Source organism: Pseudomonas sp. CJQ_9 (genome assembly GCF_043106615.1).
In the GTDB taxonomy this organism is placed as follows: Bacteria; Pseudomonadota; Gammaproteobacteria; order Pseudomonadales; family Pseudomonadaceae; genus Aquipseudomonas; species Aquipseudomonas juntendi.
The window spans coordinates 1-57,671 of sequence record NZ_JBICMS010000103.1; the positions used below are offsets into that span (position 1 = coordinate 1).

Below are 57,671 nucleotides of genomic sequence, written 5' to 3' on the forward strand. Positions count from 1 at the left end.
TGATAAAAGCACCTGGACGTTGAAATTCCCGACAGCCCTGAATCTGGAGCTGATCCTGAACGACGTAACAACTGGCTGGGTAGCCTGTCGCTGCGGCATTCCATTGAATGATAAATGGAGCAAAGCGGTACGTACCTTCGAAGTACATGACGGCGTCACCGGCGACCCGCTGCCAGGCTCACCGTTGTCATTGAGTTTTGGTGATCAGGATACACAGGACAAGTGGCCGGCGTTGATCCAAGAAAAACTAAAGGCCAGCGGGCTGGATGCCTACCTGCGCCTGGGAACTGCAACAGCGGTTGATGGAAACATTACTGCAGAAGGCACAGTCGATTTCTGGCGGCTCGATAAGCCACTGCGCGTTTTCATTGGTGGGTTTGAAGAAACCGAAAAAGCAGCGACATGGTCGTGTGCCCTGCGCGACGCCAGCGGTGCTGACGCAACGCTGGCACAGGCTATTGAGGCATTCATCCAGCCACCGGAAGGCGGCGTCGGCGAGCGGAGCGTGCCCTGCGTGCTGCGTGATAAGCGCACCCAACACGTCATTCGCACGTGGCACTGCGAGTTCACGTACACCGCCCAAGATAACCTGCTCGCTCGCATCGAAGCTCTCGCCAACAGTATCGAATCCAACATCCAGGTCAGGCATGTGATACATGACTATGGCAAGGCGCTGAATTCTAAAAGCGACAAGGAAGCCTGGGCATTACAATTGCCAACGGCCCTTGGGCTGGAAATTACCTTGGGTGATGCACCGCCTCTTTGGTTCCCCTGCCACTCGGGCATTCCGTTGAATGACAAGTGGGGCAAGGCAGTACGTACATTCATTGTACATGACGGCACTACCGGCCAACCATTAGCGGGGTCGCCGCTCTCGTTCAGCTTCGGCGATCAGAACACTAAGGATAAATGGCCTGCCCTGGTTCAGGCAAAACTCAAAGCCAGCGGTCTGGATGCCAACCTACGCTTGGGCACTGAGACCGCGGTCGATGGGGACATCACCGAGGAGGGGACGGTCGATTTCTGGCGGCTCGATGAGCCACTTCGCATCTTCATCGGCGGGTTCGAAGAAACAGACAAGGCAGCCGTATGGTCCAGCGCGCTGTCACTGCCTGATGGTGGCGCGGCCACGTTTGCACAGGTGATGAAAGCGTTTGTCCAACCACCTGAAGGTGGGGTTGGCAACCGGCGCGTCGAGTTCATCGTGCGCGACAAGAGGAGCCATCAGCAGGTACACCGTTGGCTAGACGATCTGGAATTCACTGTTGAAGACAACCCATCGGCCCGTATCGATGCACTGGTAAATAGCATTAATTCCAACATGCCTTTCCCGCATCAGATCCATAGCTCTGGACGAAAAGATCGATCAGAGGACCGGGAAACCTGGACGCTTTCGCTTGCGGCGGTTTTGCAGTTGGAGCTGACAGTCTCTTCAATCTACGTGTCAGACGGAGTAACAGATTTCTGGGCTGCTGGGGTCGGGTCTGATCTAGATAACGATCTGCTCCCCGAGATGATTGGCTTCGAAACCGACCACATCGGCGGTAGCGGGCATGTCTGGCGAAGCCCCGGCTACCTCTTGGCAGACCGGGATCTGGCCGTTGGCGAACAATTGAAGGCCTGGGTGATCAGCGAACAGGACGGCCAGGTTGTCAAATCAGTCGGCTGGGAGGCAGACGCGAGTACCTGCAAACAATCAAACTGGCCGGCAGCCTTTCTCAAGGCCATCAACGCTGCGCCGGATGTAGCTGACGGGGGCAAAGTGTTGTGCGCAGGCTTTCTGCAAGACGCCGGTGGCCTCGGAGTGGCCGATGCTGGCAGCCCAACTTCGGAGGCGTTTCGTGAGCTAGGCGCAACAGCCAAGGCCAGCCTCAACAGGCTATGGTGCTATGGTGAGGATTGCCGCTTGTTCAGCAATGCCCCCTTCAAGGCCAATCAGGTGATCGCCGCGCGGGTGCCGGAGATGCCTGTGCCGCAGGGGGAAACCATTGCTATTCAGGTACGCGACAGAACCACCCAGTACTTGTACGAGACTCACCTGTTCACCCCCCTGCCCAGCCACAGCACCGACTGGGCGAAAAAACTGTGCGAGTCGGTCAACGCCGCGCATGCCGAGAATGGCCTGTTGCGCGCGGGCGTCAGGCACAGTGATGGCATCACTGTGAAGCCCGCCGATACAAAAAATGCGCTATGGATTCCACAGTTCTCATCCCTGTCGGTAGAAGTTGACTCCCTGACGTGGCGCAAACATCGTTCGGTAAGTGCCTCCAGTGCCAAAGCGGGTGATGTAATACAACTCATCGTGCATGACACTTTTTCCGGCGTAAACCTGCCTGGTTCGCCGTTTGACTATACCGTAAAAAAAGGGGAAACCGGTGCCAACCAATGGCTCGCTGCCTTGGCCGAAGCGCTTAAAGAAGCCCCAATCGGCAAGTATGTACGCGCCGCTAACGCCACTTCGCCAGACCAGGCGCCAACTTCAAATGACTGTGTATTCTGGGCATTAACGCTACCGGTAAAAATATTCATCGTCGGCATGCCGGGATTGATTGAGCAAAACGAGCGCGCACTGGCCACAGCCGAAGGCCGCCTTCTGACGTTTGCCGACTTATATAAAGATTACAAAAGCGGATTGCGCGTGACACTCACTGAGAAGTTGGGCGGTCGGGTTCTCGAGACGTGCGAGTGGACCCCCGTCTCAACCGACATTCCCGAAGCGGACTGGTACTCGAGCTTAACCAATGCGCTGTCGGCCCTGTGCGTCTCGACACCGTTCCTGACCTGGGGAGCAAAAGCGGAAAGCGCTGTGCCAGCCGCCTCTGGGGACTGCACGCTGTGGCTACCAAAGCATGCTGATTATGCCTGTATTGTCCAGCCACCGAGCACAGGTTATCCGCCTCCTGTAAAAGCGCCACCCGCCCTGCAAGCCGAGATGGTTTTCTTGAAGGATAAACTCACCTGCGAAGAAGCCGTTATCTATACGGCAACTATTTACAACCATCACTCATACAAAACGGATCCAACACAAATAGCCACTCTCGTCTCCTGGGGAGGAGACGTTCTCAGCCAAAGTGACAAGCAAGCGCTAGAGACGCACATGATCGATCCCACACATTTCATACCAGATCCCTTTGGTAGGCGAGCGGGTATAATTGACGACGTAAAAACCGACAAATTAAACCATGATTTTTACAGAGGAGTGGCACACGGCCTAGCTCAAAAGAGAATGGGAAGCGCCAACTTATCTGCCTTGCTGGCGTCCCGCATGGCAAGGCCCGATGTATTGTCAACACCAGCCAATGTGTGGCAGTTGGACTTACCTGCCGATCACTGGTTAGACTGCTTGTCGATGACGGAAGCGCGTGCTGAGTTTGCGGTTCGCACTCAACACAGTTCGGATCTGCTCCGCGTGGTGAAATCAATATTGAAACAGCGCGAAGCCAAAAAGTATAGTTCAGCAATAGACGACCCTTCGATGGCTGCTGGATTGCAGGCATTGAAAGAAGCCTCCCTGTTGCAAGAGACCGCGGATGAGATCAGAAAAGTCACCGATGAAGACGCACCACGCGAGGCGCAGCAATGGTTCAACAACATTGACGGATATAGGCCCGATCGTTGGCACATAGACAACATCTATGACTTTGTTAGAACCCGACTCGGTAAACGGGGCCTGCCTGAATTCTTGGCACTTAGGATCGCAACCCAAGCGCAGGAAGAGGTCAAAAAACGACATGCAAATGGTGAAGACGACAACACTATCGCACGGCCCTATATGGAAGCCGCATTACTTCATATTGATGCTTATAAACTCGAGCAACTCAGAGCGCTACTGGCTGATCCGGCAATAGCGCATGCGGTGCGCCAAGAAGACCTGGATCAACTTGGTAAACATCTACGCGAGTACCCGTTTACCTACGCCTGTACCTTGCAGCTACAACTGACCACCGAAGCCTACAAACAAGGTATTCGGTTCGTGTCTTATGCTTCGGACTTCTCACCTCGAACCGTTGCGCTATCCCCCACGCTAACCCTTGGCAAAAAGGGTCGGCGCACTGGCGGAATCGGTTTACATGTACCGCCAACGCTAAAACTCCCGAGCGCGTTTAACGTCTGTAGCGCAAGTTACGTGAGCAAGGCCAGTATTGACCAAGCTTGCGATTCTTCGCTGCATATCCATCCACCGTTTACAGGTGCCCCGTTCTCCCCCAAGGACACGCTATGCGCCGACTACGCCGCCACGCTCGGCTCTGAAGTTTATGACGTTAGTGGCGCCACCGAAAACGGTGTCGACCCGAAAACCGGCCTATTCCACGCCCACTACCCCGTCGGCGTCATCCGCGGCCTGGAAGGCAAAGGCCCGGAAGTCGACCTGACCCTGCACTACAGCGCAACCCGCGCCAACGAAGGCGCCCTGGGCGATGGCTGGGCATTGCGCTTCAGTTCATACGACAACCGAATGCACCGCCTGACCCTCAGCAACGGCCAGACCGTTACCTTGACCGCCGAAAACGTCGATGCGGCGATGGGCGAAAAGCGCCTGGCAATCAATGGCATCACCCTCACTGGCGCCAAGGGTGGGTTCGATTCGCTCACAGAGCTAACGGTAGTGTTTCCCACTGGACGGTCCGAAACCTTGGCCAAGCCTGATCCTCACGACGATCAAGAGCCCAGTGAGCATTACAAAACGGCGCTGGTTGAGAAGCTGGAACACATCAAGGCCAACCTCGACCAATGGCTTAAAGAAAGCGGGATTACCACAGAGCAGACCAACGACTATAAAGCCAAAATAGAAGGTATCGAGAAGATGCAAAAGGATATGAAGCGCAAAGCTTTGATCCTGGTGCCTTCGAGCATCAAATCCCCGCTCGGGGGCATACTCACACTGAATTGGGCAGGCAAGAACGGACACGTGCGGCTGAATTCTATCGCCGATGGTAAAACTACCTTGCTCAGCGCCACCCATGAGGAGCCGGTTGCGGTCGGTACCTACAGCAGCACCTTCACAGTCTGGCCTGATAGCGATGAAGCCTATGACGTCACGCTCGCCATCGAGGACTGCCTGCTGACCCATCTGAGTCGCAAGGGCAAGAATGAAGCTAGCCCGGTACAGTCGGTGATGTTTGGCTACGAAGGCGACGCTGTGCTCGACCGGGTGCTCTGCTCTGTGGCCGAAGAAGACGGATCGCTGGAGGTGGTGGGCTACGTGCCTCAATGGCACGCCTGGGAGCTTGATGACGGTGCCATCCCGCTGCCGAGGGTTGGCCGGCATACCCTGGTACCAGGCGCCGGGCAGCAGGCCATCAGCCATACCTGGCAGTGGTTTGGTCGGCTTGATCAATTGCACAAAGAGGGCGATACCTACGCCGCCATCTGCATGGTGGACAACGGCGGTAGCTGGCATGGCCCATTCACCCGTCGTAGCTGGACTCTGCGCAACGGCCTCGTGGTCGAAAGCCAGGTGGTCAAAGAAGTGCCTGAGGTGGCCCGTGAGACAACGACCATGGTCTACCCGGACTCGATCAGCAATGCCGTTCCTGCCGTGCGCTATCGCCTGGCGACCCAGCCGGTGAGCACAACGGTGGTCACCGAGGACCTGCGCCCAGAGCGCGTGGGTGATACCCACGCCGAAGATACCTCCAGTTCGTCCGCTCAGGAGAGCCAGTCATGAACGACACCAACGCAAACGCCAGTCAAGCCACAGCCGCGCCAAAATCGTCCAGTGAAACCACCCGTTTCACCTATGACCTGAACAATGGACTGCTGCTTAAGACCGTAAGCGATGATGGGCAGGTCACGCATTTTTGCTACTACGGTGCAGATGGCAAGGACAATGACCTGCCCGACCTCAAGCCGTTACTGGGCACGTTCAAACTGGAGAAGGATGACGCACCGTTGCCTGAAAAGCTTCTTTCCTGCCCGAAAGTCGCTGACACGAATTCAACGCCACTTCTGGCCCAGTGCAGCTATGTTGAATTTCCGGACAAAAGTATATCGGAAATCAGCATAACCCTGTTTGCGTACGCGGAGGATCACAAGAACGACGCTGGCGCGTTGATACCCAATACGGTCATCGCACTGAAAGGCGTAGCGGTGGACACTTCAAAATCTCCGTGGGTTATAACCAAGGCAGCAGATCGCGGCGGAATTATTGTCGACTTGCAACAGATGGACCAGACCCAAGCGGATAAAACGACCATAACTAAAACCACTTCGACCCGCTGGTACAAGAACAATCAGGTCCGGCAGACTCGATTGCTCAGCGAGCTTGCAGTATTTGACAGCAACGCTGCCACCCTAGCCTCGAAAACCACCACTCCCTTGAAAGTGGCCCAGCTGGAGCTTACCGCTACCGTTGAGCAACACATTCGTTCCGCACGCAGTGGTCGGGTGCTGCGCGAATCCGTGCAAGATGAACTGGGCAGACCTGATACGATCATTTCCTACACCTACGATGCCCGCGGCCGACAACTGGCCAGCACCACCACCGCCTGGGAAGAAAAGCGTTTCGAAACCGGCGACTCTGCCTCAGAAGAAATGACCTCTCACCGCCAAACCTGGCTCGATCACGGCAATGGCTCCTGGGTATCCAGCGTCGGCCCCGATGGCCGCGTGGGGCGGACCTTGCTGGATGGACTGCAGCGCCCAGTGCGAAGAGAGTTGCAACGATGCCTAGGTGACGACTCAGCGGCGAATTTTGTGTGCATTGAGAAGTTCACCTACGGCACCGATGGTGAGGTGCTCGAACAATGCCTATACGACTTCCTCCCCGGCGGCTTGTGCGTGCAGCACAACGGCATGCGCTTGCCGCATAACCTACGTGATTGGTTCTGGCAAGCCGAAGCAGAGGACTCACTGACCGAGTTGGAAGGTGCACAACAACGGCGCAGCGAGAGCATTATCGGAACCCCATTACATGGACCACTGCACAGCCAAGAGAAGATGCACAAAACCTACGCTGACGGCCAGGTTTCGATTCGGCTTACTCAAAAAAGCTGGAATAACCAACTCAAGCAACTGGATGAAATTGGTTTGAGTTGCGAACAGCATATCAACGCTAACGGACAGACTGACCGGGTCACGGAGAAGGTTGGCGAAAACGCGCGTGAATGGACCCATGAATATGACGAATTGGGTCGTCGAACCCAGACCACCGCGCCGGATGGCTCGGTGGTGACTTCCACGTTCAAAGGGTTAAGCAACACGCCAGTCAACATGAGCATCAAATGCCCGAATGGCGAAGTCAAACAGCTCGGCAAGCAGACCTTGGGGAGGATCGGTGGAAACGCCGACGAAGTACTCTCACGAACGGTCGGTAGCAACGATTCCGCGCCAACAGTCAAGTTTCCTGGTAACGGGTATGTTCGCCCTGACGGCACCAAGGTATGGAGCGAGAGCAGCCCTGACGGCACCTCAGTCTACTGGTATACGCAGGGAGACAAACCAAGGTCAGCAAAGATCGAAATTGCCTCATTCGCCTACAACGGGATTACCCAGGCAATTACGGCCATGGGGCCTGTGGAAACCAACCTGCAGAGCCGTGTCAGTACCGCGAGCCTGTCGCCTCGTTTGCTGGGCCGCTTACTGACCACCCGCGTGATACAAGGTACAAGCCAGAGCGAGCAAGTCCAGCAGACGCTGCGCGGCGAGGTCACAGCCATGCAGTATGCGTCCGGCGTGTGCTGCCGGAGCTGGGATGATCCACAAAACCGACGCATTCGGGTGCGCCGCGATCGATTCGATTATCGATACCAGTACGCTACGCTGGGCGGCCTTGAGCAACTGCAAGTCCAAGACAGGCGTAGCGGCCGGCACCTGACGGTGGCCTTTGATCACGATGACTATGGACGCGAAATTGAACGCAAGTACATTCTGGACGGCCAGCTCAAGAGCCGTTATGTACAACACTGGTCCGTGACTGGGCAACTATTGACCAAACGGTGGTACCGCAACGGGGAGACCAAACCGACCCGAACAGAAGACTTCACCTATGCCACCAATCGCAACGAATTACTGCACTGGAGCGTGACTGCCAAGCAGGGTTTCGAGATTCTCGATGCGGGCAGCAAGGCCATTAGCGAACAGGACTACACCTATGATGTGCTCGGCAATGTGCTGTCCTGCACGACCACCTACCTGGACGGTACGCACGAGGCACGCAACTATGATTATGCTAACTCAACTCAACCTACCCGGCGCACCAGTTATAGCCTGACCCACACGGCCAATGCAGCGGAACCCAGCAAACCTACAACGTGGAATTACAGCCACGACAAAAATGGAAGCCTGACAACCGATACCTCTGAGCGCTCTCTGACCTACAACGCTGAAGGTCAACTACGATCCGTGAGCACGAGCGCGAAAGTCAAGCCCCTTTCAACTTACGAGTATGATCAGGTTGGGCGCCTGGCAGCGCAATGGGACGAAACCGATCAGACGCGACGCATCTTGAACTACAATGGCGATAATCTATGCGGTGAGCTCTGGCTTGACGCGCAAGGTCACCCGCTGAAAGAAGTCAGATACGATGAAGAAGCTGGGTTGGTCGTGCAGTGTCGTGACCTTCAAAGCAACGACCTCAGTATCTATTTTGTGCTAACCGACCCACAGAATGGTGCGCGAGAAGAGTATTCGCTCGATGCAAACGGCAACTGGCAGGCCATGTCGGTCGGTTTCACCCCTTGGGGTGAAGCCCCCTTAGAAGTCCTGAAAAACCTCAATGGCGGCCTGGGCTACAACAGCCAGCGGATAGACCCGGTCACAGGCATCTATCACCTTGGCAATGGGTATCGCCTATATGACCCTCGCCACCAGGCGTTCTACCAGAGTGACAGCCTAAGCCCCTTCGGCGAAGGTGGTTTGAACGACATGGCCTATTGCGCAGGGCATGATCCGGTCAACTGGCACGACCCGAGTGGTCACATCATGGTCAACCGTCGCGAGGAGGCCGCGAACCTGGCATCGCTCGACGACATGATCAGGGACACCGTTCCGCCCTACCACGAACCTGCAGCTTGGTGGGAGTGGCTGGTTATCGCCGGCATCTTTGTACTAGGGGTCATCGGCGCCGCATTGACAGGAGGCATGCTCGGGCTTCTATTTCTAGCAGTTGGAACATTGGCGTTCGGACTAGGTGCTGCTGAATTAGCATTGCGGCAAAAGAATCCCGCATTGTCGGAAACGCTCGGCTGGGCGTCCGTCGTCGCAGGCTTTATGGACGCCTCTGGTAAGGGCCTGGTGAAACTAGGAGGGGTGCTTATGAAGGGAGCTCTCAATACGGCTCGCGCTTTGGGCAGATCGGCGAGACTGGGTAAGCTCAAGGGCTTGCTACGATTGGGCGACCAGCGTATAGGCCGCGTCTTCGACAACATGAGTGACGCGCGTCGTTACCGCCTAGAGTTGGTTACGAAGGCACCTGTCAAAACCTTGCCTGGCCGCATCTCGAAGAAGCAACGTGACCTTATCAACGCCAGTCGGCCAGCGACGCCCCCCGCCAATGTCCAGCCGCCGAGCAAGATCTATACATCACCGAGCGTCATCGTCGATGACTTGGGCGACTATGAACTCTATCGCCGTACGTACAACGCTTCCGATAGACTGATCATGTCTTTTCATGGCCAAAACGCCATAAGAGGTGGAAAAGTCGAAATCCCGGCAAATAGCGTGCTGAATCACTATGCACCCGCAACTGGTATTTCCTCAACAACAATCTGCTACAGGGCCGGGACAAACCAAGTAGTAAGAGATATAGGCCTGCAAAAAATCGCCGAAGGCATCGGCAACATAACAAAGTCAGTTCCTGGCGAACATTTCACCGGAAACTACCTGATCAGTCATTTCGAAAAATTTGCGAAAAGTGATTTGGAGCAACTGGTCCAAAAGCATAATATCGACATCTTGGTGATGAAACCCAATGTGCGACCTAAACCATTGTCGGACGTCTTCAATACACTCGACACTGCTAATCGCCATTACAAGGTCTATGAGTTCGCCGCGTGCCGGGCCTCCGAGTTGAAGGCATACATCCCGTTTATAAAGCTTCCAACTAGCCAGATCTGAGTTTCAGCTGGGCATTATAGGAGCGGCCTATGTCAGGCCGCTCCTATAATCGACTGACGGGGATCGCCTCTGCCGCTTTACTATCACGCCGTTCGCTCATCCACTCATTGACCTGCTGCCCGAACGCCGCCGGGGCCTTGCGCCCGAACCGCCGCGCCAGGTCCAGAATGGTCTGCTGGGTCAGGGCCTCTTCCATGCGCTTCTGCGCCCCCAGCATCACCGCATGAATGGCGCATCCGCCCGCGCTTCTACGAAGCCGACGTGCACGGCATGAAGGCGCCCTTGACCGAGCTGTTCGAAGCCGTGCTGCTGATCGCGACGTGGCACTGGCGGCAGCGGATGCGCTGATCGCGATCGTTTGATAAAAAATGTCTGTCAGATCCGTCCTACGAATGACGGATCTGTCTAGACATGTCGTTACTGTGAATGACTGGTCATGAGTGATGGCCATATGTCATCATTTTACGAGAAACTACGTGAGGGTGAGGGAACCACTCAAACCGCAGCGCATCGAGAGCCTGGCTTCACGCCGGTGACCCCGGCCTTGCGTCCATGCTCTTGACGCCTGCACGTCATCGCCAAGGAGCATTCGATGCAGTTGAGGAACATGAAGATCGGCACGCGCGCAGCCAGCGTGTTTGCCTTTTTGGGGATCCTGGTCCTGGCCATGGGCATGACCGCGATCCAGGAAACCCGGGAAATGGACGAGGCCACGGACGAGATTCGCGTCACCTGGATACCCGCCGTCGTGGCGCTCAGTGAAGTGAGCACCAATCTCGGACGCGCCCGGGCCGTCACCCTGCGTGCCGCACTGGACAACGACAGCCGCGAACGCGAGCGCAACCTGGAGATGCTCAAAGGCATCAACGCCCAGCTCAACACCAGTATCCAGGCCTACGACAGCACCATCGTCACCGCCGATGATCGCGCACTGTTCAGCTCCTTCTCCGCCGCCCATCAACAGTACCTCGACCTGCAGTTGCAGGTGCTGGACCACATTGCCAACAACCGCATCGACCAGGCCAAGAAGCTGATCAGCGGCCCGTTGAGCCAGTATGCCGACAGCATGATGAAAGCCATGAGCGCGCTGATCGACTACAACAGCAAAGGCGCCGAACACGCCTCGGAGCGCAGCAGCGACGTGGCCGACCAGGCATTCACCATCATCGTCGGCGCCTTGTTGCTGATCATCCTCGCGCTTGCCGCCATCGCCACCCTGCTCACCCGCAGTATCGTGCGGCCGTTGGCCGAGGCCGTGGCCGTGGCTGAACGCGTGTCCACCGGCGACCTGACTCGCGAAATTCAGGTGGTGGGCCGCGACGAGCCGGCCTTGCTGCTGCGCGCGTTGAGCCGCATGCAGAGCAGCCTGCGCGACACCATTCGGCAGATAGCCGCCTCGTCCGACCAACTGGCCTCGGCATCCGAAGAGCTGCACACCGTCACCGAAGACACCAGCCGCGGCCTGCACCAGCAAAGTGCCGAAATCGACCAGGCGGCCACGGCCGGCAACCAGATGACCGCGGCGGTCGAAGAAGTGGCCAACAACGCGGTGAGCACCGCAGACGCTTCCAGAGGTGCCGACCAGACTACCCGCGATGGCCGCGACCGGGTCAATCAGGCGCTGGCCTCCATCCAGCACCTGGTGGCAGACGTGACCGGCACTTCCAGCGAAATCGAACAGCTGGCCAGCAATGCCAGCGAGATCAGCCGGGTGCTGGATGTGATCGGTGCAATTGCCGGGCAGACCAACCTGCTGGCGCTCAACGCCGCTATCGAAGCGGCCCGCGCCGGTGAGGCAGGCCGTGGCTTTGCGGTGGTGGCGGACGAAGTTCGTGCCCTCGCCCACCGCACCCAGCAGTCGACGGCAGAAATCGAGCAGATGATTGCCGGGATCCAGAACGGCACCGAGCGCGCGGTGACCGCGATGCACAGCAGCCAAGGGCGTGCCACGGGCACGCTGGAAGTGGCCGAGGGTGCCGGGCAGGCGTTGGAGGTGATTGCCGAAGCGATGGCCTCGATTAACGAGCGTAACCTGGTGATAGCCAGTGCATCGGAGGAGCAGGCCCAGGTGGCCCGTGAGGTGGACCGCAACCTGGTGAATATCCGTGACCTGGCCATGCAGACCTCGGCGGGGGCCAACCAGACCAGTGCGGCAGCGCAGGACCTGTCGCGCCTTGCCGTGGACCTGAATGGCATGGTGGCACAGTTCAAGGTCTGATCTGAGATAGCCGGGGCCGCATCGCGGCCCATCGCAGGCAAGCCAGCTCCTACAAAGCAGGGGCTGGGCTTTCGGAAGGGCCTGGCGGCGGGCCGGTGAATTTATCTTCTTTGAAGGCCCATCCCTCGCTCCATATCATCAATCAACGCTTTCGCCATCTCACTGAGAATACGCGCAGCGCTGCCCGCAATCCGATCATTCTCCATCTCTGCTTCTGTCGTGAGGTGACGGATGCAGCCAAGTAGCACAGACAACTGCGTGAACGCATGACTGAATGGCACGTTTGGTCGCAGGCAGAAGAGATCGAACGTTTCCAAACCCGCTGTGAAGGAGTTTCTTGGATCATCGCTCATGACATTGCTCCAAGATATGGGTACTGGTGTGGTTCGACAACGCGTGAATGGCTCTACACAGCAGACGAATGTTCATTCCCATGGCGTCCCGAGTAAGGCCGGGACCGCTGTCGATCAGGACGGTCGTGGTGTGATTGACGGTATGAATCAAGGCACTGAGAAGCTGCTCACATTCTTCGATGCTAGGAAGATCTTGAAACGAGAGATTGGGCGGGTCGAGTTGCAGAAGTTCTGAGGCAGGTGGATCGGGTACGAGCTTTTTCATGATTGAGCTCCCTTGAACGAACCAGGAACTGCCCCCTCGTCGTCTCAAGGATTTGGGTGGCAGTCGTGCGCGGTTTGAGACCCGGGACACATGAATACCGGCCAGGCCGAAGCCTGCCCGCGCACGACCGCCATGAAGCGGTGCCAACACATGTAGTCCGGGTGTCTCAAGCCCGGTCACCTGAAAAGGCGACGCAATGAAGTTATCTCAGGGTGGGCTTTCCCGGCTACGTAGCGACTTCTGACGCACTTGTAGGATAATTCGCCGCGCGAGGTGAACTAAAGCAGTTTGCTTCATGTTCGGAAATTTCTTACAGGTCGATGGCCCTGGCGGGGGCTACGCCCATCCCAGTGCTTGCGCGCCCCCTGTGGGAGCTGGCTTGCCTGCGATGGGCTGCGAAGCAGCCCCTGTTGCAGCCACACGTGACTATCAGTCGTTCACACTCAAAACCCGCCCCGCCTTCTCGCCAGCCTTGCTGCGCGTGGCCAGGCAGTAGTACAGCGGCACCGTCACCAGCAAGCCGAACAGCCAGGACAGGTCGGCGCCTTCGACCAGGTTGGAGTACGGCCCGACATACAGCGAGGTATTGGCAAACGGCAGCTGCACCAGGATGCCGCAGGCATAGGCAACGATCGCATGGTGATTGAAGCGGCCATAGATGCCGCCGTCGGCACTGAAGATCGAGGCGATGTCGTACTGGCCCTTCTTGATCAGGTAGAAGTCGACCAAGTTGATCGAGGCCCACGGCACCAGCACCAACAGCAGCGCCAGGATCAGGCCGATGAACTGGCCGATGAAATCTGCCGAGGCGTTCAGCGCGACCATACCGCAGCCCAGCAGTATGACCGAGGCCAGGATCACCCGAACCTTCACGCTGGGGGTCCACTGGGCAACGAAGGTCTGGATTGCAGTCACGATCGACAGCACCGCGCCATACAGGTTGAGGGCGTTGTGGCTGATGATGTTGAGCAGGAACAGCACCATCAGGATCGGCCCCAGCCAGCCGGTGGCCTGCTTCACCGCGTCCATCGCATCGGTGCCTTGCGGCACGCACAGCACCGCCACCGCACCGAAGCTGAAGCACAAGATGGTGCCCAGGGTAGCGCCGAAATAAGTCGCCCAGAACGGCTTGGCAATGCCGACTTCACGCGGCAGGTAGCGTGAGTAGTCGGAGGTGTAAGGCGAGAAGCTGATCTGCCAGATCACACCCAGCGAAACAGTGGCGATGAAGCCCGACAGGTTGAAGGCGCCGCGGCTGAAGAAATCGGCTGGCAGGTCCTGGATGAACATCATGATGAAGCCGGCCAGCAGTGCCGAGCCCATCACCCAGGTGCCTATACGGTTGAGGATGTGGATGAAACGGTATCCGACCACGCCGATGGCGGTGGCGCTCAAGGCGCCGATCACGATCGCCCCTGGCATCGGCACGCTCGGGCTGATGCCGTGGATGGTCTTGCCGGCCAACACGATGTTGGAAATGAAGAAGCCAACATAGATCAACGCCGTGAAGAACACGATCAGCAAGGCGCCATAGCGGCCGAATTGGCCACGGCTCTGCACCATCTGCGGAATGCCCAACTGCGGTCCCTGCGCAGAGGCCAGGGCGATGACCACGCCCCCGACAAGATGGCCCAGCACGATGGCCACCAGCCCCCACAACAGGTTCAGGTGGAACACCTGTACCACCATGGCACCGGTGACGATCGGCAGTGGCGCAATGTTGGTACTGAACCAAAGGGTAAACAGGTCGCGCGCCTTCCCATGGCGCTCGGCAGGTGGCACATAATCGACCGTGTGATTCTCGACAAACTGGTGTTGCGACGACGGTTGGGACATGGTTTTCAGCTCGAAAGGTCGTTTTTATCGTTGTAAGGAAACCGCATCTAGGCGGCCTCTCAGCTGCGGACCATATTATGGTATTCCAAACTTTTGACAACACTGATCCGCACGAAAAAGCGGCCACTGTACTGTTTGAAAAACCCCGGCGACAATCCACCACACCGGGCAAAGCCTTGTATTCCGTGGCCTTGCGCCGCTTATCGTGAAAATGTGCGGCTGAAAATTCTGCTTGCAAAATAGGTATTACGGTATACCATCAGACACATCAACGATAAAAACCGCGGACCACCGCAGCCTTTTAGAGGTAAACCCGATGATCGACGCAACCGTCTACAAGAACGTCCTGGGCTCCTTCCCGTCCGGCGTTACCGTCATCACCACCCTGGACGACGACGGCTCGGTCGTCGGCCTGACCGCCAGCGCATTTTCCTCCCTGTCGATGGAGCCGCCGCTGGTGCTGTTCTGCCCCAACTACAGCTCCGATTCCTACCCGGTACTGATCAAGCAGAAGCGCTTCGCCATTCACCTGCTCTCGGGTGAGCAGCAGGCCCATGCCTACGCGTTCGCCAAGAAAGGCAAAGACAAGGCCAACGGTATCGAGTGGACCCTCAGCGAGCTGGGTAACCCGATCCTGGCCGGCGCCACGGCGGTCATCGAGTGCGAGCTGTGGCGCGAATACGAGGGTGGCGACCACGCCATCATGGTCGGCAAGGTGCACAACCTGATCGTTCCGGCCCAGGCGCCGCGGCCGATGGTGTATTGCCGCGGCAAGATGGCCAGCCTGCCGGCCTTGGCCTGAAGCCCATTGTGAATCGAGACAGCTGGCGCCCCCCTGCCTGGCGCCAGCCCCTTTCAAGCGTTGAGGAAAGCCCCATGAAATTTTCGTTGTTCGTACACATGGAACGTTGGGATGAACAGGTCAGCCACCGCCAGTTGTTCGAAGACCTGACCGAACTGACCCTGATGGCCGAAGACGGCGGTTTCAGCACCGTGTGGATCGGCGAACACCACGCCATGGAATACACCATTTCGCCAAGCCCGATGCCATTGCTGGCGTACCTGGCGGCACGCACCGAAAAGATCCGCCTGGGTGCCGGCACCATCATCGCGCCGTTCTGGAACCCGATTCGCGTGGCAGGTGAATGTGCCCTGCTCGACGTAATCAGCAACGGCCGCATGGAAGTGGGCCTGGCCCGTGGCGCGTACCAGTTCGAATTCGACCGCATGGCCGGTGGCATGCCGGCCACCGACGGCGGCAAGGCCCTGCGCGAGATGGTGCCGGTGGTGCGCAAGCTCTGGGAAGGCGACTACGCCCACGACGGCGAAGTCTACAAATTCCCCACTTCCACCAGCGTACCGAAGCCGTTCAACGCTACGCCGCCCATGTGGATCGCCGCCCGCGACCCGGACTCGCACAACTTTGCCGTGGCCAACGGCTGCAACGTCATGGTCACGCCGCTGATGAAGGGCGACGAAGAAGTACTCGACCTGAAGAACAAGTTCCAGGCCGCCCTGGACAACAACCCCGACGTACCGCGCCCGCAATTGATGGTGCTGCGCCACACCCACGTGCATAGCCCGGCCGAGCCGGACGGCTGGAAGGTGGGCGCCCAGGCCATTTCGCGCTTCTACCGCACCTTCGATGCCTGGTTCGGCAACAAGACCACCCCGGTCAACGGCTTCCTGGAGCCAAGCCCGGAGTCCAAGTTTGCCGAAGTGCCGGCGTTCCAGCTGGAGAACATCCGCAAGAACACCATGATCGGCACCCCGGAAGAGATCATCGCGCGTATCCGCTATTACCAGGAGCTGGGTGTCGACGAGTTCAGCTTCTGGTGCGACAACAGCCTGCCCCACGCCGAGAAGAAGAAGTCCCTCGAACTGTTCATCAAGGAAGTGGTACCGGCGTTCGCCTGAATTCCCATTGCCTGAAACATTGCGGGACGCAGCCCGCTCCCGTAGGCCCATGCGGCTTGCGCGAGCGGGCTTTTTTAGCGGCAAGCGGCAAGCGGCAAGCGGCAAGCGGCAAGCGGCAAGCTACAAGCTACAAGCAAAAGCAAAAGCAAAAGCAAAAGCAGATCTGCTTTCGACTTTCGACTTTCGACTTTCGACTTTCGACTTTCGACTTTCGACTTTCGACTTTCGACTTTCGACTTTCGACTTTCGACTTTCGACTTTCAGCTTACGACTAGCAGCCTCCCGTCCCCCCGCAAGAGAAATTTCCCGCCCCCTCTTGCACAACAAATATTATGGTATACCATCAGACAACAAGAGCTGATAACCCTCACCAGGAGCCACCCATGAGTTTCGAAATCCGCAAGATCGTCACCTACTCCGAAGAGACCCGCATCGAAGGCGGCAAGGCCACCGACAAGCCGGTGACCATGGTCGGCCTGGCCGTGGTGATCAAGAACCCATGGGCCGGTCGCGGTTTCGTTGAAGATCTGAAGCCGGAAATCCGCGCCAACTGCTCGGAGCTGGGCGCGCTGATGGTCGAGCGCCTGACTGCCGCCATTGGTGGGGCCGACAAGATCGAGGCCTACGGCAAGGCCGCCGTGGTGGGTGCCGATGGCGAAATCGAGCATGCCTCGGCGGTGATCCACACCCTGCGCTTTGGCAACCACTACCGCGAAGCGGTACAGGCCAAGAGCTACCTGAGCTTCACCAACAAGCGTGGTGGCCCAGGCACCTCGATCCAGATCCCGATGATGCAGAAAGACGACGAGGGCCTGCGCTCGCACTACATCACCCTGGAAATGCAGATCGAAGACGCACCGCGTGCCGATGAAATCGTCGTGGTGCTGGGCGCTGCCGACGGCGGCCGCCTGCACCCGCGCATCGGCAACCGCTACATCGACCTGGAAGAACTGGCTGCCGAAAAAGCCAACGCTCAATAACAACAACCAAGACGGGCCGGGGCGTGGCGTGCTTACCCGCCGCGCCCGACCTTCAAGGAGCGCCCTCCATGATTCAGCCTGTCGCTGAACGCACACCTGCCGGCACCAGCTACCTGTCCGTCGGCCAGGGTCAACCCGTGGTACTGATACACGGCGTGGGCCTGAACAAGGAAATGTGGGGCGGTCAGTTCGTTGGTTTGGCCAACGACTACCGCGTCATCGCCTATGACATGCTCGGCCATGGGCAAAGCCGCGTGCCGGCCGCCGATACCCCGCTGGAAGGCTATGCCGACCAGCTCGCCGAACTGCTCGACCACCTGCAAATCGCCCAGGCCACGGTAATCGGCTTTTCCATGGGCGGCCTGGTTGCCCGGGCTTTTGCGCTCAACTACCCGCAGCGCCTGGCGGCACTGGTGGTTCTCAACAGCGTGTTCAACCGCAGCCCCGAGCAGAGCGCCGGCGTTATCGCCCGCGCCGCCCAGGCCGCTGAACTGGGCCCCGACGCCAATGTCGACGCAGCCCTCGACCGCTGGTTCAGCCGTGAGTACAAGGCCGCCAACCCGGCCCAGGTCGCTGCTATCCGCCAGGTACTGGCGAGCAATGACCCGCAGGGCTACCACACCACTTATTCGCTGTTTGCCACCCAGGACATGTACCGCGCCAGCGATCTGGGCAGCATTCAGGTGCCGACACTGATCGCCACCGGCGAGCTCGACTCGGGCTCCACACCGGCCATGACCCGCCAGCTCGCGGCGCGCATCCCGGGTGCGCACAGTGTGGTGCTGGCCGAGCAACGGCATATGATGGCGGTGGAAGCACCGCGTGAAGTCAACAAGATGCTGCTGGACTTCCTCGCGCAGGCCCGCACCCTTACCGAATCCGCCAAGGGGATTGTTGCATGACCCTCGTTCGTTTCCAGATGTGCATCGACGGCCAATGGCGCGATGCCCAGAGCGGCAAGACCTTCGACAGCCTCAACCCGGCCACCGCCCAGGCCTGGGCACAGTTGCCCGATGCCGACGAGGCCGATGTGGAGCTGGCCGTGCAGGCCGCCCAGCGTGCCTTCGACAGCAAGCAGTGGCGCAGCATCACGGCCACCGCGCGCGGCAAGCTGCTGCGTCGCCTGGGTGACCTGATTGCCGAGAACAAAGAGCACCTGGCGCAGCTGGAGAGCCGTGACAACGGCAAGCTGATTCGCGAAACCCGCGGCCAGGTCGGTTACCTGCCCGAGTTCTTCCACTACACCGCCGGCCTGGCCGACAAGCTCGAAGGTGGCACCCTGCCGCTGGACAAGCCCGACCTGTTCGCCTACACCGTGCACGAGCCGATCGGTGTGGTCGCCGGCATCATCCCGTGGAACAGCCCGCTGTACCTTACCGCGATCAAACTGGCCCCGGCCCTGGCGGCCGGCAACACCATCGTGCTCAAGCCGTCCGAGCACGCTTCGGCGACCATCCTGGAGCTGGCCCGCCTGGCCCTGGAAGCCGGCTTCCCGCCGGGTGTCGTCAACGTGGTCACCGGCTACGGCCCAAGCACCGGCGCGGCGCTGACCCGCCACCCGCTGGTGCGCAAGATCGCCTTCACCGGCGGTGCAGCCACTGCCCGCCACGTGGTGCGCAGCAGTGCCGAGAACTTCGCCAAGCTGTCGCTGGAGCTGGGCGGCAAATCGCCGAACATCATCTTCGCCGATGCCGACCTGGACAGCGCCATCAACGGCGCCGTGGCCGGCATCTATGCCGCCTCCGGGCAAAGCTGCGTCGCCGGCTCGCGCCTGCTGGTGCAGGACGAGATTTTCGACGAGTTCGTCGAGCGCCTGATTGCCCGCGCCAAGCGCATCCGCATCGGCAACCCGCAGGACGATGCCAGCGAAATGGGCCCGATGGCGACCGCGCAGCAGTTGGCCGTGGTCGAAGGCCTGGTCGCTGCGGCCAAGGCTGAAGGCGCCAAGCTGCACATGGGTGGCAAGCGGGCCGAGGTCGAAGGCGAAGGCTGGTTCTACGAACCGACCTTGTTCGAGTGCGACAGCAACTCGATGACCATCATGCAGGAAGAAGTGTTCGGCCCGGTCGCGGCGGTCATCCGCTTCAAGACCGAGGAGCAGGCGCTGGAGATCGCCAACGACTCGCAGTTCGGCCTGGCGGCCGGTATCTGGACCCGCGACCTGGGCCGCGCCCACCGCCTGGCCCGTGACGTGCGCTCGGGCATCATCTGGGTCAACACCTACCGCGCCGTGTCGGCCATGGCCCCGATCGGCGGTTTCAAGAACAGCGGCTACGGCCGTGAGAGTGGCATCGATTCGGTGCTGGCCTATACCGAGCTGAAGACCGTGTGGATCAACCTGTCCACCGCGCCCATGCCCGACCCGTTTGTGATGCGCTAAGAGGTAGCACGAGATGATCGAACCTGGCATCTACAAAGACGTGATGGGCTCCTTCCCGTCCGGCGTCACGGTTGTCACCACCCTGGACGCCGACGGTGGCATCGTCGGCATCACCGCCAGTGCCTTCAGCGCCCTGTCGATCGACCCGGCGCTGGTGCTGTTCTGCCCCAACTACGCCTCTGACACCTACCCGATCCTGCGCGACAGCAAGCAGTTCGCGATCCACCTGCTGTCGGCCGAGCAAACCGCCGAGGCCTATGCGTTTGCCGGCAAGGGCAAGGACAAGGCCAAGGGCATCGAGTGGCACCTGAGCGAGCTGGGCAACCCGCTGCTGGCGAAGGCCACGGCGATCATCGAATGCGAACTGTGGCGCGAGTATGACGGCGGGGACCATGCGATCATCGTGGGTGCGGTGAAGAACCTGGTGCTGCCCGAGCAGCCGGTCACGCCGATGGTGTACCACAAGGGCAAGCTGGGCGCCCTGCCACCTTTGGGCTGATAGACCTTTGAGCCGGTGTTGGCTGCTTCGCGGGCTTGCCCGCTCCCACAGGGGCGGCGCAGTTCCCGAGACCTGTGCATTACCTGTGGGAGCGGGCAAGCCCGCGAACAAGCCACCGCCGATGTCCCTGTTTCATTCCGGAGCACTGCGCATGAGCAATGACAAGTACGAGAAAGGCCTGCAAATCCGCACCCAGGTACTGGGCGAAGACTACGTCAACCGCTCGATCCAGAACGCCGACGACTTCACCAAGCCGTTGCAGGAACTGGTTACCGAATACTGCTGGGGCCACGTCTGGGGCCGTGAAGGCCTCTCGCTCAAAGAGCGCAGCATGATAAACTTGGCCATGATTTCCGCGCTCAACCGGCCCCACGAGCTCAAGCTGCACATTCGCGGCGCATTGCGTAATGGCCTGAGCCGTGAACAGATTCGCGAGATCCTGCTCCAGGTCGGCATTTATTGCGGCGTGCCCGCGGCGGTGGACAGCTTCCGCCTGGCCCGCGAAGCGTTCGCTGAAGCCGATGCGGAGCCAACCCGTTAACACCGGGCTGTTCGAACCCACGCAAGGAGCACCCAAGGTTCGTGGTGCTATTGCGGTTGCGGCCGGGCAGCCTCTTTAAGAGCGCACTTGATGAAACGCCAGCCACTCGACGACAGCTTCAAGGTCAACCGCAACCCCGTTACCCTGCGCGAAATCGTGCTAGACAAGCTGCGCGCGGCGATCATGAACTTCCACCTGCTGCCTGGCGACCGCCTGGTCGAACGCGACCTCTGCGACCGCCTTGGGGTCAGCCGTACCTCGGTTCGGGAAGCGTTGCGTCACCTGGAATCCGAAGGCCTGGTGGAATTCGCCGACGCCAAGGGCCCACGGGTGGCCATCATCACCCTGGAAGACGCCCGCGACATCTACGAGCTGCGTTGCGTACTCGAAGGCCTGATCGTGCAGCTGTTCACCCTCAACGCCAAGGCGAAGGACATCCGTGCCCTGGAGCGCGCGCTGGAGGTCAACCGCGAAGCCTTGGAAGAAGGCGAGTTGCAGCAGGTGCTGGACTCGGTTCAAGGCTTCTACGACGTGCTGCTGGAAGGCTCCGGCAACCAGGTGGCGGCGCAGCAGTTGCGCCAGTTGCAGGCACGCATCAGCTACCTGCGCGCCACCTCGGTGTCGCAGGAAAACCGTCGTGGCGCCAGCAACCGCGAGATGGAAAAGATGGTCGAGGCGATCAAGGGGGGCGACCCGCTGGTTGCCCACCAGGCCTCGGTCGACCATGTGCGTGCGGCTGCCAAGGTAGCCCTGGATTACCTGCGCCAGAAGCAGGAAGACCACGTCAAGGTGCGCGACATCGTCGAGCCCTTTGCGCTGAAGGATCCACGTATTTAACGCCACCCACAGGCCGCTGATCATGCCCAACGCCCCGCGCTACTGCCCGCACTGCACCAAGGAACTGGCCCGGGGCGTTCCTGCAGGTGACACCCACGAACGCCTGCATTGTGGCGGCTGCGGCTACATCCACTACATCAACCCGAAGATCATCGCCGGGTGCATCATCGAGCGCGACGGCAAGTACCTGCTGTGCCAGCGTGCCATCCCGCCACGCCCCGGCACCTGGACGTTGCCGGCGGGTTTCATGGAAGCAGGCGAGACCACCGAGCAGGCGGCGCTGCGCGAAGTGTGGGAAGAAAGCGGCGTGCGGGCCGACATCATTTCCCCGTACTCGATTTTCAGCGTGCCGAAAATCAGCGAGGTCTACATCATCTTCCGCGCCATCGTGACCGAAGAAACCGGGCAATACGGGCCGGAAACGTCGGCGTACAAGTTCTTCGCACCGGATGAGATCCCTTGGGATCAGATCTACTACCCGGCGATCCGGCAGATTCTCGAACGTTACATCCTGGAGCGGCAGGCTGGGGTGTATGGCATGTACATGGGTAATGACGATACCGGCAAGGTGCACTTCATGCGTTAGCCTGTGCGGGCCCTATCGCCGGCAAGCCGGCTCCCACAGGATCACCACAGCATCGAAGGGTTTGATGTGCCTGTGGGAGCTGGCTTGCCGGCGACAGGGCCAGTGGGGTCAGTTGATTTGCCCGGCTATCAGCCCGAGCGCCACGGTAATCATCGCCCCCCCGACACCCGCCCTACCAGCGTGGCCGCGCCGGGACGGGTGCTCAGCACGGCCTTTGCGCCATACCCCAACTGATCGAAAAACCCTTACCGAACTGCAAAAAGGCAACACTTCCTGGCGCCCCAAAAATGCCCAGGGCGCACCAGCGAAGCTCACCCATCACCGCCCCCACAACGCGCAACCCCTCTACCCCAAGCCCCTCAGCCAACTGGCACCCTCCTTGCTACAGTCAGCCGCTTAAGCTTTTGTCAGCCTTAGGTTTTTTAAGGCTTAAAGGTACATATTTACTAATTTCCCGTTACCCCAGCGGCCCGCATCATCGCTCCAACAAGAACGCGTCGCCCATCGCCGGCACGCACCCGGGCAGTTGCCAATGCCCTACCTTGCCTTGGAGTCAGTCATGACCAGTGCAGCCAATTCGGCACCCCTGATAGAAAAACACACGATCGGCTATGTGCCACCGCAAGACCGCCATGGAAAGGTAAGGGATCTGTTCACGCTGTGGTTCGGCGGCAACATTGCGCCGCTTCCCATCGTCACCGGCGCGTTGGGCGTGCAGCTGTTTCACCTGAACCTGATATGGGGCATCGTCGCCATCCTGGTGGGCCACCTGCTCGGTGGCGTGCTGATGGCCCTGCACTCGGCCCAGGGCCCGCAAATGGGCATCCCGCAGATGATCCAGAGCCGTGCCCAGTTCGGTACCTTGGGCGCGCTGCTGGTAGTAGTGATTGCCGGGGTGATGTACATCGGCTTCTTCGCCTCCAACATCGTGCTCGCCGGCAAGTCTTTGCACGGTGTGGTCGACGCCGTACCGGTGCCGGTCGGTATCGTCATCGGCGCGCTGGGTTCGGGCATCATCGGCATCATCGGCTACCGCTTCATCCACGTCCTCAACCGCATCGGCACCTGGGTGCTGGGTATCGGCATCGTGGTCGGCTTCGGCTATATCTTTACCCATGTGCAGAGCGACGACTTCCTCAGCCGCGGCAGCTTCAACCTGGCCGGCTGGCTGGCCACCGTGTCGCTGGCGGCGCTGTGGCAGATCGCCTTTGCCCCCTACGTGTCGGACTACTCCCGCTACCTGCCGGCAGACGTGAAAGTCAGCTCGACCTTCTGGACCACCTACCTGGGCTCGGCCCTGGGTTCGAGCCTGTCGTTCATCTTCGGCGCCGTGGCGGTGCTGGCCATTCCGGCCGGCATGGACACCATGGATGCGGTCAAACTGGCCACCGGGACCCTTGGCCCCGTCATGCTGGTGCTGTTCCTGCTCAGTGTCATCAGCCACAACGCCCTCAACCTGTATGGCGCGGTGCTGTCGATCATCACCCTGGTGCAAACCTTCGCCTACCGCTGGATCCCGACCGCCAAGAGCCGCGCGGTACTGTCGCTGATCGTGCTGTCGGCGTGCTGCGTGGTCGCCGTGTTCGCTTCGGCGGACTTCATTGGCCACTTCGTCGACATGGTGCTGGTGTTGCTGGTGGTGCTGGTGCCGTGGACGGCGATCAACCTGATCGACTTCTATGCCATCCACAAGGGCGACTACGACATCCAGTCGATCTTCCAGGTCGATGGCGGTATCTATGGCCGTTACAACCCGCAGGCACTGCTCGCTTATGCGGTAGGTATCGTGGTACAGATCCCATTCATGAACACGCCGCTGTACGTGGGGCCGATTTCCGAGCACATCAACGGCGCCGACCTGTCGTGGCTGGTGGGGCTGGCGGTGACTTCGCCGCTGTACTGGTGGCTGGCCAGCCGTGACAGTGCTTACCGGCGCCGGCAGCTGAGTGCCAAGTTGGCCATGGGGCACTGAGTTTGCTGCGCCGGCAAATCCCAGCAGATGGTTGTGCACCATCGCTGGGAGCTCCGATGCCGGAAGCTGACCCATACATGACCGAGCACCGCAGGTGGGGCGCTCGGTCGCAGCGCCCCCTGCCCCTCAAGCCGAACTCTAACCTCCCTCCGGCAACAAGCTGCGATCAAACATGAACACCCGCCCACCCAGCGGCGTGTACTGGTACAACTGCTGCGGCCGGCCCAGCCTGGGCTGGTTCTTCTCGCCCGTGTCCTTCACCCACCCCAGCTCACGCAAGCGCTCCAGGCGTTTACGCAGCGAGGTGCTGTTCACCGTCTGCCCCAGGCATGCCTGAACCGCCCCCAGGGCATCGAGCACGGTGAATTTCTCCGCCAGCAGGTACAGCGGCAAGCTGCTGTACACGGTCTTTGCCGCCAGCCGCTCGCGGGCCCGCTCCACCAGCAACGTGTGGTCGAAAGGCAAGAGCACCTTGCGCGCCAACACACTGTCCAGGTCGAAAAAGGCCAACTGCTCACCCAAGGCTGCCTGCCCAGGGCCGATCAAGGCGAGGTAATAGGTGCTCAGCGACCAGCCCCGCGGATCGCGAAACGCATTGCCCTCGGTACCCACCTGCTCCATGTAGCACGGCACCAGCCGGGTTTTTTCGCGCAACGCGCGCTCGGCCGCGGCCTCCAGGCTGATGTCAGGGGTGCGACCATTGACGATCACCCCCGGCAACGCCCACTGACCGGCATGCGGTTCGCGCTCACGGCGGTGCAACAACACTTGCAGATGATGCGCATCGGGGGCCAGGCGCAGGGTCACGATATCGACACTGGCCAGGACTTCAACTGTACTCACCGGGTTGCTCCTCATTCACTGGCTTAATAATCCACCAGAGACACTAAGTAAATCAATAAGCAAATCCACGGGGAAAGACGCTTGACACACTTAGATCACCAGGTAGATTATGTAGCCAGTCCAGCAAGGAGAACCGCCATGAAAATCGCCAGTTTCGATGTCGATGCGCAGAACGGCTTCACCGGCAACGCGCCGCAGGAACTCCCGGTTCCCGAAGGCCATGAAATTGCGGTTGACCTCAACACCATGGCCCTGCGCGCGGACCTGCGCCTGGGCAGTAAAGACGCCCACCCGGCCAACGCCGCCTGGGTTGTCGCCGACCCGGCGCACATGCTGCAGCCCCTGCAACTGGCCAACGCCGACCTGACCTGGGTCAGCCACTGCGTCCCCGGCACCCCTGGGTTCGAGCTGCTGCCTGGCCTGCCGGCGCCCATCGATTACGACTATTTCGTTTGGAAGGGTGTCGAGCCCGACCTGCACCCCTACGGCGCCTGCTATCACGACCTCGCCGAACGCCGCTCCACGGGGGTCATCGAATACCTCAAGGTACAGCAGGTAGGCGCGGTGATCGTCGGTGGCCTGGCCCTGGACTACTGCGTCAAGACCACCGCCCGGCAACTGCGCCAGGCCGGTTTCGAAGTGCTGCTGTACCTGCCGGCCTGCCGCGCGCTGACTCAAGCAGGCGCTATCGAGGCGTGCGGCGCCCTGGCCGCCGAGGGGGTCATCCTCTGCGGCGACGAGGCCGCGCTCGACCACCAGCTTGCCCTGTTCAAGGAACAACGCCCATGAGCGAAAGTGTTTTCGGCCCCCGCATCATCCAGAACCTGCTGGACACCGACTTCTACAAGATCACCATGATGCAGGCAGTGCTGCACAACTACCCCAACGCCGAAGTGGAGTGGGAGTTTCGTTGCCGCAACGACGAAGACTTGTCTCCCTACCTGGCTGAAATCCGCTACCAGGTAGAACAACTGGCCGAGGTCACGGTGACCCATGACCAGTTGGCCTATCTGGAGAAAATCCCTTTCCTCAAACCGGATTTCATCCGCTTTCTCAGCCTGTTCCGTTTCAACCTGCGCTATGTACAGGTGGGCCTGGACGCCGCCGGGCAACTGGCAGTGCGCGTACGCGGGCCTTGGTTGCACGTGATTCTCTACGAGATCCCGCTGCTGGCGATCATCAGCGAGGTGCGCAACCGCTACCGCTACCGTGACGTGGTGATCGAACAAGTCGGCGAGCGCCTGTACCAGAAGCTCGACTGGCTGAAGGCCGAGGCCAGTGCCGAAGAGCTGGCCGGTTTCCAGTTGGCGGACTTCGGCACGCGCCGGCGCTTCTCCTACCGGGTGCAGGAAGAAGTCGTGCATATCCTCAAGCATGATTTCCCGGGGCGCTTCGTTGGCACCAGCAACGTGCACCTGGCGCGTGAGTTCGAGCTCAAGCCGCTGGGCACCATGGCCCACGAATGGTTCATGGCACACCAGCAGTTGGGCCCGCGCCTGGTCGACAGCCAGGCCGCCGCACTGGAATGCTGGGTCAGGGAGTACCGAGGGCTGCTCGGCATAGCGTTGACCGACTGCATCACCATGGATGCCTTCCTCGGCGATTTCGATCTGTATTTCGCCAAGCTGTTCGATGGCTTGCGGCACGACTCTGGCGATCCACTGGTGTGGGCGGAAAAAGCCATTGCTCACTATGAACGGCTGGGGATCGACCCAAAGAGCAAGACCCTGATCTTCTCCGATGGGCTGGATTTTGCCAAGGCGCTGGGGCTGTACCGGGCGTTGCATGAACGGATCAATGTGAGCTTCGGCATTGGTACCCAGTTGACGTGCGATATCCCGGGGGTAGCGCCGATGAACATGGTTATCAAGATGACCGCGTGCAATGGGGCGCCGGTGGCGAAAATTTCCGACAGCCCTGGCAAGACCCAGTGCCGGGACGAGAATTTCGTGGCCTATATGAAACACGTTTTCAAGGCGAATTGATGGCGGCTGTGCCGGCTTCATCGCGGGTGATCTTGCGCCCACCAGGCCGGCACTGTCAGTCCACCTGCGGCACCTCCTATCCCCCACCCTAGGGAGCTGCCAATAAACCCTCCGGCGGCATAAGCTGAAACGGGCCGACTAATCTGTGCGGCCCGCCTTAACACGTTAGAAATTGAAGGTATAACGCATGATCAATCGATTTTCATTGGCGCTGTCCGCATAGGTCGATCGGTTCGTAGCGTTACGCCATTGAAAAGAGACGCCTTTGGCTGGGCCACTCTGGATGACATAAGAGAGGTCGGTCACTCGCTCCCACTCTTCACCCTCGCTCCCATTTTGACGAAGTGAAGCGGCTTGGCGGGTTGTTAGCAGAGCAGGATCAATATCATCGCCTTTCGTATATCGGGTGGTGAAAAGCAATCCAGGCACGCCCAACGCGGCGAAGTCATAATCGTATCGGGCGAACCAGACACGCTCGTTGGGCGCAGTGAATGTACTGACCAGCGACTCACCGAACAGGTAGGTATCTGTGCCGTTTATGAACGCAAATGGCGTGTCGCCCCACGCCTTCTGATAGCCGCCCCCGATGATGTGCCCATTTATGCTATAAGCAACGTAGCTACTCAGTGTCCGGTTATCTACGCTACCCAGTTTTTTAGCGCCGGTTTCGCTGGCATCGAAAAAGCGAACATCCGCAATGACATCACCCTTCAAAAACGGCCGACTGACTTTGATTTCGCCGAAGTAGGACTTGTAGAGATCATCAAGTTCGGCGGCGTGCAGGCTAAGTCGCATGTCCTTATCAGCTTTGTAATCGAAGGCAATGTAATTGTAATGGTCAGCTTCGACCGGGGCATAGCCAAATACCGTGAGTGATTCGAAATCGGTAGAGTTACGCTGTTTCACAGCGTTGACCCTTGTGGCCGTAACCGTCAATGCATCAATATCGTTGACCGTCAGAGAACCCCCGCGAAAAACCTGAGGCAACAGGCGACTGTTATTGCTCCAGAGTAAAGGCATCAGAGGACTTAGCCCTCCTACTCTCAACTCAGTCTTGCCTACCCTGGCTTTGGCGGTGGTCACGAATTTTCCATACTCGTCTTCCACGTTTCTGTCGGAATCGAAGGGCAATAGTCCAGATCCCGTTCTGTCAGGGCTAGCGTCAAGCTTGACCCCCAACAAGCCCATGGCGTCGATACCGAAGCCCACGGGGCCTTCTGTGAAGCCGGATTGCAGGTTCAGGATAAAGCCCTGTGCCCACTCATCGCGCTTGGACTGCGCAGCCCCATCATTACGGAAATCGCGATTGTAATAAAAGTTTCGAAGCTCGAGACCACCTTTGAAATCTTCCACGAACGCAGCAGAAACATAAGGCGTCACCAGCAGAGCAGCAGAACAGGCTAATGACTTTTTATTAAAACCACCCATCACAGGCACCCTTATTATTGTTGTATGTTTGTGCATGAGCCGCAGGTCACCCCCATGCAAATGATGAACGTCGACCCCCTGCCTACAGCGCCGACATCAGGTCAGATCGTGTGAAACAATGACCTTGTTCCTCACCACCGTGGAGTCCGCGCGCGACTGGTTGATCAGGGTCACAGCAACAGCACCTACCAGACCGGCAAGGCCGATTGCCATGAAGTTCTGCTCCAGCGGCAAGGCCATCGATACGAGTGCCCCAATCAAAACTGGCGCGACTATCGCTCCGATACGACCGACCCCCGACGCAAAGCCCACACCCGTTGAACGGATGGTGGGGGGGTAAAAATCCCCGGCATACGCATAGGCCAGAAGTTGGGTACCGAGCGTGGAGCCACCCACGATGAACACGACGACGAAGAGCAGTTCAGTAGAACGCGTGTAACCCATTAGCGTGAGTGCAACTGCACCGACCACGTAAAACACCACCAACACCTGCTTGATGCTGAATTTATCGCTGAGCCAGCCACCGAAAAGTGCACCGAATATCGACCCGAGGTTGAACACAATAACGAAATTCAGGGCGGAACCGAGGCTGAAACCCGCCATGGCCATGAGCTTGGTGAGCCATGAGTTGAGCGCATATACCATGAAAAGCCCAGTAATGAACGCCAGCCAGATCATGACGGTGCTGTAGGCACGCCCTTCCTGGAAAAGGCTTCGTACAGGCTTGTCTTGCTCGGCAACAATATGAGGGTTACCGACAAGCGTAGTGTCATCCTTGATCATAAGTTCAGGACGAAGACGACGTGCAATGATTTTCAACTCGTCTTCCCGACCTTGCTTCAACAGGAAGCCGATAGAGTCGGGCATGGTCTTCAATATGAAAGGAATCAAAAAGACTGGTAGGGCTGCTACGTAGAAAACATATTGCCAGCCGTAGCTTTCGATCAGTTGCTTACCCGTGAGCGCTACCAAAATTCCGCCCACCGAATAGCCCGCGAAAACGAGGGTCACCAAGCGGGTGCGAACCTTCATGGGCGAGAACTCTCCCATCTGCGCCGTGCAGATAGGCAACACACCGCCGATTCCCAACCCTGCGATAAAGCGCAGGATGCTAAAGGTTAACGGATTGTCAGTGAAACCAGCGGCAGCAGTGAATAGGCTGAAGAGAGCCACACAGATTGCAATCATCTTTGGCCGACCTATACGGTCTGCCAGCGTCCCCAGAAAAATTGCCCCCAGCATGGTGCCAAACAAGGCTGAGCCAGCCATAACGCCGGCACTGGTTGCGTCAATTTGCATATCAACCATGATGGCTGGCAGTGCTGCCCCCACCACTGCCAAGTCGTAACCATCAATGATCAGTATCAGCACGCACCAAAAAAGAATCAACCCATGAAAGCGATTGAACTTAGACTCTCCGGCCAACGTGAACACATTCAAAGCACTCATACCGTATCTCCTTCAATCTTATTTTTTTCTACTGAAGTGTACTTACGTGTCGCGATCGCAGGCCAATCCAACATGCTCGACTGTCTGCATGAAACTGCCAGGACTGTCTTTCAGCCCAGGCACAATTTACGCACCCGCCCCATGCCTGAAGCCGAAGTACTTGCGGTAACTACTTTGATAAACGCGAGGTAGCGAGCCAGCACTTGGCGCTGACACGGGCAGGGACATTCTTTCCGGCCACCACAACCACTCAAGTCACGCCTGTTGGTCTCGAACGGTGATGATGGAGAGGCAGAAGTCGAGTTCGCCTAATTCGGGCGTTTGGGAGAGCAATCATTAAAACGGGTGCGGGCAATCAGGTCTTCAAATGTGCAGTGTGTACTGACACCGTGAGAGCCTTCGCCAAAGAGGTCGCTTTGGTCAGCTTGAGCATTGCAATCACAGCGTTCAATACATGCACCCACAGACAACCAGGGTCCACATGTTTGAAGATCAACAACATGCTGATAGCCAAAGCTAGGTAACGCAGGAAAGTAACAAGGCATCACGATGCGTCCCTCTGATTTGTTCTTATTGGGGAGAAGTCGCTGAAGCGTCAGAAAAATAATCGCCTTCGAATGACGTGCGTGACAATGGTAAAAGCGCCCAAAATCTGTGACCGGATTTGCCACTCACGATCGATAACTTCAGAAGGATTGTCCACGCACTTGCAGTGATAGAGCGGTGAGGGGGAGTACCGGTGCGGGCGACGTTTTGTGCTATGCCATGCACAACGCCAGAAACCGCGCCGCCGCCCGCGAGGGCGTAGCGGCGTGCGGCATCAATATGGAAAAACGACGCACCAATGCCTGGGGATGCACCTGCAAGCGTTGCAAAGCACCGTCCTCGTGGCGTATGGACATGGCTGAAACAAAGCCGATGCCCATGCCGGCACGCACCGCTTCCTTGACCCCCTCCACACCGGCGATTTCCAGCGCCACACGCATGGCTACGCCATCACGGGCGAATGCCCGCTCGACGATCTGCCGCACCCCCGAGCCGCTTTCACGCAACACCAACGGATAGGCCCCCAGCGCCGCCAACGACTGCTCGTGCGTGCCTGCCAGGGGGTGCCCGCGCGGCACGATCGCCACGATTTCGTCCTCGCGCCACGGCGTGGTGTGCGTGCCAAGGGGCAAGTCCTGGCCGGGCGGCCCCTCGATGAGGGCGATATCGACGCCGTCCAATGCCGCCACGATCTCCGCCGTGTTGCCATGCGAGGTCGTTACCAGCACGTCCGGGTACTGCCGATGAAAATCGGCAATCAGGTAAGGCAACAGGTAACTGGCGGGCGTGGTGCTGGCGCCAATGCGCAAGGTGCCGCGCTCCAACCCGCGCATGGCCTCGCGCAGGGCCTGGGCTTGGCGGAAGGTATCGCGCAAGCGCTCGGCGTGTGCGAGCAGTTGCTCGCCAGCCGCTGTCAGCCGCACGCCGCGACCGGCACGTTGGTAAAGGGGTTCGCCGAACGCCTCCTGCAGCAGCTTGAGCTGCCCGGAAACCGCAGGCTGCGACAGGTGCAGGGCCTGGGCCGCATGGCTGATGTTGCCATGCTCGGCAACGGTGGCGAATGTTATCAGCTGTTCTGGGGTCATTAACGGAAAATATCAGCTAAACGGATACTTGCCATCCTAAATTACGATTTTTTATAAGGTTATAACCGGATTAACGTAGGCCTCGTCGAATCATTGCCCGGAGGACTCACATGGCCACGGTACCGTCCCACCCTGCCTATACCCCTACCCTTTCCACCAAAGGGCGGCTCAATGGCATTCTGTTCGTCGCGCTGTTTGCGCTGGCTGTGACGCAACTGGCGGCCATACCCGCCATCGCCAGGCTTGGCATCAGCCCGCTGATTGTCGGCATCGTCGCCGGTGCGCTGTATGGCAACGCGCTGCGTGACGGCGTGCCGGCAAGCTGGGCCGCGGGTATCCATTTTTCCGCTCGCGGCTTGTTACGCATTGCCGTGGCGTTCTTCGGCCTGCGGGTGAGCCTGCAGGAAATTGCCGAGGTAGGCTGGTCGGGGCTCATCGTCTCGCTGCTGGTGGTTGGCAGCACATTGCTGATCGGCCTGTGGTGCGGCATGAAAGTCTTCAAGCTCGACCGCGACACCGCGCTGCTGACGGCCGCCGGTAGCGCCATCTGCGGGGCAGCCGCCGTGCTGGCATTCGAATCGGCGCTGCGCAGCGCCCCGCACAAGAGCGCTATGGCGGTAGGCAGCGTGGTGCTGTTCGGCACCTTGTTGATGTTTGTCTACCCCTTGGCGATCAACGCTGGCTGGCTGCACCTGGACACCTTGGGTGCCGGCCTGTTGCTGGGCGGCACCATCCACGAAGTGGCCCAGGTGGTCGGCGCCGCCAGCAACGTCAGCCCGGAGGTCACCCACATCGCGACCATCGTCAAAATGACCCGGGTCATGCTGCTGGTACCCGTGCTGCTGGTGGTCGGCCTGTGGATCAGCCGCTCGCGCCAGGCTGGCCAAGGCAAAGGCAACGGCCGCATCGCCATGCCCTGGTTCGCCTTCGGCTTCCTCGCCCTGGTGCTGGTGAACTCGCTGCAGGTGCTGCCCGGCAGCGTGACCCAGGCGCTCAACGGCCTGGATACCTTCGCCCTGACCATGGCAATGACGGCACTTGGCATGGAAACGCGCTTGAACCAGATTCGCCAGGCCGGGCCACGGGCGCTGGCGACCGGTGCGCTGCTCAACCTGTGGCTGGTTGGCGGCGGCCTGGCAATCACCCTTGGGGTGCAGAAGTTGTTGAGCTGATCGACAACCGGGCGGCGAAGCAGGCGCAGCCCTGCAAAGGTTTTTCACCGCCCCCCTCGTTGCCGCCCACATTTCTCGGTATGGTGTTGTCAAAGAAGGATGTTTTACCCGCACAGGAAAGACTTAGATGCCTCAACGCCATGTCATCAATGCATCCGTCAGCCCCAAAGGCAGCCTGGAGACGCTGTCACAACGTGAAGTGCAGCAACTGAGTGAAGTCGGTACCGGTAGCCTTTACACCTTGTTCCGCCAGTGCGCCCTGGCCATCCTCAACACCGGCGCCCATGTCGACAATGCCAAGACCATCCTTGAGGCTTACCGGGACTTTGAGGTGCGTATCCACCAGCAGGACCGTGGCGTGCGCCTGGAGCTGCTGAATGCCCCGGCCGACGCCTTTGTCGATGGCGAGATGATCGCCAGCACCCGCGAAATGCTGTTCAGCGCCCTGCGTGACATTGTTTACACCGAAAGCGAACTGGCCAGCCAGCGCATCGACCTGGAAAGCTCCCAGGGCATCACTGATTACGTGTTTCACCTGCTGCGCAACGCCCGCACCCTGCGCCCGGGTGTGGAGCCCAAGATGGTGGTGTGTTGGGGCGGCCACTCGATCAGCAGCGAAGAGTACCAGTACACCAAGAAGGTCGGGCACGAACTGGGGCTGCGCAAGCTGGACGTGTGCACCGGTTGCGGCCCTGGCGTGATGAAGGGCCCGATGAAGGGCGCGACCATTGCCCATGCCAAGCAGCGCATGCATGGCAGCCGCTACCTGGGCCTGACCGAGCCGGGCATCATCGCTGCCGAGGCGCCCAACCCGATCGTCAACGAACTGGTGATCCTGCCGGACATCGAGAAGCGTCTGGAAGCCTTCGTGCGTGTCGGCCACGGCATCATCATCTTCCCCGGTGGCGCCGGTACGGCAGAGGAATTCCTCTACCTGCTGGGTATCCTCATGCACCCGGATAACCACGAGCTGCCGTTCCCGGTGGTGCTCACCGGCCCGCGCAGTGCCGAACCCTACCTGCAGCAGTTGCATGCCTTTGTCGGTGCCACGCTGGGCGAGGCGGCGCACCGCTTGTACGAGATCATCATCGACGACCCGGCAGAAGTTGCCCGGCACATGGTCGAAGGGCTCAAGGCGGTGAAGCAGTTCCGCCGCGAGCGCAACGACGCCTTCCACTTCAACTGGTTGCTGAAGATCGAGGAAAGCTTCCAGCGCCCCTTCGACCCTACCCATCAGGCCATGGCAGAACTGGACCTGCGCCGCGATCTGCCACCGCACGAACTGGCGGCCAACCTGCGCCGGGCGTTTTCCGGCATCGTCGCCGGCAACGTCAAGGACAAGGGTATCCGCCTGATCGAGGAGCACGGTCCTTATCAGATTCGTGGCGACAGCGCTGTGCTCGATCCACTGGGGCGGTTGCTGCAGGCGTTCGTCGACCAGCACCGGATGAAGTTGCCCGGCGGGGCGGCGTATGTACCGTGCTATCAGGTTGTGACCTGACAGCACCTTGCGCTAATGCGCGTCAGTCATGCAACTTGGGGCCGCGTTGCGGCCCATCGCCGGCAAGCCAGCTCCCACAGGGATCGCCTCAGGGCTGACAGGTGTTTGTCAGAAGATATGCAGCGCCTGTGAGAGCGAGCGCCGCCCGCGCGGCGCTCGATCTCACAGGCGCTGAAGATGCTGCGGCTACCCTTGCCAGAAACCATAGAATCTCCCACAGGGATCGTATCAGGGCTGACCAAGGCTGAAGCCTCACTGGCCAACCCCCGCCATCGACCGCTCGACAAAACGAATACTGTCCCGCCCACCCCGCTTGGACTGATACAACGCCACATCACCCTGCTCGATCAGTGCCGCCAGACTCGCCGGCGGCTGGTCGAACAAGGTGGCGCCAATACTCAGCGTCACCGCCTCCGGCGTCGGCACCGTCTTGCCCGCATACAGCTGGAACTGCTCCCGCAAGATCCCACCCAGGTCCAACACCCGCTCATTGCTGGTGCCACTGAGCAATATGACAAACTCGTCCCCGCCCAAACGCGCTGCCAGCGACCGCTCCGGCAGCACCGTACGGATCATCTCGCTCAGGGCAACCAGCAACCGATCCCCGGCAATATGCCCATGCAGGTCATTGACCAGCTTGAAATTGTCGATGTCGATCAGCAGCAAAGCACCGGGCTGGGTGGGGCTGACGTTTTTGAAAAAAGGGGCTGCCCGCACTTCCAGGGCCCGCCGGTTGTACAGCGCGGTCAGTGGGTCGCGTGCCGCCAACCGGGCAATCCGCTCCTCGCGTCGGTAACGCACGGTGCCAGTCATCGACAAGGCAATCAGCATGATCGCCATCGCCCCCTCCACCAGCGAAACCTGAATGATCAGCCCGCCAAACGTGGCCAGGTCAATCAAGGTACCCGGTGCAATCGCAATGATTGCCTTGACCACATAGAACACACCATGGAGCAACAGCACGTAGCGCAGCTGCACCGCGCCAACGCTCAACGACTTGCCATGGGGCCGCAACAGGAGGCTCGCCTTGAGGGTCAGCGCCGCCACCAGCAACGAGTTGACCATCAACATCACCTTCGACCACTGCGGCCCCACGGGCAACAGCAGCAAGGCGAACCAGACCAGCACAATGATCAGCCACGCCCGTGACAAACGCTCTTGGGTAAAGCGCAGCACACCCCACAAGAAAAACCCATGGGCCACCACCAGCAAGCCATTGGCGAACCAGATGCCGATGAACAGCAAACCGAGCCCGCGCAACAAGGCCAGCACGCAACCGACCGTGATGGTGGCGAAGCCCGCGCTCCACAACAGAAGCGAGGACTCGCGAACACTGCGCCATTCAATTGCCAAATACAGGGCAGCCGCTGCTGCCAGGGCAACCGAAATGGTCAGCATCGTAGCTGGATCTAGCGCCATATACGCTTGGGCCTATCTGGTTAACAAGGAAAAAGGGCGCGATTGTATGCGCTTGTGATGACTTTTCAGAGGGGCTCTGGTCGGGAGCCTGTAAATCATAGCTCAACCGCAGGAACGCCTGCGGCAGCACCGATATCATATTGATATCACCGCAGGCTGAATAGCTGACCTGACGATCAGCCACCTTCCCTTCATGAGGCCCACGGTCAGGCCCAGGCAGCCATTTCCTTGCGCCAGATCGTTACGCTACCGCGCTGTGCTCCAGCCGGTGTCACAACACCCGCTTGATCAACGGCTCCAGGCGGCTGTAACGCAACCGCCGCAGGAACCGACGCACTTCCTTGGGGTGTTCGGCCTTCACGCCCAAGGTCTCCAGTGAATCGATCGGCGGCGCGAACCGGCGCAACCCGTCGAGCTCCGCTTCACGCGGCGCCAACCATTGCCCATGCGGGTCGTCGATCAGCAAGCCGTTCTCCAGGTCCAGGTTGAACCCCCGCGGGTTCAGGTTGTTGCCGGTCAGCAGCGAATAACGCTGATCGACCCACACCCCCTTGGCATGAAACGTATGCCCCGGATCGTTCCAGATGCGCACTTGTAGCTGCCCGCTGGCTATCGCCGCCTGGCGGCGCCGAACGAAGGTGCGCAAGGTGTCCTCGTACAGGTAAGGCAACGCGCCACTGGCACTGAACGGTTCACCTGGCGGGATATAGAAGTCGTTCGCTGTGCGGTCGCCGACAATCAACTCCACCCGCACCCCCCGCGCCAACGCTTGGTCAAGCTCGCGCATCACGACACGTGGCGGGTTGAAATACGGCGTACTGATGATGATCTGCGCCTGCGCCGCCGCCAGCAGCGCACACACGGCCCGGTTCAACCGGTTGCCTCGGCCCACCCCCAGCAGCGGTATGACCCGCAGGCCCTGCCCTGGCTCAGGGGCCGGGGCCTGATAGGCCATGCGCCGCAACCGGGCGCGCAGGCGCCGGATGTCACCGCGCAGGCTACGGGTAGAAGGTGGCGCCGGCAGATCGAGACGCGGCGTGGCGGCCGGATGCAGCAGGCGCTGCACCAGGTCGGCCATGGCATCCGCCAGTGCCGGTGACTGGAACAGGTGATAGCGGTCCAGGCGGTAGCGTTCGAAACGGTGCAAGTACACGTTGTTCAGGCTGGCACCGGTATAGATCACACAGTCGTCGATGATGCTGCCCTTGAGGTGCAACACCCCAAACAGCTCGCGGGTCTGCACCGGCACCCCATGGATGGCGATCTCCAGCCCGTGCAACTGGCGCTGGGCCTGGTACCAGGCCGCATTGCCCGGCTGACGCCCGGCCCCCAGCAGCCCGCGGCGGGCGCGGAACCAGTCGACCACAACGGTGATTTGCAGGCCTGGGCGCGCGGCCTTGGCCTGGTACAAGGCGTCCAGTACTTCCTGGCCTGCCTCGTCTTCCTGCAGGTACAGGGCCACGATGACAATGCGCCGGGTGGCCATGCCGATACGCTCGAGCAGGCAGGCACGGTAGGCCTTGGCATCGGGCAGCACCTGAATCGAGTCGGGTGCGATAGCGTAGCCTGGCAGGCTTGCCAGCAAGGTTTCGGGGTTCACTGACAATCACCTTCTCTATGCGATCACTGTCGGCCCTGCCAACGGGCAGAGCCATTCCTGGCCGCTGCGCCCTGGGTGTAAGATCGACCCGGCAACGACCTATAACAACAAGCACCACGCGAGGCCCTGTTTTCTCACTGCCCCTGACAAACCACGGCTCAGCTTGCACAGGTACAGCGCAATGGTCCACCCCGTTTCTGCAAACCCGCCGCTTTCTAGTGTAAAGCGTTGTTCGGTCAAGACCTTCGGCTTTCTGATTTTGCCCAATTTCACCACGATCGGCCTGGCATCGGCCGTCGAAACACTGCGCATGGCCAACCTGGCCGCACACCAACCCTTGTTTCGCAGTGTATTGATTGCGGCGGATGAAGCACCGGTGGTGGCCAGCAACGGCATGCGCGTACTACCCGACTACAGCATCGCCAACGCCCCTGCCCTGGACACGCTGCTGGTGGTAGGCGCCAACCCGATCGACCGTGGCCGCGGCAACCGCCCGCTGATCGAGTGGCTGCGCCACCTGGCACGGCAACACCTGCCCCTGGGCGGTATCTGCACCGGCAGTTACCTGCTGGCCAAGGCCGAGCTGCTCACCGGCTACCGCTGTACCATCCACTGGGAAGACCTACCAACCCTGCAAGCGCACTTTCCCGGCATCGTCATCTCCAGCCAGCTGTTCGAGCTGGACCGCGACCGTTATACCTGCTCGGGCGGGGTGGCGGCGATGGACATGATGCTGCAACTGGTAGCCCGCGAGCCCGGTGGCCAGGCTATTGCCGCCAAGGCCGCCGAACTGCTGCTGTGCGATCGCGTGCGTGGCGAGCGCGACCGCCAACGGGTGCCGTTGCGCACCCTGCTCGGCAGTGCCCAGCCCAAACTCAGCCAGGTGGTGGCGATCATGGAGGCCAACCTCGAGGAACCGCTGACCCTGGAGGAGCTGGCCAGCCTCAACGAGGTGACCGTGCGCCAGCTCGAAAGGTTGTTCCACAAATACCTGCAACGCACCCCCAGCCAGTACTACCTGGAACTGCGCCTGTCGCACGCACGGGAGTTGCTGCTGCGCAGCGATGTGCAGGTGCGCGAAGTGGCGCTGGCGTGCGGGTTCAGTTCGCCAGCGCATTTCTCCAAGAGCTACAGCCGGTTCTTCGGGTTGTCACCACTGGGCGAGCGGCGGCAGGCCTCGCTGCACTGACAGGGGTCATGGGCTAGGTCAGGTTCGCACCCTTTGCGCGACGTGCGTAGCCAGGTGAGTCAATCTTCCAGCGCAGAGTGAGCTGTTTCCCGGCACATCAGCATGGCCACCAGCGCCACCAGTGCCGCTGCCAGCAAGTAACCCGCCGGCGCCAATTTGCTGCCGGTCACCTGGATCAGCCAAGTGGCAATGAACGGTGCAGTGCCGCCAAAAAGCGCATTGGCCGCATTGAAGCTCAAAGCAAAACCGCTGAAGCGCACCCGCGTGGGAAACAGCTCTGCCAGCAGGCACGGCAAGGTCCCGTCGTTCATGGCCAGCATCGCACCGAACAGAATCTGGATCGCCAGGATCACCAGCAGCGGTTGCCCGTCCAGCAGGCTGAATAGCGGCACGGTCAGGCCAAGGAACAACAGCGATGCCACCACCAGCATGGTTTTGCGTCCAAACAGGTCAGACAGCCGCCCCATCAGGAAAACAAGGCCGATATAGGTGGCCAGCGACACCGTCGAAGCAATGAATGAGTCCCGCTCGCTCATGCCCATTTCAGTGGACAGATAGGTCGGCATGTAGCTGAGCAGCAAATAGAACGCCACCGCGTTCAGGCAGGTAACCCCCATGCCGATAGCCAGGCTGCGACGATGCTGGCCGAGCAGTTCGCGCAAGGGCGCCGGAGCCATGCCGGCCTTGGCTTCCAGGCGCTGCTCCATTTCCAGGAACTTGGGCGTGTCCTGCAAACTGATGCGGATGTAGCGCCCCACCAGGCCAAACGGCGCCGCTAGCAGGAACGGCAGGCGCCAGCCCCAGCTGTGCAGGGCTTCATTGCTGAGCGCTTCATGCAACAGCGCGACGAACGCTGCCCCGAACAACAGGCCCGCCGCGGTACTGGCAGGCACAATGCTGGTGTACAAGCCACGCCGGCCCGGCGGCGCGTACTCGGCCAGGAACGCTGCTGCACCGGCATACTCACCCGAAGCGGAAAACCCCTGCACCAGTCGAATCAGCAACAGCAGCGCCGGCGCCCATAGACCGATCTGGGCGTAACCGGGTAGCAAGCCGATGCAGAAGGTGGACAGCGACATGACCAGGATCGACCACGACAACGCCTTGCGCCGGCCATACCGGTCGCCGAAATGGCCCCAGACGATGCCGCCCAATGGGCGTACCAGAAACGACAGGGCGAACACTGCAAAGGTTGCCAAAAGGCTGGTGGCCTTGTCGGCCTGCGGGAAGAAGGTGGCGGCGATGATGGTGGCCAGGTAGCCATAGGCTGCGTAGTCGAACCATTCGACGAAGTTGCCCATGAAACTGGCCCGGGCAGCCCTGCGCAGGGCTTGGCGTTCGGCGCTGTGCGAAACGCCAGCGACGGCGGATGGGTCAAGGGTGGTGCTGGACATGACGGGTACCCCATGGTTGTTCTAATTGGAGGCAGGGTGTGGTGGTCATACGGGATATTGTTGTTGTGTGTAGTGGCTTTGGCGCCGACACACCGGCGCCCTCAGGGCGCTTGCGTGCCGGCGATGAAGCCGGCATCAGTCTTATGTGCGAATGATGTTGTGCTCCGGCCCATACGGGAACCGAGTGATGTTTTCGGCACCGCTGTCGTTGACGATCAGGATGTCATGCTCGCGATAGCCACCGGCCCCAGGCCGCCCTTCGGGCAGCATGATCATCGGCTCGATCGACACCACCATGCCCGGCTCCAGCACTGTGTCGATGTCTTCGCGCAGTTCAAGCCCGGCCTCGCGGCCGTAGTAATGGCTCAAGGTGCCGAATGAGTGGCCATAGCCGAAGGTGCGGTATTGCAGCAGGTCATGGCGAAGGAAAATGTCATTCAGTTCACGGGCAATGTCGCTGCAGCGCATGCCTGGGCGCACCAGTTTCAGTCCGGCTTCGTGCACCTCGACGTTGGCCTGCCATAGCCGCAAGTGCGCCTCCGGGCAGTGGTCGAGGAACAGCGTACGCTCCAGGGCGGTGTAGTAGCCGGCGATCATCGGGAAGCAGTTGAGGCTCAGGATCTCCCCCTTGCCAACCCGGCGGCTGGTGACCGGGTTGTGTGCACCGTCGGTATTGAGCCCGGACTGGAACCAGGTCCAGGTGTCCATCAGTTCGGCATCCGGGAAGCGTCGGGCAATCTCGCGCACCATCGCCTGGGTCGCGTGCAGCGCCACCTCGTACTCCGGCACCTGGTCACGCAGTGCCTCGACCACCGCAGCCCCGCCGATATCGGCTACCTGTGCACCGTGGCGGATCAGCGCCTGTTCCTCGGCCGACTTGATCATGCGCATGCGCATGCAGGGCGCGCCGATATCCACCAGCTCGGCTTTCGGATAGCAGGCCGCGAACTTGGCGTGGTTCTGCAGGTTGAGGTGGTCGTACTCCACCCCAATGCGCGAGGCCAGGGGCAACGCCTGCTGGATCGCGACGAAGTAGTTGTCACGTTGCCAGTCGGTGTAGACGATATTGTCCGTGCCGACCGTACGCCGCCACGGTTGCCCGCCATCGATATTGGCGCTGACCGAGACGACCTTGTCCTGGGTAACGACCAGCGCATAGGGGCGGCCGAACGAGCAATAGAGGAAGTCGCTGTAATAGTTGACGTTGTGGTACGAGGTGAAAATGGCCGCTTCGATGTCGTGTTCCGCCATGTACGCCCGCAGCCGGGCGTGGCGGGCGGCATATTCCTGGGCAGAAAAGGTCGGCTGCACCTTGTTGCCGTTGCGGATTTTCAGGGTCTTGGGCATTTGCATGGTCGGGTTTCCTTGTCGTTGTGAGCACGCTGTTCAGGCCGGCCGCCTGAGAAGCATTGCAACAGAACCGACAAGGGCACTTTTGTATCTATCCGACCTGGAATTGGCGGGATCGCCAATGGCGAAGGGGGCTGCCCAGCAGCCCCCGCAGGTTCCTCACTTCAGGTCAAAACGGTCCAGTTCCATGACCTTCTCCCAGGCGGCAACGAAATCGCGCGCGAACTTGGCGCCGCCATCACCGCTGCCGTACACCTCGCTCAACGCGCGCAGCTGCGCATGCGACCCAAACACCAGGTCAACGCGGCTTGCGCTCCATTTCACTTGCCCGCTCTTGCGGTCGCGGCCTTCGAACGCTTCGTTGTCTGCCGAAGTCGGCTTCCACTCCACGCCCATGTCCAGCAGGTTGCGGAAGAAATCGTTGCTCAGGGTACCGACCTTGTCGGTAAATACGCCCTGTTGACTCCCCGCATGGTTGGCACCCAACACGCGCAGCCCGCCGATCAGTACGGTCATTTCCGGCGCGGTCAAGGTCAACAGCTGCGCCTTGTCCAGCAACAACTTCTCGGCTTTGACGCTGTAGCGGCCCTTGCTGAAATTTCGGAAACCATCCGCCAGCGGCTCCAGCACGGCGAACGATTCCACGTCGGTCTGTGCCTGCGTAGCATCGGCACGGCCCGGGCGAAACGCCACACTCAGGTCATGACCGGCGTCCTTGGCAGCCTTCTCCACGGCAGCGGCACCGGCCAGCACGATCAAGTCGGCCAGGGAAATGTGCTTGCCGCTGGCAGCGAACTCGGCCTGGATGTGCTCAAGCGCCGCAACGACCTTGCCGGTGCCCTGGTTGGCCACCCAGTCTTTTTGCGGTGCCAGGCGCAAGCGACCACCGTTGGCACCGCCGCGCTTGTCAGAGCCCCGGAAGGTCGATGCTGCAGCCCAGGCCGTGGCCACCAGCTCGCCCACGCTCAGGCCCGTGGCCAGCACCTTGGCCTTGAGCGCGGCAATGTCCTGCTCGCCCACCAGCGGGTGGTCGACGTGCGGGATCGGGTCTTGCCACAGCAGCTCTTCATTGGGCATTTCCGGGCCCAGGTAGCGCGCCAGCGGGCCCATGTCGCGGTGGATCAGCTTGTACCAGGCGCGGGCGAAAGCATCTGCCAGTTGCTCAGGGTTGTCCTTGAAGCGCTTGGCGATAGACCCATAGATCGGATCGAAGCGCAGCGCCAGGTCAGACGTGAGCATCGACGGCGCGTGGCGTTTGGCCGGGTCGTGGGCATCCGGTACGGTGCCCGCGCCTTTGCCTTCCTTCGGTGTCCACTGGTGGGCACCTGCGGGGCTTTTGGTCAGTTCCCACTCGAAGTCGAACAGGTTGTTCAGGTACTCGTTGCTCCACTTCGTCGGCGTCGAAGTCCAGGTCACTTCAAGGCCGCTGGTGATGGTGTCGCCGCCCTTGCCGGTACCAAACCTGTTGGCCCAGCCCAGGCCCTGCAGTTCCAGCCCTGCGGCTTCCGGCTCGGGGCCGACATTGTCGGCAGGGCCGGCACCGTGGGTCTTGCCGAAGGCATGGCCGCCGGCGATCAGCGCCACGGTTTCTTCATCGTTCATGGCCATGCGGCCAAAGGTTTCACGGATGTCCCTGCCCGATGCGACCGGGTCGGGGTTGCCCTCCGGCCCTTCCGGGTTTACGTAGATCAGGCCCATCTGCACGGCGGCCAGCGGGTTCTCGAGGTTGCGCTCGCCACCGAGGTCTCGGCTTTGTTCCTGCGGGTGCTTGGCGGGCTCTGCCACCAGGTCCCCTTGCCCGGGCGGCTGGGCCTTGGCCTGCTCCTTGCCATAGCGGGTATCGCCGCCCAGCCAGACCTTTTCCGAGCCCCAGTAGACATCTTCGTCCGGCTCCCACACATCGGCGCGGCCGCCAGAGAAGCCGAAGGTCTTGAAGCCCATCGACTCCAGCGCCACATTGCCCGTGAGCACGATCAGGTCGGCCCAGGAAATCTTGTTGCCATACTTTTGCTTGATCGGCCACAGCAGGCGTCGGGCCTTGTCCAGGCTGACGTTGTCTGGCCAGCTGTTGAGCGGTGCGAAGCGTTGCTGGCCAGAGCCTGCGCCACCGCGGCCATCGGCAATGCGGTAGGTGCCGGCGCTGTGCCAGGCCATGCGGATGAACAGCGGGCCGTAGTGGCCGAAATCGGCCGGCCACCAGTCCTGCGAATCGGTCATCAACGCGGTCAGGTCTTGCTTCAGGGCCTGGAAATCCAAGCTTTTGAAGGCCTTGGCATAGTCGAAGTCCGGGTCCATGGGGTCAGACTTGGACGAGTGCTGGTGCAGAATTCTGAGGTTGAGCTGGTCAGGCCACCAGTCACGGTTGGTGGTGCCGCCACCTGCGGTTTGATGGAACGGGCATTTCGATTCGTTCGACATCTGCGGGTACCTATGGGTCGATTATCCAGTTTTCCGGTCTGTGCCAGATGTTCGCTCAGCCGAGCAGGCGTACGTGCCTTGCCTGATCAGGTGTAAACGGGGCCTTGCGAAGCTGTCACAACAGGTGGGTGCGGTCTTGCACAGGGGTGCTGCCCCCACCGGAGCGCGGAATTCGCGGGGCCAGGGGAAAGACTAGCCCAGCCTGGGCGCAGGTCTAATAGAGCAGCTGTTTGGCGGTGATAGGTTGGCTCTTTCAGCGCCGCAGCTTCAGCCACCAGGCCGCCGGCACATCCATACAAGGCACGACGCGGCGGCCCGTGCTTCAATACAGCGCAAACCCCTTAGCTTCGGAACCCAAGCCTCATGAACCGCAACGACCTGCGCCGCGTCGACATGAACCTGCTGGTGCTGTTCGAAGCCTTGATGATCGAACGCAACCTCACCCGCGTTGGTGAAAAGCTGTTCATCACCCAGTCCACCGTCAGCGCCGCCCTCGCCCGCCTGCGCGAACTGTTCGACGACCCCCTGCTGATCCGCAGCGGGCGCGCCATGGAGCCCACGCCACGGGCGATGCAGATCTTCGCGGAGCTGGGCCCGGCCATGGATGTGATTTCCGCGGCCATCAGCCGCGCTCGCGAGTTCGACCCGGCCAGCAGTTGCAACGTCTTCCGCCTGGGGCTGTCGGACGATGCCGAGTTCGGCCTGTTTCCGGCCTTGCTGCAGGCCCTGCGTGAAGAAGCGCCGGACATCAGCGTGGTGGTCCGGCGGGCCAACTTTCTGTTGATGCCGGGCTTGCTGGCCAGCGGTGAGATCTCGGTGGGAGTGAGCTACACCACCGACCTGCCGGCAACCGCCAAGCGCCGCAAGCTGCGCGATATCGGCGTACGGGTGCTGCGCGCCGACGCTCGCCCGGGGCCGCTGACACTCGACGAATACTGTGCCCGGCCGCATGTGATGGTGTCGTTCTCCGGTGACATGAGCGGCAACATCGACCTCGACCTGGCGCGGATCGGTCGATCCCGCAAAGTGGTGCTGGCGGTGCCGCAGTTCGGCAGCCTGCGCGCCCTGCTGCGCAACACCGAACTGATCGCCACGGTACCTGACTACGCTGCCTGTGCACTGGTCGAGGACAGTTGTCTACGCGCCGACCCTGCACCGTTCGAGATCACCGAGGCCGAGCTGTCGATGGTCTGGAGTGGCGCCCAGGACAACGACCCGGCCGAGCGCTGGCTGCGCGAGCGCATCATGCAGTTCATGGCCAGCCAGCCTTGACGATGGCCAGGCTTACTTGCCCCGCTGCATCCACGCCGCCCCCAGGCCGCTGAGGCAGATCACCGCGATACCCACCAGGCTCAAGGTATCCGGTACCTGGCTGTACACCACCAGGCCAAGCAAGCCGGCGAACACGATCTGGCAGTAGCTGAACGGTGCCAGCAACGCGGGTGCCGCATGGCGGAATGCCTGGGTCAGCAACAGGTGCGCGGTCATGCCGAAACCGCCCAGCGCCAACATCAGCAGGGCATGGTCCCAGCGCGGCACTTCCCAGAAGAACGGCACCAGCGCACTCATCGCCAGCGTATTGCACAGCCCCGCATAGAAGTTGCTAGTGGTGGGGCTGTCATGCGCGGCGAGAATACGCGTCAGCAACTGATAGAAGCAGAAGCCCAACGCCGAGCCGAACGGGTACAGAATCGCCGGGGTGAACATGGCCCCACCCGGGTGCACCACCACCAGCACGCCGATGAAACCCAGCACCACGGCCACCCACTGCGCCACGGTAACCCGCTCTTTGAGCAATGGCGCCGACAATGCGGTGACCAGCACCGGGGCGAGGAAGTTGACCGCCGTTGCCTCAGCCAGCGGCAGGTACTGCAAGCCTGTGGTGAACAGCAGGCTGGTGCTCAGCAGGCTCAGGGCGCGCAAGGTCTGCAACAGCGGGCGGCGGGTACGCAGGACGTTCAGGCCGGCCTTGGGCAGGAAAATGCCGGCCATCAGCAGGGTATGCACCACATAGCGCGCCCATACCACCATCACGATCGGGTAGAGGCCGCCGAGGAATTTGGACAAGGCATCGTGGCTGGCGAACAGGAACGTCGCTACCACCACCAGGGCGATGCCACGCAAGGGTTTGTTGACGCCGGACAACGGTGTACTGGAACTCATGGCTCTCTCGATGACGACGCCGCCATAGGCCGCGCCAGGGGGATGACCGCGCAAGCGGAGCCTGGCGGATGCAACAGCTGGGATTCTAGAAGAGATGCCGCAACATAAGGAAGTTCATTTGCCGCAGGCCGGGGCTGAACGCAATTTCCGTTCGCTGATCGACCACTTTGCGCGCCGCGCGCATGGCCCGTGCCGCATTGATCATCGACCATGGAGCCTCACCCGGCACACTGTACAAGGAATAGACATGCAAAGGCTCACAACCCGTAACGGCCTGGAACTGCCTGCCCTGGGCCTGGGCACCTGGCCAATGACCGGCAGCGCGTGCACCCAGGCCGTGCGCCAGGCACTGGAGTTAGGCTACCGGCACATCGACACGGCCACCGCCTACGAGAACGAAGCCGCCGTCGGCCAGGCTCTGCGCGACAGCGAGGTCCCGCGCGAGCAGGTCCACCTGACCACCAAGGTCTGGTGGGACCGGCTGCAACCCAAGGCAATGCGCGCGTCGCTGGAAGCCAGCCTGCGGGCACTGGGCACCGAGCAGGTGGACCTGTTCCATATTCACTGGCCCGGCCAGCATGAAGACCTGGCCCGCAGTATCGAGACCTTGGTGGCCCTGCGTGAAGAAGGCAAGGCACGCCACATTGGTGTGGCCAACTTCCCCTTGGGGTTGCTACGCGAGGTCGTGGAACAGCACGGGGCGCCGTTGTCGGCGATCCAGGTGGAGTACCACGTGCTGCTCGGCCAGCAGCCGCTGCTCGATTACGCCCGTCGCCACGATCTGCTGCTCACCGCCTATACCCCGCTGGCCCGCGGCCAGGCGGCGGCGCACCCGGTGATCCAGGCTATTGCCGGCAAGCACGGCGTACTGCCCAGCCAGGTGGCGCTCAAATGGTTACTGGACCAGGACGGTGTGGCGGCGATCCCCAAGGCCAGCAGCCGCGAAAACCAGTTGGCCAACCTGGCGGCGCTGAACGTGCAACTGGATGACGAGGACCGCGCTGCGATTGCCGAGCTACCGAAAGACCAGCGAGTGGTCAGCCCGGCCTTTGCCCCGGACTGGAATAGCTGACCAGGGCCGCGCGGGAGGCGCTCAGTGGCGGGCGCCACTCACCAGGTAATTGATTAATGCGGGCTCATCTGCCAGGTCAATGGCCCGCACTGGGCGCGACAGGTTCCCCAGGACTGCGTCGCAGAATGCCACCGCGGTTGGGTCCTGGGCATAGCAACGCAGCAGCCAGTCGCCCCCGTCGCCGAGCAACTGCAGCGCCACTGCCCGGCCGATGCCTTGGCGGCGGTACTTCTTCAAGATGAACAGGTCGGCCAGCTCCAGGGCGTGAATGCCAGGCAGCTCGCTGCGCTCGACCAGCACGAAACCGGCGATGAAACCGTCGGCCAGCACCAGGTAGGCACCCCAGCCGGCAGCCTGCCAATAGCGCTGCAGGTGTTCGTCATGAATGTAGAAGCGGCCGTCCAGTTCCACATCTTCCTCTTCCCAGTCGGAAGATTCATAGGCATAGAACTGGTACAGGTTGCGGATCAGCGGCGCCTGGTCGGCGGTGGTTGGCAATAGCGTGATAGGCGGCATGATGCGGCGCTCGGGTAAAACGGCGGATTCTAGATCATCCCGCCATTGCAGGCCTGCATATGCCGTCAATCCTGCTCGGCAAACGCCTGCCCGGCATCCCAGCCACCGCCTAGCGCGGCCACCAGTTGCACACTGGCCACCAAGCGCCCTTGCAGCAGGTTCAGCACACTGCGCTCGTTACTCAACGCGGTGGCCTGCACGTTGACGACGTCCAGGTAACCGATCAAGCCTGCGCGGTACTGGTTTTCGGTCAGGCGCAGCGATTCGCGGGCGGCATCCAGCGCTTCCTGGCGCACCACCGCTTCATCACCGTAGACCTTCAACTGCACCAGCAGGTTTTCCACTTCCTTGAAGCTGTCCAGCACGGTCTGCCGGTACTGCGCCACGGTCTGGTCATACACTGCCACGGTACGGTCAACCTCGGCGCTGCGCTTGCCGGCGTCGAACAGGGTAAGCGCCAGTTGCGGCCCCACCGACCAGTAGCGGTTGGGCAATTCGATCCAGTTGTTGAAACTGCTGCTGGAATACCCCCCATTCATGCTCAGGCTGAGGTCCGGGAAGTACGCCGCCCGCGCCACGCCGATATTGGCGTTGGCAGCCATTACATTGCGCTCGGCCGCAGCAATGTCTGGCCGACGCTCAAGCAATTGCGAAGGCAGTGACACTGGAATGCGCGGCAGCGCAGGGATAGCCTTGCTGTCGGCCAGGTTGAAGTCGGCCGGGGGCTTGCCCAGCAACACCGCAATGGCGTTCTCGAACTGTGCACGCTGCCAGATCAGGTCGATCAGGTCAGCCTGGGTGCTTTTCAGCTGGGTGCGCGCCTGGGCAACCGCATCGGGGCCGGCAACGCCGGCGCGGTACTGGTTTTCATTCATCCGCAACGAACGCTGATAAGCTGCCACGGTCGCCTCGAGCAAGCGCTTCTGCTCGTCGATTACCCGCAGTTGCAGGTAGTTCTGCACCAGTTCCGACTGCTGGCTCAAGCGGATCGAGGCGAGGTCGGCGAGGCTGGCTTGGGCACTGGCCTGGTTGGCACTCAGGGTTTCCCGCAACTTGCCCCACAGGTCGATTTCCCAGCTCACGCCCAACTGCGCATTGTAGGTGTCGCGTATACCGCTGCTGTTGTTGGACAGGCTGGAGCTGGAGCTACCGGTCCCCTGCGCCGAGCGGTTCTTGCTGGCACTCAGGTCAAGGCTGGGAAACAGCGACGCACGGCTGCTGCGCACCAGCGCCTGGGCCTGGCGGTACTGGGCTTCGGACTGCGCCACGGTCTGGTTGCTGCGGTTCAGTTCCTCGACCAGCGCATTGAGCCCGGCGTCGCCATAGATTTCCCACCAGGCGCCACGGGCGATGGCATCGGACGGCGTCGCCTGGGTCCAGCCCTCGGCGTGTTTGAACTGCGCCGCCGTGCTGTCCAGCGCCGGGCGCTGGTAGTCCGGGCTCAGGGTACAGGCACTGAGCATGGCCACGCACAACCCGGCGCTGAGCAGGCGCGAGCCACGCCCGCGGGTCAACGCCTGCAGGCCACGGTGCAGTGGGGAGTGGGCAAATGTCATAGCGGGGTTTCCATGGCGGCGTCGGTGCGCACACCGCGCCAACGGTTGAAGCGGTGGCGCAGGCGGTCGAGGTACAGATAGACCACCGGCGTCGTATAAAGGGTCAGGATCTGGCTGAACACCAGGCCACCGATGATGGTCAGGCCCAGCGGCTGGCGCATTTCGGCGCCTTCGGCCCGGCTCAGCAGCAGCGGCAAGGCACCGAGGATGGCCGCCAAGGTCGTCATCAGGATGGGCCGCAGGCGCAGCAGGCACGCGCGGCGAATCGACTCCTCCGGAGACAGGCCCTGATGACGCTCAAGCTGCAGGGCCAGGTCGATCATCAGGATGGCGTTCTTCTTCACCACACCAATCAGCAGGAACAACCCCAGCAGCGAGATCAGGCTGAACTCGCCACCGGTCAGGTACAGCGCCAGCAAGGCACCGACGCCGGCCGACGGCAACGTGGAGAGAATGGTCAGCGGGTGAATGTAGCTTTCATACAGAATACCCAGCACCAGGTACACCAGCAGCAATGCACCCAGGATCATGAACGGCTGGCCCTGCTGGGTCTTGGCAAAGGCATCGGCGCTGCCGCCGAGCTTGGCGATCACCCCCTCCGGCAGGCCCAGGGTCGCCACTGCCCGCTCCACGGCGGCCAGGGCCTGGTCGGGGCTGTAGCCCTCGGCAATGTCGAAGGCGATGTCTTCGGCAGCAAACTGGCCTTCGTGGCTGACCCTGTCGTTGGCCAGGGTATTTTCGTAGTGGGCGATGGTCGACAACGGCACCCGGGCGCCGTCAGCGGTGATCACCTGCACTTGTTCGAGGGTGCTGGGGTCCCAGGCGTATTTCGGGTTGATTTCCAGCACCACCTGGTACTGGTTGAGGCTGTCGTAGATGGTGGAGATCTGGCGCTGGCTGTAGGCGTTGTTCAGCACCGTGGTGACCATGTCCATGTCGATCCCCAGCCGCTTGGCCTGGTCGCGGTCCACCACCAGCGTCACCTGCTGGGTGCCACCCCCATCGCGGGCGTCGATGGCAGTCAGCTGCGGCAGCGCGCGCAGCGCCGCGACCACCTTCGGGAACCACTCGCGCAACGCCGCCAGGTCGCCGCTTTGCAGGGTGTACAGGTACTGCGAGGAGGTCTGGTCACGCCCGCCACCCCCCAATTGCAGGTCCTGGTCGGCCATCAGGAACAGCCGCCCACCCGGCACCTTGGGCATCTCTTTGCGCAGGCGCTCGATCACTTTTTGCGCGTCCAGCTTGCGCTCGCTGATCGGCTTCAGGCGCACCAGTATCATGGCGTTGTTGGTACCGCTGTTGCCACCGATGAAGCCGGCAACGCTCTGCACCGCAGGGTCGGCGAGCAAGGCGCGACGGTAGGTTTCCATCTTCGGCTGCATCACGCTGAAAGACAGGCCATCGTCACCGCGGATAAAGCCCATCAGTTGGCCGGTGTCCTGCTGGGGCATCAGCGTCTTGGGCACCACCACATACAACGCGATATTCAGGCCAATGGTTGCCAGCAGGCTGAACAGGGTCAGGCGCTTGTGGCGCAGGGCCCAACCCAAGCTGCGGTCATAGGCGTCAACCATGCGCAGGTGGAGCTTGTCGCTCCAGCGTTGCAGGCGGGTCTGCTCGGCGTTGTGCGGCCTGAGCCAGCGCGCGCAGAGCATCGGCGTAAGGGTCAACGACACCACCAGCGACACGATGATTGCCGCCGCCAAAGTGATGGAAAATTCCTGGAACAGGTTGCGCACGATGCCGCCCATGAACAGGATGGAAACGAACACCGCCACCAGCGAGACGTTCATCGACAGCAAGGTGAAGCCGACTTCCTTGGCGCCCAGGAAGGCCGCCTTCATGGGTGGCTGGCCGTCTTCGATGTGCCGGGAAATGTTCTCCAGCACCACGATGGCATCGTCCACCACCAGGCCGGTGGCAAGGATCAGCGCCATCAGTGACAGGTTGTTGAGCGAGAAACCACACAGGTACATGACAGCGAAAGTCCCCACCAGCGATACCGGCACCGCCAGGCTGGGGATCAGCGAGGCGCGCAGGCTGCCGAGGAACAGGTAGACCACCAGGATCACCAGCACCACCGCGATCAGCAGGGTGTGCTCGGCCTCCTTGAGGCTGGCATTGATGACCGGCGACCGGTCCATGGCCACGTTCAGTTGCACGCTGGCGGGCAACAGCGACTGCAGGGCCGGCAGCTGCGCCTTGATCTGCCCGACTGTCTCGATGATATTGGCGCCAGCCTGGCGGTTGACCACCAGCAGCACTGCCGACTGGTCATTGAAGAAGCCACTGTTGTAGCGGTTTTCGACCCCGTCGGTAATCGCAGCCACGTCGGACAGACGCAGAATGGTCCCATTCTGCTGGCGAATGACGATGGGCTCGTAGTCCTTGGCCTTCTCCAACTGGTCATTGGCGCGCACCTGCCAGTTGCGCTCGGCGTCTTCGACAAAACCCATGGGCCGGCGCTGGTTGGCGTTGGCCACCGCGGTGCGCACTTCATCCAGTGACAGGCCGTACTGGTTGAGCAATTGCGGTTCGACGGCAATGCGCACCGCCGGCAACGAGCTGCCGCCGATCTGCACCTCCCCTACCCCGGACACCTGGGCCAGGCTCTGCGCCAGAATGGTGTCGGCCAGGTCGTACAGCTGCCCCTTCTGCAACACGTCCGAGGTCAGCGAAAGCACCATGACCGGCGCCTGCGATGGGTTGATCTTCTTGTAGGTAGGCATGCTGCGCATGCCGCTGGGCAGCAGGTTGCGGGTGGCATTGATGGCCGCCTGCACTTCACGCGCCGCACCGTCGATATCACGGCCTATCTCGAAACCGATGATCACCCGCGTCGAGCCCTGGTTGGAGCTGCTGGTCAGGGTGGTCACGCCAGCGATGCTGCCCAGCTTGCGCTCCAGTGGCGTGGCCACGGTAGAGGCCATGACCTCGGGGCTGGCACCGGCCAGGTTGGCCGACACCACGATCACCGGGAAATCCATTTCCGGCAGTGGCGCAACCGGCAGCAGCTTGAAGCTGACCCCACCCAGCAGCATGATCGCCAGGCTCAGCAGCATCGTCGCCACCGGGCGACGAATGAACGGACCCGACAGATTCATGCTTCGGCCTGCTTCGCACTATCGGCCGGGCGCCAGCGGCGCGCCAGGCGGTCGAAGTACAGGTAGATGACCGGCGTGGTGAACAACGTCAGCACCTGGCTGACCAGCAAGCCACCGACCATCACCAGGCCCAGCGGCTGTCGCAGCTCGGCGCCGGAGCCTGTGGCCAGCATCAGTGGCACGGCCCCGAACAGCGCCGCCAGGGTGGTCATCAGGATTGGACGGAAGCGCAACAGCGCCGCCTGGTAGATGGCGTCACGGGGGGTCATGCCTTGGTGGCGTTCGGCTTCGAGGGCGAAGTCGATCATCATGATCGCGTTCTTCTTGACGATGCCGATCAGCAGGATGATGCCGATGATTGCGATCATGCCCAGGTCGTTGCCGCTGATGAGCAAGGCCAGCAAGGCGCCGACGGCCGCCGACGGCAGCGTCGAGAGGATGGTCACCGGGTGGATGTAGCTCTCGTACAACACGCCCAGCACGATGTACATGGTAACCACCGCTGCCAGAATCAGCAGCAAGGTGCTCGACAGCGAGGCCTGGAAGGCGTCCGCCGCCCCCTGGAAGCGGGTTTGCACCCCCAGCGGCATGCCGATGTCCTTCTGGACCTGCTCGATCACCTGCACCGCTTCACCCAGTGACGCGCCATGGGCCAGGTTGAAAGACAGGGTCACGGCCGGGAACTGGCCAATGTGCGAGATCGCCAATTGGGCCTGACGCTGCTCGATACGCGCCAATGCCGACAGGCGTACCTGGCCGCCATCGGCAGCCTTGACGTGGACCGACTCCAGCGCCTGCGGGCCGATCACCGCGGCATCTTTGGCCTGCAGCACCACGCGGTACTGGCTGGCCTGGGTGTAGATGGTCGAGATCTGCCGCTGGCCAAACGCGTCGTACAAGGCGTTGGTGACCTGCGACACGGTGATGCCCAAACGGCTGGCCATGTCGCGGTCGATGACCAGGTACACCTGCAGGCCTTTGTCCTGCAGGTCACTGGCCACATCGGCCAGCTCGGGGCGCTGCTGCAGCGCCTGCACCAATGTGCCGCTCCATTGCGCCAACAGGTCGGCATCGGGCGACGACAGGCTGAACTGGTACTGGGTGCGGCTGACGCGGTCTTCGATGCTCAGGTCCTGCACCGGTTGCATGAACAGGCGAATGCCCACCAGGCGGTCGACTTGCGGCTGCAGCCGGCTGATCACTTCGCTGGCCGTGACGTCGCGTTCGCCGTGGGGCTTGAGGTTGATCAGCAAGCGGCCGCTGTTGAGCGTGGCGTTGTCACCATCGACACCAATATAGGACGACAGGCTTTGTACGGCCGGGTCCTGCAGGATCACCTTGCTCAAGGCCTGCTGGCGCTCGCTCATGGCGGCGAACGAAGTGGACTGCGGCGCTTCGGAGATGCCCTGGATGACCCCAGTGTCCTGCACCGGGAAGAAGCCCTTGGGCACCACCATGTAGAGGAACACCGTCAACGCCAGGCTTGCCACCGCCACCAGCAACGTCAGTGGCTGGTGCCTGAGCACCCATTGCAGGGCGCTGCCGTAGTGTTTGATCAGCCAGTCGATCCAGGCGCCACTGGCACAGTAGAACCGGCCCTGCTCTTCTGCCTTGGGTTCACGTTTGAGCAGGCGCGCGCACATCATTGGCGTCAGGGTCAGCGACACCACCAGGGAAATCAGGATGGCCACCGCCAGGGTGATGGCGAACTCGCGGAACAGGCGGCCGACCACGTCGGCCATGAACAGCAGCGGGATCAGTACCGCAATCAGCGAGAACGTCAGCGATATCAGGGTGAAGCCGATTTGCCGGGCGCCCTTGAGCGCGGCCTGCATGGGCGTTTCGCCCTCTTCGATATGGCGGGAAATGTTCTCCAGCATGACGATGGCGTCGTCGACCACGAAGCCGGTGGCGATGGTCAGCGCCATCAGCGTGAGGTTGTTGACCGAGAAGCCGGCCAGGTACATCACGCCGAAGGTGCCGATCAGCGACAGCGGTACCGCGATGGACGGAATGAGGGTGGCGCTGGCCCGGCGCAGGAAAACGAACGTGACCATGACCACCAGCACGATGGCGATCAGCAGTTCGTGCTGGACATCTTTGACCGCGGCGCGGATGGTCTGGGTACGATCGGTGAGCACCGACACATCCAGGCCCGCAGGCAGGTTGTCGGTGATCGACGGCAGCAGCGCCTTGATGCGGTCTACCACTTCGATCACGTTGGCACCCGGCTGGCGCTGGATGTTCAGCAGTACCGCATGGTTTTCGTTGGCCCAGGCTGCCAGGCGCTCGTTCTCGGCACCGTCGACGATTTCGGCCACGTCCTTCAGGCGCAGCGGCGCACCGTTGTTGTAGGCCAGGATCAGGTTGGCGTATTCCTCGGGGGAGCGCAGCTGGTCGTTGGCGTCGAGCATCGACACGCGGGTGGGCCCGTCGAAGTTGCCCTTGGGCTGGTTGACGTTGGACGCGCCGATCAGCGTGCGGACATCTTCAAGGTTCAGGCCATTGGCCGCCAAGGCATCGACATTGACCTTGATCCGCACCGCCTGGCGCTGGCCCCCGGCGATGCTCACCATGCCCACGCCGCTGATCTGCGCAAGCTTCTGCGCCACCCGGGTATCGACCAGGTCGTTGAGCTTGGGCAGCGGCATGGTCTTGCTGGAAATGGCCAAGGTCAGCACCGGCGTGTCGGCCGGGTTGACCTTGTTGTACACCGGCGGCGCCGGCAGGTCGCTGGGCAGCAGGTTACTGGCGGCGTTGATCGCGGCCTGTACCTGCTGCTCGGCAACGTCCATGTTCATGTCCAGGTTGAAACGCAGTGTGAGCACCGATGCGCCGCCGGAGCTGGTCGAGGCCATTTGCTCAAGCCCAGGCATCTGGCCGAACTGGCGCTCCAGTGGCGCGGTCACCGCGCTGGTCATGACCTCCGGGCTGGCGCCGGGGTACAGGGTCATGACACGGATGGTCGGGTAGTCCACCTGCGGCAAGGCAGAAACCGGCAGCAGCTTGTAGGCGATCAGGCCGGCCAGCACGATGGCCAGCATGCTCAGCGTGGTGGCGACCGGCCGCAGGATGAACAGGCGCGAGAGGTTCATGCGCCCGCCTTGCCTGCTGCGGCACCAGGCTGCGCTTGCCCTGGCTGGCCCTCACCGGCATGTGCCGACCCTTTCGCATCCTGGCCCTGCAGTTTCTGGCCTGGGGTCGTCGGCACCTGCGAGCTGTTTTCGACCACCTCTACCTTGGTGCCCTCGCGCAGGCGGTCGGTACCTTCCAGTACCAGGCGGTCGCCGGCCTTCAGGCCATCGAGAATGACGCTGTGCTCGCCATCACTGGCGCCGACCTTGAGCTTGCGTACATTGACCGTACTCTGGTCGTTGACGACGTAGGCGAACGTGCCGTCGTTACCGAACTGAATGGCTGCCGCCGGGGCCATGACCACCTGCTTGAGGGTGTCGGCCAGCAAACGCACGTTGACGAACTGGTTGGGGAACAGGGCCAGGTCCTTGTTCTCGAAGCGGCCCTTGAATTTCAGGGTGCCGGTGGTGGTGTCGATCTGGTTGTCGATACTGGCCAGTACCCCCTTGGACTGCAGCTTGCTGTCACTGCGGTCCCAGGCCTCGACCGGCAGGCTGGCGCCGCTGCGGTAACGCTGCAGCACGGTGTCCAGTTCGGTTTCCGGCAAGGTGAAGGCAACGCTGATGGGCTCGGTCTGGGTGATGACCACCAGGGCATTGGTGTCGTTGGCCGCTACCAGGTTCCCCAGATCGAGCTGGCGCAGGCCCACCCGGCCGTTGATCGGGGCGCGGATCTGGGTGAACTCCAGGTTCAGCCGGGCATCGTTGACTTGCGCCTGGTTGGTCTTGACCAGGCCCTGAAACTGCGCCACCTGGGCCTCGGCCGTGTCGAGGGTCTGCTTGGCGATACTGTCTTCGGCGTACAAGCCTTTGTAGCGGGCCAAGTCGACCTGGGCGTTCTTCAACTGCGCCTGGTTCTGTGCCAGCGTGCCTTCGGCCTGCTGCAGCGCGATCCGGTAGGTGCGCGGGTCGATTTCGGCGAGCAGGTCGCCGGCCTTGACCTGCTGGCCTTCCTTGAAGTGGATTTTGACCAGCTCGCCTGCCACGCGGCTGCGCACGTTGACCGTGTTGGTCGCAGTCACTGTACCCAGCGCCTTGTAATACAGCGGGAAGTCACCCACGGTCACGGGTTCGACCCGCACAGGCACCGGATCGGTGGAACCACCGAAGCCCGGGCGGCCGCCCATGCCCATGCCTTTGCCACCACGCCCGCCGCTGGCGTCCTTATGCCCAGGCGTTGCTGCAGGCCACAGCCACCAGGCCAGCGCAGCCACCAGCAGCAGGATCAGCAGGCCGAGCAGCCAGCGACGAGGGGAACGGGAATTGGACGCTTGCATGGGTTGAACGAACCTTGTTCGGAATGACGGCTTGGGGAGGGTGAACGATAAGCACTGGCATCGTTTTAGCAAAGGGCCTTTACCAGAGGTTTACCTTTGGCTGACGTTGCCAAGACGCGGAATTTTAAATGAAAACGGCCCGGAACGTGTTCCAGGCCGTTACAGGGTGTTGCTTGGAGCGCGCTGAGGGCTGTGGGGTTCCACAGCCTGCGCCGGCCCCTTCGTGGCTAAGCCTGCTTATACAGGGCTGCCACGACCTGCAAGCGCTACGCTACAGGGGCGCTGCTTACTTCAGTACCGCCAGTGCAGCCTCGTAGTCCGGTTCTTCAGCGATTTCGCCGACCAGCTCGCTGTGCAGCACTTTATCGTTCTCGTCCAGCACCACCACGGCGCGGGCCGCCAGGCCAGCCAGCGGGCCATCGGCGATTGCCACGCCGTAGTTTTCGAGGAACTCGCGGCCACGCAGGGTCGACAGGTTCTTCACGTTCTCCAGCCCCTCGGCGCCGCAGAAACGTGCCTGCGCAAACGGCAGGTCGGCGGAGATGCACAGCACCACGGTGTTGGCGACATCGTTGGCCTGGGCGTTGAACTTGCGCACCGAAGTGGCACAGGTTGGGGTGTCGACGCTCGGGAAGATGTTCAGCACCTTGCGCTTGCCGGCGTAGTCTTTCAGCGACTTGTCAGCCAGGCCTTCACCCACCAGGGAAAAAGCCGGAGCCTGGGCGCCGGCCTGTGGCAGGTTGCCGTTGACCTGAACCGGGTTGCCTTTGAGAGTCACTTGAGCCATGACGAAATCCTTATGCGGGGTTTGAAAAGGACACCGAGTTAAGCATGAAGGCGGCCGAGTGCCTATGGGGGCGGGTGAATTTGTTCTATTCCCGGATAATGTTTGTGAACAAACTTCCGGCTTTCTCGCCCCTTGCCGGGTGAGTTTCACGCGCAAAAAAACCCGGGCGGCGCCAGCCAACCCGGGCTTGTTTCATAGCCCGCCGTGACTCAGCCCAGCAGGCCGTACACCACCGAAGTCAGC

Annotated in this window: 40 protein-coding genes and 2 pseudogenes (1 of these 42 running past the window's edge); 20 read left to right on the forward strand and 22 right to left on the reverse strand. The window is 61.1% G+C overall.

Annotated elements, in window-relative coordinates:
• Window positions 1-19 precede the first annotated feature (19 nt).
• Together ACF8SD_RS23365 and ACF8SD_RS23370 are read left to right on the forward strand one after the other, a co-directional pair.
• Entirely contained in the window at window positions 20-5,668 is a 5,649-nt protein-coding gene (locus ACF8SD_RS23365) for a hypothetical protein (protein WP_392485233.1), read from the forward strand.
• Window positions 5,665-10,056, forward strand: a complete 4,392-nt coding sequence (locus ACF8SD_RS23370) for an RHS repeat domain-containing protein (protein ID WP_392485234.1) — start codon at window positions 5,665-5,667, stop codon at window positions 10,054-10,056. The genes ACF8SD_RS23365 and ACF8SD_RS23370 overlap by 4 nt, the downstream gene beginning before the upstream one ends.
• Before the next feature lie 43 nt (window positions 10,057-10,099).
• On the opposite strand, the pseudogene ACF8SD_RS23375 reads toward ACF8SD_RS23370, so the two are convergent.
• Window positions 10,100-10,297, reverse strand: a pseudogene (locus tag ACF8SD_RS23375) (transcriptional regulator); the annotation flags it as partial.
• Between the two features lie 351 nt (window positions 10,298-10,648).
• Here ACF8SD_RS23375 and ACF8SD_RS23380 point away from each other — a divergent pair.
• On the forward strand, window positions 10,649-12,274 hold the full coding sequence (locus tag ACF8SD_RS23380) for a methyl-accepting chemotaxis protein (protein WP_392485235.1): 1,626 nt from the start codon (window positions 10,649-10,651) through the stop codon (window positions 12,272-12,274).
• 101 nt (window positions 12,275-12,375) lie between these two features.
• Here the strand turns inward: ACF8SD_RS23380 and ACF8SD_RS23385 are convergent, their stop codons facing one another.
• The 3 genes from ACF8SD_RS23385 to ACF8SD_RS23395 all read right to left on the reverse strand — a co-directional run bounded on the left by ACF8SD_RS23385 (window position 12,376) and on the right by ACF8SD_RS23395 (window position 14,728).
• Window positions 12,376-12,627 (reverse strand): DUF3077 domain-containing protein, encoded by a 252-nt coding sequence (locus tag ACF8SD_RS23385; RefSeq protein WP_054912262.1) that lies wholly within the window; start codon window positions 12,625-12,627, stop codon window positions 12,376-12,378.
• Window positions 12,617-12,892, reverse strand: coding sequence for a hypothetical protein (locus ACF8SD_RS23390; protein WP_173889678.1), 276 nt, complete (start codon window positions 12,890-12,892; stop codon window positions 12,617-12,619). Before ACF8SD_RS23390 ends, ACF8SD_RS23385 begins: the two co-directional genes overlap by 11 nt.
• Before the next feature lie 429 nt (window positions 12,893-13,321).
• Window positions 13,322-14,728 (reverse strand): cytosine permease, encoded by a 1,407-nt coding sequence (locus ACF8SD_RS23395; protein ID WP_173889680.1) that lies wholly within the window; start codon window positions 14,726-14,728, stop codon window positions 13,322-13,324.
• Between the two features lie 316 nt (window positions 14,729-15,044).
• On the opposite strand from ACF8SD_RS23395, the gene ACF8SD_RS23400 reads away from it, so the two are divergent.
• The 9 genes from ACF8SD_RS23400 (at window position 15,045) to ACF8SD_RS23440 (ending at window position 22,468) form a co-directional block, all read left to right on the forward strand.
• A complete protein-coding gene (locus ACF8SD_RS23400; RefSeq protein WP_009683734.1) occupies window positions 15,045-15,530 on the forward strand; it encodes a flavin reductase family protein in 486 nt (161 codons plus the stop codon).
• Between the two features lie 74 nt (window positions 15,531-15,604).
• On the forward strand, window positions 15,605-16,645 hold the full coding sequence (locus tag ACF8SD_RS23405; RefSeq protein ID WP_009683733.1) for an LLM class flavin-dependent oxidoreductase: 1,041 nt from the start codon (window positions 15,605-15,607) through the stop codon (window positions 16,643-16,645).
• Window positions 16,646-17,028: 383 nt separating this feature from the next.
• Window positions 17,029-17,625 carry an amino acid synthesis family protein gene (locus tag ACF8SD_RS23410; protein ID WP_003256068.1) on the forward strand — a complete coding sequence of 199 codons (597 nt, stop codon included), beginning with the start codon at window positions 17,029-17,031 and terminating at the stop codon, window positions 17,623-17,625.
• A gap of 68 nt (window positions 17,626-17,693) precedes the next feature.
• Window positions 17,694-18,527, forward strand: coding sequence for an alpha/beta fold hydrolase (locus ACF8SD_RS23415; RefSeq protein ID WP_173889684.1), 834 nt, complete (start codon window positions 17,694-17,696; stop codon window positions 18,525-18,527).
• Window positions 18,524-20,005: an aldehyde dehydrogenase gene (locus ACF8SD_RS23420; RefSeq protein WP_054912259.1), complete on the forward strand. Its 1,482-nt coding sequence runs from the start codon at window positions 18,524-18,526 to the stop codon at window positions 20,003-20,005. Before ACF8SD_RS23415 ends, ACF8SD_RS23420 begins: the two co-directional genes overlap by 4 nt.
• 13 nt (window positions 20,006-20,018) lie before the next feature.
• Window positions 20,019-20,504 (forward strand): flavin reductase family protein, encoded by a 486-nt coding sequence (locus ACF8SD_RS23425; RefSeq protein ID WP_047150252.1) that lies wholly within the window; start codon window positions 20,019-20,021, stop codon window positions 20,502-20,504.
• Between the two features lie 151 nt (window positions 20,505-20,655).
• Window positions 20,656-21,045, forward strand: a complete 390-nt coding sequence (locus tag ACF8SD_RS23430) for a carboxymuconolactone decarboxylase family protein (protein ID WP_009683727.1) — start codon at window positions 20,656-20,658, stop codon at window positions 21,043-21,045.
• A 90-nt stretch (window positions 21,046-21,135) separates the two neighbouring features.
• Window positions 21,136-21,882 (forward strand): GntR family transcriptional regulator, encoded by a 747-nt coding sequence (locus ACF8SD_RS23435; protein ID WP_173889686.1) that lies wholly within the window; start codon window positions 21,136-21,138, stop codon window positions 21,880-21,882.
• 22 nt (window positions 21,883-21,904) lie between these two features.
• Entirely contained in the window at window positions 21,905-22,468 is a 564-nt protein-coding gene (locus ACF8SD_RS23440; protein ID WP_392485236.1) for an NUDIX hydrolase, read from the forward strand.
• A gap of 108 nt (window positions 22,469-22,576) precedes the next feature.
• On the opposite strand, the pseudogene ACF8SD_RS23445 reads toward ACF8SD_RS23440, so the two are convergent.
• Window positions 22,577-22,698, reverse strand: a pseudogene (locus tag ACF8SD_RS23445) (LysE family translocator); the annotation flags it as partial.
• A gap of 329 nt (window positions 22,699-23,027) precedes the next feature.
• Here ACF8SD_RS23445 and ACF8SD_RS23450 point away from each other — a divergent pair.
• Window positions 23,028-24,440, forward strand: a complete 1,413-nt coding sequence (locus ACF8SD_RS23450; RefSeq protein WP_392485237.1) for a purine-cytosine permease family protein — start codon at window positions 23,028-23,030, stop codon at window positions 24,438-24,440.
• Window positions 24,441-24,578: 138 nt separating this feature from the next.
• Here the strand turns inward: ACF8SD_RS23450 and ACF8SD_RS23455 are convergent, their stop codons facing one another.
• On the reverse strand, window positions 24,579-25,283 hold the full coding sequence (locus ACF8SD_RS23455; protein WP_173889689.1) for an NUDIX hydrolase: 705 nt from the start codon (window positions 25,281-25,283) through the stop codon (window positions 24,579-24,581).
• Between the two features lie 138 nt (window positions 25,284-25,421).
• On the opposite strand from ACF8SD_RS23455, the gene ACF8SD_RS23460 reads away from it, so the two are divergent.
• Window positions 25,422-26,072 (forward strand): isochorismatase family protein, encoded by a 651-nt coding sequence (locus tag ACF8SD_RS23460; protein ID WP_173889691.1) that lies wholly within the window; start codon window positions 25,422-25,424, stop codon window positions 26,070-26,072.
• Window positions 26,069-27,268, forward strand: a complete 1,200-nt coding sequence (pncB, locus tag ACF8SD_RS23465; RefSeq protein WP_392485238.1) for a nicotinate phosphoribosyltransferase — start codon at window positions 26,069-26,071, stop codon at window positions 27,266-27,268. Before ACF8SD_RS23460 ends, pncB begins: the two co-directional genes overlap by 4 nt.
• Window positions 27,269-27,433: 165 nt before the next feature.
• Here pncB and ACF8SD_RS23470 read toward each other — a convergent pair whose 3' ends face one another.
• From ACF8SD_RS23470 to ACF8SD_RS23480, 3 genes are all read right to left on the reverse strand, one after another.
• On the reverse strand, window positions 27,434-28,696 hold the full coding sequence (locus tag ACF8SD_RS23470; protein ID WP_392485239.1) for an OprD family porin: 1,263 nt from the start codon (window positions 28,694-28,696) through the stop codon (window positions 27,434-27,436).
• A gap of 96 nt (window positions 28,697-28,792) precedes the next feature.
• Window positions 28,793-30,145 carry an MFS transporter gene (locus ACF8SD_RS23475; protein ID WP_029887978.1) on the reverse strand — a complete coding sequence of 451 codons (1,353 nt, stop codon included), beginning with the start codon at window positions 30,143-30,145 and terminating at the stop codon, window positions 28,793-28,795.
• Between the two features lie 758 nt (window positions 30,146-30,903).
• Window positions 30,904-31,776, reverse strand: a complete 873-nt coding sequence (locus ACF8SD_RS23480; protein WP_392485240.1) for a LysR family transcriptional regulator — start codon at window positions 31,774-31,776, stop codon at window positions 30,904-30,906.
• Between the two features lie 110 nt (window positions 31,777-31,886).
• On the opposite strand from ACF8SD_RS23480, the gene ACF8SD_RS23485 reads away from it, so the two are divergent.
• Together ACF8SD_RS23485 and ppnN are read left to right on the forward strand one after the other, a co-directional pair.
• Entirely contained in the window at window positions 31,887-32,948 is a 1,062-nt protein-coding gene (locus ACF8SD_RS23485; RefSeq protein ID WP_392485241.1) for a YeiH family protein, read from the forward strand.
• Between the two features lie 127 nt (window positions 32,949-33,075).
• Window positions 33,076-34,449 (forward strand): nucleotide 5'-monophosphate nucleosidase PpnN, encoded by a 1,374-nt coding sequence (ppnN, locus tag ACF8SD_RS23490; protein WP_173889698.1) that lies wholly within the window; start codon window positions 33,076-33,078, stop codon window positions 34,447-34,449.
• A 252-nt stretch (window positions 34,450-34,701) separates the two neighbouring features.
• On the opposite strand, the gene ACF8SD_RS23495 is transcribed toward ppnN, so the two are convergent.
• Entirely contained in the window at window positions 34,702-35,847 is a 1,146-nt protein-coding gene (locus ACF8SD_RS23495) for a GGDEF domain-containing protein (RefSeq protein WP_173889700.1), read from the reverse strand.
• A 292-nt stretch (window positions 35,848-36,139) separates the two neighbouring features.
• Window positions 36,140-37,468: a CDP-diacylglycerol--serine O-phosphatidyltransferase gene (gene pssA / locus ACF8SD_RS23500; RefSeq protein ID WP_173889702.1), complete on the reverse strand. Its 1,329-nt coding sequence runs from the start codon at window positions 37,466-37,468 to the stop codon at window positions 36,140-36,142.
• 181 nt (window positions 37,469-37,649) lie between these two features.
• On the opposite strand from pssA, the gene ACF8SD_RS23505 reads away from it, so the two are divergent.
• Window positions 37,650-38,657 (forward strand): GlxA family transcriptional regulator, encoded by a 1,008-nt coding sequence (locus tag ACF8SD_RS23505; RefSeq protein ID WP_173889704.1) that lies wholly within the window; start codon window positions 37,650-37,652, stop codon window positions 38,655-38,657.
• A gap of 59 nt (window positions 38,658-38,716) precedes the next feature.
• On the opposite strand, the gene ACF8SD_RS23510 is transcribed toward ACF8SD_RS23505, so the two are convergent.
• The 3 genes from ACF8SD_RS23510 to katG form a co-directional block, all read right to left on the reverse strand.
• On the reverse strand, window positions 38,717-40,051 hold the full coding sequence (locus ACF8SD_RS23510) for an MFS transporter (protein ID WP_392485242.1): 1,335 nt from the start codon (window positions 40,049-40,051) through the stop codon (window positions 38,717-38,719).
• A 141-nt stretch (window positions 40,052-40,192) separates the two neighbouring features.
• Window positions 40,193-41,404, reverse strand: a complete 1,212-nt coding sequence (locus ACF8SD_RS23515; protein WP_173889708.1) for a M24 family metallopeptidase — start codon at window positions 41,402-41,404, stop codon at window positions 40,193-40,195.
• A 156-nt stretch (window positions 41,405-41,560) separates the two neighbouring features.
• Entirely contained in the window at window positions 41,561-43,819 is a 2,259-nt protein-coding gene (katG, locus tag ACF8SD_RS23520) for a catalase/peroxidase HPI (RefSeq protein WP_173889710.1), read from the reverse strand.
• Between the two features lie 363 nt (window positions 43,820-44,182).
• Here katG and ACF8SD_RS23525 point away from each other — a divergent pair, with 363 nt between their 5' ends.
• Window positions 44,183-45,091, forward strand: a complete 909-nt coding sequence (locus tag ACF8SD_RS23525) for a LysR family transcriptional regulator (RefSeq protein WP_392485243.1) — start codon at window positions 44,183-44,185, stop codon at window positions 45,089-45,091.
• Window positions 45,092-45,103: 12 nt separating this feature from the next.
• On the opposite strand, the gene ACF8SD_RS23530 is transcribed toward ACF8SD_RS23525, so the two are convergent.
• Window positions 45,104-45,982 carry a DMT family transporter gene (locus ACF8SD_RS23530; RefSeq protein ID WP_009682408.1) on the reverse strand — a complete coding sequence of 293 codons (879 nt, stop codon included), beginning with the start codon at window positions 45,980-45,982 and terminating at the stop codon, window positions 45,104-45,106.
• A 247-nt stretch (window positions 45,983-46,229) separates the two neighbouring features.
• Between ACF8SD_RS23530 and ACF8SD_RS23535 the strand changes: the two genes are divergently transcribed.
• On the forward strand, window positions 46,230-47,054 hold the full coding sequence (locus tag ACF8SD_RS23535; protein WP_173889712.1) for an aldo/keto reductase: 825 nt from the start codon (window positions 46,230-46,232) through the stop codon (window positions 47,052-47,054).
• 21 nt (window positions 47,055-47,075) lie between these two features.
• Here ACF8SD_RS23535 and ACF8SD_RS23540 read toward each other — a convergent pair whose 3' ends face one another.
• The 7 genes from ACF8SD_RS23540 to ACF8SD_RS23570 all read right to left on the reverse strand — a co-directional run.
• A complete protein-coding gene (locus ACF8SD_RS23540; RefSeq protein ID WP_173889714.1) occupies window positions 47,076-47,570 on the reverse strand; it encodes a GNAT family N-acetyltransferase in 495 nt (164 codons plus the stop codon).
• 65 nt (window positions 47,571-47,635) lie between these two features.
• Complete coding sequence (locus tag ACF8SD_RS23545; RefSeq protein WP_110679799.1) at window positions 47,636-49,126, reverse strand: efflux transporter outer membrane subunit; 1,491 nt, start codon at window positions 49,124-49,126, stop codon at window positions 47,636-47,638.
• Window positions 49,123-52,230, reverse strand: a complete 3,108-nt coding sequence (locus ACF8SD_RS23550) for an efflux RND transporter permease subunit (protein WP_173889716.1) — start codon at window positions 52,228-52,230, stop codon at window positions 49,123-49,125. Before ACF8SD_RS23550 ends, ACF8SD_RS23545 begins: the two co-directional genes overlap by 4 nt.
• Window positions 52,227-55,325 carry an MdtB/MuxB family multidrug efflux RND transporter permease subunit gene (locus ACF8SD_RS23555; protein ID WP_392485244.1) on the reverse strand — a complete coding sequence of 1,033 codons (3,099 nt, stop codon included), beginning with the start codon at window positions 55,323-55,325 and terminating at the stop codon, window positions 52,227-52,229. The genes ACF8SD_RS23550 and ACF8SD_RS23555 overlap by 4 nt, the downstream gene beginning before the upstream one ends.
• Entirely contained in the window at window positions 55,322-56,641 is a 1,320-nt protein-coding gene (locus ACF8SD_RS23560) for an MdtA/MuxA family multidrug efflux RND transporter periplasmic adaptor subunit (RefSeq protein ID WP_110679796.1), read from the reverse strand. The genes ACF8SD_RS23555 and ACF8SD_RS23560 overlap by 4 nt, the downstream gene beginning before the upstream one ends.
• Window positions 56,642-56,927: 286 nt before the next feature.
• Window positions 56,928-57,428 (reverse strand): thiol peroxidase, encoded by a 501-nt coding sequence (tpx, locus tag ACF8SD_RS23565; RefSeq protein WP_054881982.1) that lies wholly within the window; start codon window positions 57,426-57,428, stop codon window positions 56,928-56,930.
• A gap of 209 nt (window positions 57,429-57,637) precedes the next feature.
• Window positions 57,638-57,671 carry the 3' end of a serine/threonine transporter gene (locus ACF8SD_RS23570; protein WP_173889720.1) on the reverse strand. Its footprint extends 1,247 nt past the window's final position, so the window shows 34 of its 1,281 coding nt (coding positions 1,248-1,281); its start codon lies beyond the right edge, outside the window — the gene reads right to left on this strand; its stop codon occupies window positions 57,638-57,640.

Coding starts and splice junctions, on each gene's coding strand:
- ACF8SD_RS23370 (WP_392485234.1), top strand. CDS start 5,665: ATGAACGACACCAACGCAAACGCCAGTCAAGCCACAGCCGCGCCAAAA.
- ACF8SD_RS23380 (WP_392485235.1), top strand. CDS start 10,649: ATGCAGTTGAGGAACATGAAGATCGGCACGCGCGCAGCCAGCGTGTTT.
- ACF8SD_RS23385 (WP_054912262.1), bottom strand. CDS start 12,627: ATGAGCGATGATCCAAGAAACTCCTTCACAGCGGGTTTGGAAACGTTC.
- ACF8SD_RS23390 (WP_173889678.1), bottom strand. CDS start 12,892: ATGAAAAAGCTCGTACCCGATCCACCTGCCTCAGAACTTCTGCAACTC.
- ACF8SD_RS23395 (WP_173889680.1), bottom strand. CDS start 14,728: ATGTCCCAACCGTCGTCGCAACACCAGTTTGTCGAGAATCACACGGTC.
- ACF8SD_RS23400 (WP_009683734.1), top strand. CDS start 15,045: ATGATCGACGCAACCGTCTACAAGAACGTCCTGGGCTCCTTCCCGTCC.
- ACF8SD_RS23405 (WP_009683733.1), top strand. CDS start 15,605: ATGAAATTTTCGTTGTTCGTACACATGGAACGTTGGGATGAACAGGTC.
- ACF8SD_RS23410 (WP_003256068.1), top strand. CDS start 17,029: ATGAGTTTCGAAATCCGCAAGATCGTCACCTACTCCGAAGAGACCCGC.
- ACF8SD_RS23415 (WP_173889684.1), top strand. CDS start 17,694: ATGATTCAGCCTGTCGCTGAACGCACACCTGCCGGCACCAGCTACCTG.
- ACF8SD_RS23420 (WP_054912259.1), top strand. CDS start 18,524: ATGACCCTCGTTCGTTTCCAGATGTGCATCGACGGCCAATGGCGCGAT.
- ACF8SD_RS23425 (WP_047150252.1), top strand. CDS start 20,019: ATGATCGAACCTGGCATCTACAAAGACGTGATGGGCTCCTTCCCGTCC.
- ACF8SD_RS23430 (WP_009683727.1), top strand. CDS start 20,656: ATGAGCAATGACAAGTACGAGAAAGGCCTGCAAATCCGCACCCAGGTA.
- ACF8SD_RS23435 (WP_173889686.1), top strand. CDS start 21,136: ATGAAACGCCAGCCACTCGACGACAGCTTCAAGGTCAACCGCAACCCC.
- ACF8SD_RS23440 (WP_392485236.1), top strand. CDS start 21,905: ATGCCCAACGCCCCGCGCTACTGCCCGCACTGCACCAAGGAACTGGCC.
- ACF8SD_RS23450 (WP_392485237.1), top strand. CDS start 23,028: ATGACCAGTGCAGCCAATTCGGCACCCCTGATAGAAAAACACACGATC.
- ACF8SD_RS23460 (WP_173889691.1), top strand. CDS start 25,422: ATGAAAATCGCCAGTTTCGATGTCGATGCGCAGAACGGCTTCACCGGC.
- pncB (WP_392485238.1), top strand. CDS start 26,069: ATGAGCGAAAGTGTTTTCGGCCCCCGCATCATCCAGAACCTGCTGGAC.
- ACF8SD_RS23470 (WP_392485239.1), bottom strand. CDS start 28,696: ATGGGTGGTTTTAATAAAAAGTCATTAGCCTGTTCTGCTGCTCTGCTG.
- ACF8SD_RS23475 (WP_029887978.1), bottom strand. CDS start 30,145: ATGAGTGCTTTGAATGTGTTCACGTTGGCCGGAGAGTCTAAGTTCAAT.
- ACF8SD_RS23480 (WP_392485240.1), bottom strand. CDS start 31,776: ATGACCCCAGAACAGCTGATAACATTCGCCACCGTTGCCGAGCATGGC.
- ACF8SD_RS23485 (WP_392485241.1), top strand. CDS start 31,887: ATGGCCACGGTACCGTCCCACCCTGCCTATACCCCTACCCTTTCCACC.
- ppnN (WP_173889698.1), top strand. CDS start 33,076: ATGCCTCAACGCCATGTCATCAATGCATCCGTCAGCCCCAAAGGCAGC.
- ACF8SD_RS23495 (WP_173889700.1), bottom strand. CDS start 35,847: ATGCTGACCATTTCGGTTGCCCTGGCAGCAGCGGCTGCCCTGTATTTG.
- ACF8SD_RS23505 (WP_173889704.1), top strand. CDS start 37,650: ATGGTCCACCCCGTTTCTGCAAACCCGCCGCTTTCTAGTGTAAAGCGT.
- ACF8SD_RS23510 (WP_392485242.1), bottom strand. CDS start 40,051: ATGTCCAGCACCACCCTTGACCCATCCGCCGTCGCTGGCGTTTCGCAC.
- ACF8SD_RS23515 (WP_173889708.1), bottom strand. CDS start 41,404: ATGCAAATGCCCAAGACCCTGAAAATCCGCAACGGCAACAAGGTGCAG.
- katG (WP_173889710.1), bottom strand. CDS start 43,819: ATGTCGAACGAATCGAAATGCCCGTTCCATCAAACCGCAGGTGGCGGC.
- ACF8SD_RS23525 (WP_392485243.1), top strand. CDS start 44,183: ATGAACCGCAACGACCTGCGCCGCGTCGACATGAACCTGCTGGTGCTG.
- ACF8SD_RS23530 (WP_009682408.1), bottom strand. CDS start 45,982: ATGAGTTCCAGTACACCGTTGTCCGGCGTCAACAAACCCTTGCGTGGC.
- ACF8SD_RS23535 (WP_173889712.1), top strand. CDS start 46,230: ATGCAAAGGCTCACAACCCGTAACGGCCTGGAACTGCCTGCCCTGGGC.
- ACF8SD_RS23540 (WP_173889714.1), bottom strand. CDS start 47,570: ATGCCGCCTATCACGCTATTGCCAACCACCGCCGACCAGGCGCCGCTG.
- ACF8SD_RS23545 (WP_110679799.1), bottom strand. CDS start 49,126: ATGACATTTGCCCACTCCCCACTGCACCGTGGCCTGCAGGCGTTGACC.
- ACF8SD_RS23550 (WP_173889716.1), bottom strand. CDS start 52,230: ATGAATCTGTCGGGTCCGTTCATTCGTCGCCCGGTGGCGACGATGCTG.
- ACF8SD_RS23555 (WP_392485244.1), bottom strand. CDS start 55,325: ATGAACCTCTCGCGCCTGTTCATCCTGCGGCCGGTCGCCACCACGCTG.
- ACF8SD_RS23560 (WP_110679796.1), bottom strand. CDS start 56,641: ATGCAAGCGTCCAATTCCCGTTCCCCTCGTCGCTGGCTGCTCGGCCTG.
- tpx (WP_054881982.1), bottom strand. CDS start 57,428: ATGGCTCAAGTGACTCTCAAAGGCAACCCGGTTCAGGTCAACGGCAAC.